Consider the following 46,825-nt stretch of genomic DNA (forward strand, 5'->3'; position numbering starts at 1 on the left):
CGATGAGGCGGGCCAGGCGCAGCAAGCGCGCTTTGCGACGACAATCCCGGCCAACGCCCGCACCTCGGTCTATGAGTCCAGCCTCATGGCCGCACTCAATGCCCATCTGGGCGACATCAAATCCTGGCTCAAAGTCGACTGACATGTTTCATCCATTCCTTTGGCGCGCCACCGGCGCGGCGTTGTGCCTGGGGGCACTCTCTTTCACCGTGTCCGCCCAGACCACCGCGGCCGGTGCGGCCAAGGCGCCGGTGAGTGCACCGCCCAAGCCGGTGGCTCCGGCGCCAGCCGCTCCCGCAGCCAGTGCCGCCAGCGAATCCGTTCGGGTGTTGGTGCTGCCCGCCGGCGAGACGATCCTCGCCAGCCCGGTTCCGGGCCGCATTGCACAGCTGCATGCCGGCCTGGGCGTTCCGTTCAAGCAGGGTTCGGTGCTGGTGTCCATGGACTGCGACGAGCCACGGGCCCGTCTGGCCATGTCCAATGCCGATCAGGCCGCGGCCACCGACCAGTACGAAGCGAAGCTGCGCATGCAGGGCCTGGAGCAGGCCAGCGATGTGGAGGTGGCGCTGGCCGCCAGCGCCGTGGCCAAGGCCAAGGCGCAGGTGAGCCTGTACCAGTTCCAGATCTCGCAGTGCTCCATCCGAGCACCCTGGGACGGCCGCACCGCCAAGCTGCACGTGCGCAGCCACATGACCGTGTCGGCGGGGCAGCCCCTGCTGGATCTGGTGCGCAGCGGCCTGTTGCTGATGAAGCTCAACGTGCCATCCCGCTGGATTTCGACCATGAAAATGGGCCATGTGTTTGACGTGACCATCGACGAAACCGGTCAGACCTACCAGGCCAAGGTGCACCGCATCAACGGCCGGGTCGATCCTGTGAGCCAGACCATCGAGCTGGAAGCGTCCATGATCAAGTCACACCCGGATCTCCTGCCCGGCATGAGCGGGGTCGCGAAATTTGCCGGCATGCGTTGAGTCCGTGACATGACCGATCCATCGGATCTGGGCGTCCTGCTTCAGATCGAAGCCCGGGCCCTTGAAGCCCACACCCTTCCCGCGTTGCGCTTCACCATCGTCAACGAGACCCATGCGCTGACGCCTTACCGGCAGGCAGCGATGTTCGAGCTGGAGGGTGCGCGGTTCCGGCTCACCGCGGCCTCGGGTCTGGTGAGCGTGGCCAACGATTCACCGTTTGCGGTATGGTTGAGCCAGTTCGCACAGCGCTTCCCCCGCGACGGCGCGGTGCACCGCCTGGATTTCGCCGACGCGTCGCCCGCCGACGCTGAAGGGTGGGGCGAGTGGTTGCCCGAGCACCTGCTGCTCGTGCCGCTGCGCGACCGGCAGGGCGCTCTGCAGGCGATGGTGGTGTACGCCGCTGAGCAGCCGTGGGAAGACGCTTCACTCGACCTGCTGGCCCGCCTGCACGCCACCTACGGCTATTGTTTTGCGGCCATGCGGCAGACCTCGCAAGGCCGTTGGGGCGGTGTGCGCGGCTTGTTCAAAAAACGCAACCGCTGGTTGATCGGCACGGCGCTGCTCTTGAGCCTGTTGATTCCCGTTCGCCTGTCGGTGCTGGCTCCGGCGGAGGTGATTGCGCTCAACGCGATGACCGTTTCGGCGCCGCAGGACGGCGTGGTGGGCTCTTTTGCGGTCGCGCCCAATGCGCGGGTGAAGGCCGGCGATATCCTCTTTTCGCTGGACGACTCGGCCCTGTTGAACCGGCTGGCGGTCGCGCGCAAATCGCTGGAGGTGGCCCAGGCCGACGCTCACATCGCGCAGCAGCGGGCTTTTGACGACCTCAAGAGCAAGGCCGACGTGGCCGTGGCGCTGGGCCGGGTGCGGGAGAAAGAGGCCGAGCTGGTGGCGGTCGAAACCCAGGCGCAGCGTGTGGAGGTTCGCGCCGAACGCGACGGCATCGCCATCTTTGCCGACACCAACGACTGGCTGGGGCGTCCGGTCATGACTGGCGAGCGGGTCATGCAGCTCGCCCAGCCCGAAGACGGCGGCATCCAGGTCTGGCTGGCGGTGGCCGATGCCATCAACCTGGAGCTGGACGCGCCGGTGCGGCTGTTCCTGCACACCGAGCCGCTGAGCCCGCGCACCGGGCGCCTGATCGAAGCGAGTTACCAGTCGTCGCTGAGCCCCGAAGGCGTGGCCTCTTACAAGTTGCGGGCCCGGTTTGAGGAGGGCAGCGAGCTGCCCCGCATCGGTCTGCGCGGCACGGCCCGCATCTCGGGCGAGTGGGTGCTGCTGGGTTACTACCTGTTCCGGCGTCCGATCGCACACCTGCGGGAGTGGAGCGGGCTGTGAGCGACGGCACCTCGGTCGATGTGACAGGGGCCATTCGCCTGAAGGCACCGCCTCGCAAAGCGCCGCCCCGCAAGGTGCCGCTGCCCCCGATCCGCGACGAGCTGATCCTGTTTGCCGCCGCGCCCAACGAAGACGGCACGCCCGCCTGGATGATCCAGGACCCGGTGACCAACCGGTTTTACCGGATCGGCTGGATCGATTTTGAGTTGCTGGTCCACTGGGCCGACAACGACGTGGCGTCGCTGGTGCGCTCGGTCAACGAGCAAACGCCACTCAACGTCACGGTGGACGACGTCCGCCAGCTGAGCAAGTTCCTCGCCGACAACCAGCTGCTTCGCCTCAGCACCCCGGCCGACGTGGCCAAGGCCTTGGCCCGCGCTCAGGGCATGAAGCGCTCGTTCTTCGAGTGGCTGCTGCACAACTACCTGTTTTTCCGTTTGCCGCTGGTGCGGCCCCAGCGCTGGCTGGCGGCGCTGCAGCCCTGGCTGGCCCGCATCCACATGCCGCTGGTGGCGGGCGTGATCGGCCTGATCACCCTGGTGGGGATGTACCTGGTGTCGCGCCAGTGGGACGTGTTCACCCACACCCTGGTCGACAACATGACCCTGACCGGGATGATGGGCTACGCCGCCGCCATGCTGTTTGCCAAGACGCTGCACGAGCTGGGTCACGCCCTGGTGGCCACACGTTACGGCGTGCGGGTGGCTCACATGGGGGTGGCCTTCCTGGTGCTGCTGCCCATGCTCTACACCGACACGGGCGAAAGCTGGCGCCTGAAAGATTCGCGGCAGCGCCTGGCGATTGCCGCCGCGGGCATCTCGGTGGAGCTGGCCCTGGCGGGCATCGCCACGCTGGTCTGGACGCTGGCGCCCGATGGCGCGTTCCGCAACGGTATGTTTTTCCTGGCCACGACGAGCTGGGTGCTGACGCTGGCGATCAACGCCAGCCCGTTCATGCGTTTTGATGGCTATTTCATCGCCAGTGATCTGATGGACCTGCCCAACCTGCACGAGCGGTCCAGCGCCCTGGCCCGCACCTGGATGCGGCGCAGCTTGCTGGGTTTCGATGAAAAGTGGCCAGAGGATTTCCCCCTGCCCAAGCGGCGGGCGCTGATCGGTTTTGCGCTGTTCACCTGGCTGTACCGGCTCACCGTGTTCATCGGCATCGCCCTGCTGGTGTATTACTTCTTCTTCAAATTGCTCGGTATCCTGTTGATGGCGCTGGAGCTGGTGTGGTTCATCGGAAAGCCGGTCATGAAAGAACTTGAGGTCTGGAAGAAGCGGCGCGCCGAAATCAGCACGCCGCGGCGCTGGTGGCTGGCCGGCATCGCGCTGCTGGCGGTGGGCGTGCTGGTGTTTCCATTCAGCAGCAGGGTGTCGGGTTATGGCTGGTTCCACGCCCAGAACCAACAGTTGATTCACGCGCCCTTTGCGGCACAGATCGTGTCGGTGCCCACGCAGCGCCAGTTCAAGACCGGCGAGGTGCTGTTCGTGTTGGAGTCGTCCATGCTCAGCATCGCCCAGGACAAGTCGCGTCAGATGGCCCAGGCCAGGGGCAGCCAGATCGCGGGTCTGCTCGGTTTGCCCGATGGCGAAGCGCAGCGCCAGACGCTCAATTCGCAGAAAGCCTATTTCGAGGCCGAAGAGAAGATGAGCGTGGACGAGCAGGCGCGCCTCACGCTCCGCGCGCCCTTCGACGGCGAGCTGCACGATGTGGACCACGGGCTGGCGCCCGGCGTCTGGGTCAAGCCGCGCGAGCCCCTGGCCATCCTGGTGGATCGCAAAGCCTGGGTGATCGAGGCCTATATTGCCGAGGCCGACCTGGACCGCGTGGTGGTGGGGCAGGCGGTGCGGGCGCGGTTGTTGTCCGATCCCATGGCCTGGACCGGCGGTCACATCGAGGCGATCGACGTGTCTCGAACGCTCGCGCTGCCCAGTCCCATGCTCGACGCCTCCAATGGCGGTCCCATCGCCACGGTGACCGAAGCGGCCCGTGAAGGCAAGGAGCGCAGCCAGGTCGTGCGCGACGCCTTGTTTCGGGTGCGCATCGCATTGGACGAACCGCTGCCCACAAACCAGGTGTCCACCGTGAGGGTGAGCATCGAGGGCAAGACCGAATCGATCGCGTCGAGCGCTTTGCGGAAGATGGCGTCTGTCTTCATCCGCGAAAGCGGGTTCTAGAAGCCCCCACGCTCCGCCGCTGCGCGGGTCGCTGTTCCCATACCCACATCCCTGTCGTTTTCCCGTGCGATCATTGAGCGCATGAGCATTCTGCGTGTCGCGACGTACAACATCCACAAGGGCGTCCAGGGTCTGGGTCTGGCGCGCCGGCTGGAGATTCACAACCTGGTCCACGCGGTGGAGCAGTTCGACGCCGACATCGTCTGCCTGCAGGAGGTGCGCCGGCACCACCGCAAGCTGGAAAAATACTTCACCCGCTGGCCCGATCTGGACCAGGCCGGTTATCTGTCGCCAGAGGGCTACGAGTCGGTCTACCGCACCAATGCGGTGACGCGCCACGGCGAGCACGGCAACGCCCTGCTGTCGCGCTGGCCGGTGCTGGACACGCGCCATTCCGACGTGTCCGACCACCGTTTCGAGCAGCGCGGACTCCTGCACGTGCAACTGCTGGTCGAGGGGAAAGAGGTGCACGTGGTGGTGGTCCATTTCGGACTGATCCACGCCAGCCGCGAGCGTCAGGTGGAGCGGCTGGGCCGTTACATCGGGACCGAGGTGCCGCCCGGCGCGCCGCTCATCGTGGCGGGTGATTTCAACGATTGGGGCGCTCAGTTGCTCAAGCCCATGGCGGCGCTGGACCTGCGCACCTTCGATGGCATCCGCCTGCCCACCTACCCGTCTCGCCTGCCGCTGCTGCACATGGACCGCATCTACGTGCGCGGGCTCCGTCCCGTCAACGCACACGTGCCGCACGGGCGCGCCTGGACGCGCATGTCCGACCACCTGCCCCTGATCGCCGAGCTGGAGCTGTGACACCCGACCACGATGACGCCGACCCGCCGGTGCGCCCCGGGCCAGCCGTCGCGCGTCCGGGTCACCAGCTCCTGCTGCTGGAAGGGGGCGCGGCGTTGTTTCCTGCGCTGGTGGAGGCGATGGACGCCGCGCGCCGGGTGGTCCACCTGGAGACCTACATCTTCGAATTCGCCGGTTCGGCGCTCAGCGTGGCCGAGGCGCTGGAGCGAGCGGCACGGCGTGGCGTGCTGGTGCGGCTGGTGGTCGATGGCGTCGGCACGCCGAGGGTGCCGCTGGAGTGGCAGCAGCGCTTTGCGCAAGCGGGTGTGCGCTGGCGGGTCTATGCGCCCCTGGGGCGCCTGGGCCTCCTGTTTCCGAGCCGCTGGCGTCGCCTGCATCGAAAGCTCTGCGTGGTGGACGGTACCGTGGGTTTCTGCGGTGGCATCAACCTCATCGACGACCAGGACGACGGGGCGCTGGGCCGCCTCAACGTGCCGCGGCTGGATTTCTCGCTGCGCGTGGCGGGGCCCTTGGTGGACGACATGGTGGAGACCATGGAGCAGCTCTGGTGGCGCCTGCAGGCGGTGCGCAGAGCCCGGCAGCGGGAGTTCAAGGCGGCCTGGGACGCGTTGCGCGAAACCTTGCCCATGGGTGACTTTTCTCGTCAACTCAAGAAAATCGAGGACTTCAGCGCGGGCGCCACCGATGTGAGCCCCGATGCTGAGAGCGACGGGGCGGCCGGGCCGTTGGGCGTGAACGACGCGCGCGCCGCGCTGCTGCTGCGCGACAACGTCAGCCACCGTCACGACATCGAGCGTGCCTACCTGAAGGCGCTGGGCTTGGCCCGGCAAGACATCGTGATCGCCAACGCCTACTTTGTTCCCGGCCGCCGCCTGCGCCGCGCGCTCACCATGGCGAGCTCGCGTGGCGTGCGCGTGCGCCTGCTGCTGCAGGGGCGGTACGAAAACTTCTTCCAGTACCGCGCCGCCCGGCCGGTGTATCAGGAGCTGCTGAACGCTGGCATCGACATCCGCGAGTACGCGCCCAGCGCCTTGCACGCCAAGGTGGCGGTGGTGGACCGCGCCTGGGCGACGGTGGGTTCGACCAACCTCGACCCGCTCTCGATGCTGCTGGCGCGCGAGGCCAACGTGATGACCACCGACCGGCGCTTCGCCGAGCTGCTGCACCAGCGGCTTGATGCGCTGGTCGAGCAGGCCGGACAAAAACTCGACGCCGCCTCGCTGGGGCGGCGCCCCTGGTACCAACGGGCGTTGGACCGGTTTGCGTTCGGGGTCATGCGGATGCTGCTGTTCGTGACCGGGCACAGGTATTAGGAGGCACCCCCGCCGCACTGCGCGCGACCCCCTCCAGGGGGCAACGCTGGCGGCCCGGCGAAGCCGGTTCCGCGGCGTTCTGGGTGGGGGCACTTCGCGCCCCCAAAACCCCAAGTATTGGGCGCTTTGAGGGCCGGTGTTAGCATGCCTGATGCTCATGAAAACCGAACCTGACATGACCCCTGCCACCCCTTCAGACGATGACGAGGGCGTGCCCGTTTCCGTCAAGATCCGCGAGCGCGTCAAGGCCTCTCGCCAGCGTTTCCACTCCAACGACAACATCGCCGAGTTCATCCAGCCCGGTGAGCTGGACCAGTTGCTGGAGGAGGTCACGGTCAAGATGCAGGGCGTGCTCGACAGCATGGTGATCGACACCGAGAACGACCACAACACCGGCGACACCGCGCGCCGCGTGGCCAAGATGTACCTGAAAGAGGTGTTCAACGGCCGCTATGTCAAGGGTCCGGCTGTCACCGAGTTTCCCAACGCCGAGCACCTCAACGAGCTGATGATCGTCGGCCCGATCACCGTGCGCAGCGCCTGCAGCCACCACTTCTGCCCGGTCATCGGAAAGATATGGATCGGCGTCATGCCCAACGAGCACACCAACGTGATCGGCCTGTCCAAATACGCGCGCCTGGCCGAGTGGATCATGGGCCGCCCGCAGATCCAGGAAGAGGCCGTGGTGCAGCTGGCCGACCTGATCCAGGAAAAGACCCAACCCGACGGTCTGGCCATCGTCATGGAGGCCAGCCACTACTGCATGGCCTGGCGCGGCGTGAAGGACATGGACAGCAAGATGATCAACTCCGTCATGCGCGGCGTGTTCCTCAAAGACCCCAACCTGCGCCGCGAATTCCTCTCCCTCATCCCCCGCAAATCCTGAAGAACACACCATGCTGGTACGTCTGCTTTATGTCAGCCGCGCGATCGACAAGGACTGCGCCAAGACCATCGAATCGGTGCTCGAAACCTCCCGCGCCCACAACATGGGCAACGGCATCACCGGCGTGCTCTGCTACGGTGGTGGCATCTTCCTGCAGGCCATCGAGGGCGGTCGCAGCGCGGTCAATACGCTCTACAACCACATCGCCGCCGACCAGCGCCACACCGACGTCGTCTTGCTGCACTACGAGGAGATCAGCGAGCGCCGTTTTGGTGGCTGGACCATGGGTCAGGTCAACCTCTCCAAGCTCAACACCTCCATCGTGCTCAAGTACTCCGAGCGCCCCGAGTTCGATCCCTACGGTGTCTCGGGCAAGGTCTCGCTGGCGCTGCTGGAGGAGCTGATGGCCACCGCCTCGATCATCGGTCGGGCTTGAGGTTTTTTCCCCCGCAGCCGCAGTGAGCTCTTGCCGGGCACTGCGGCTTTTTCTTGGCAGTTCCCCACGTGTCACCCACCGCTTTTGCCCTCATTGTCCTGGCCGGCCTGATCCACGCCGGCTGGAACATCGTCGCCAAGAAGGCCGGTGGCGACGCGCGCTTCGCCTTCTTCACCGCCTTCATCATGATGGGCCTGTGGGCGCCGCTGGGCTGGTGGCTGGGGCGCGGCGTTGTCTCGACCTGGGGCCGGGTCGAGTGGACGCTGGTGATGGCCTCCGGCGTGCTGCACGTCTTCTACTACGTGACCCTGCTGCGCGGCTACCGCAAGGCCGACCTGACCGTGGTCTACCCGCTGGCGCGCGGCTCGGCGCCGTTGCTGTCGTCGCTGGTGGCCATCGTGTTTCTCGGTGAGCAGATCTCGGCGCTGGGCGTGGCCGGTATCGCGGGCGTGGTGGGCGGGGTGTTCCTGATCGCTGGCGGCCCTGGCCTGCTGCGCGCGGCGCGCGATCCGGCCGCGCGGCGGCGGGTCCACAAAGGCATGTTCTACGGCGTGCTCACCGGTGCCTTCATCGCCGCCTATACGGTGGTCGACGGCTACGCGGTGCGATGGGTGCTGATGTCGCCCATCCTCGTGGACTACATGGGCAACTTCGTGCGCGTGGTCTTGCTCGCCCCCTCGGTGCTGCGCGACCGCGCCACCGCCTGGCAGCTGTGGCAACGCCAGTGGCGCCAGGCCCTGATGGTGGCGGCGGTCAGCCCCGTTGCCTATGTGCTGGTGCTGTACGCGATGCAGGAGGCGCCGCTGTCTCACGTGGCGCCTGCGCGCGAGGTGTCGATGCTGTTCGCTGCGCTGCTGGGAGGGCATTTGCTGGGTGAGGGCGAACGCGGCTCGCGCGTGCTCGGTGCCCTGTGCATCGCCGGCGGTGTGGTGGCCCTGGGCCTGGGTTGAGTGCGATGACCCTCACACACGCCACCTTGCTGGGCTGTGACTTCACCAGCGCACCGTCGCGCCGCAAGCCCGTCACGCTCGCCGTCGGCCACCACGACCGGGGCCGCGTGGTGCTCGACGCAGTGGAAACCTTCGAGACGCTGGACAGCTGGCAGGCGCGACTGACGCAGGCCACCGACGGCGGCTGGGTCGGTGGCTTTGACCTGCCCTTCGGCCTGCCGCGCGAGCTGGTGCAGGCGCTCGACTGGCCCACCGACTGGCTGCCCTGCATGCACCATTACGCCAGCCTCTCGCGAGAGCAGATCCGCGGCAGCTTCGCGGCGTTCTGCGACGCGCGGCCGGTCGGCGCCAAATTCGCCCACCGTGCCACCGACGGCCCGGCGGGCTCCAGCCCGAGCATGAAGTGGGTCAACCCGCCGGTGGCCTTCATGCTGCACGCGGGCGTGCCCCGCTTGATCGCGTCGGGAGCGACCCTGCCCGGCCTGCACGACGGCGACCCCGGTCGGGTTGCCCTCGAGGCCTATCCGGGCCTGCTGGCGCGCAGCGTGCTGGGCCACACCAGCTACAAGAGCGACGACAAGGCCAAGCAGACGCCTGAGCGTCTCATCGCCCGCAAGACCTTGGTCAACGCGCTGGAAAATGGGCAGGCGCCGCTGCTGCAGGCGGTCGGGTTGCGCCTCAAGCTCAGCCACGCGCAGCGCGATGCATTGGCCGACGACGCCAGCGGCGACCGCCTCGATGCCGTGCTCTGCCTGCTGCAGGCGGCCTGGGCGCAGCGGCAACACGAGGCGGGCCATCCCAGCCACGGCTTGCCTGAATTCGACCCGCTCGAAGGCTGGATCGTCAGCGCTTGAACGCGAACACCCCCCGCGCCGCTTCGCGTCACCCCCCTCCAGGGGGCGGCACTGGCCGTCTGGTGGAGCAGCCCGGCGGTGCCCTGGGCGGCATCGTTTCATGCGCAGTGGCCTCGCTGAGCCCAGGCTGTTCAGCGCCGCAACGGGTATCCTTGCAGCCCATGAAACCGACCGAACTCCCCGCTTTGCCCGCCGACCTGCGCTTCGCTTTCGTTGAAGCCTCATGGCACGCCGACATCGTCCACCAGGCGCGTGACGCCTTCTTTGCCCGCATGGCTGAAGGCGGCGTCGGCCCCGAGCGCATTGATGTGTTCGATGTGCCCGGTGCGTTCGAAATTCCCTTGCATGCCCAGCGTCTGGCGCGCTCGGGTCGCTACGCTGCCATCGTCGGCAGCGCGCTGGTGGTGGACGACGGCATCTACCGTTTCGACTTCCTCTCTCAGACCGTGCTGCAGGCGCTGATGGACGTGCAGCTCGACACCGGTGTGCCCCTGATCTCGGCCGTGCTCACGCCCCATCATTTCCACGAACACGCCGAGCACCGCAAGTACTTCCAGCGCCACTTTGCGGTGAAGGGCACCGAGGCCGCCGAGGCCTGTCTACAGACCGTGGCCGGGCTGCAGCGGCTCGGTGCGATGTTGTCTTCGTGACGGGCGGCGACATGACGACAAAGTCTCTGTGTGTTCTGGGTCTGGGTCTGCTGGCCCCAGCGGCGTGGGCCGCCGACATCTGCGAACCACTGCGCGAGCAGATCGAGGTTCAGATCGCCGCCACCGGCACCACGGGCTTCGCGGTGATCGTCGTCGATGCCGACGCGGAAGTGGCGGGCAAGGTGGTCGGCACCTGCGCCATGGGTGCGCGCAAGCTGGTTTATGTGCGGGCGGGCGGGACCCCTATGGGCGCCAAGATGGTCCGACCCGTGGCGGCACCGCCGGTCGCGCGCGGCAAGGACGCCGACATGATCACCGAGTGCCGCGACGGCACGGTGGTGCGCGGCAACGCGAACTGCAAGCCGTAAACCGTAACCCACCCCCGCCGCGCTTCGCGCGACCCCCTCCAAGGGGGCGGCACTGGCCGTCCGGCGAAGCCGGCCCGGCGGTGCCCTGGGCGGCCGCGGATTAACCCAGCTCTTTGAACGACTGCAGCGCCGACAGCGGCGCGAACTGCCCGGCGCGTTTCTCTTTCATGGCCATGATCGACTCGCGCACGTGCGCGTTGCTCCAGATCGCGCCTTGCAGCCAGCCCATCTGGCGCAGGCTGTCTTCCACCGAGTGGTCGCGCGCGTAGGTCACGGCCTGCTTGGTGCCCCACATCGCAATCGGCGGTTTGGCCGCAATCTCTTTCGCGCATTGAAGCGCGGCGGCCAGCATGGCCTCCGCCGTGTCGAACACCTCGTTCACCAGCCCATAGGCAAGCGCGCGCTGGGCCGGCAGGCGTCGGCCGGTGTAGGCCATCTCTTTCACCACCGCGAACGGGATCAGCTTCGGTAACCGCTGTAGCGTGCCCACGTCGGCCACCATGCCGATGTTGATTTCCTGAATGCAGAAAAACGCGTCGGCCGTGGCGTAGCGGATGCAGGCGGCGGTGACCATGTCCACCGCGCCGCCGATGCAGCCGCCCTGGATGGCGCAGATCACCGGGCAACGCAGGTTCTCGATCTTGGTGAAGGTGGCCTGCATGTCGCTCAGCAGGTCGAAGATGGCGGCGCGGCCTTCGGGGCTCTGGTCGTCCATGGCGATGGCGCCGCTGAAGGTTTCGAGCGCCATGCCAGCGCTGAAGTGCTTGCCGGTGCTGCTGATCACCAGCGCGCGCGCCGTGCCTTCGGTGTGCAGTTGCGTCAGCACCTCGTCCAGCTCGCGCCAGAAGGTCGGGTGCATGGTGTTCATCGCCTCGGGTCGGTTGAGCACCAGGTGGGCGACGTGGTCTTCAGTCGAGCTCAGGGAAAAGCAGGTCGGTGTGTTCATCGGTGGCCTTGTCTCTCAGGGTGCGGGTGGGGTGGCTTTCACTGTAGCCCGAGGTCTCGTCGCTCTCTGTCCCGGGCTTGACGAGCTTGCCCACGCGCACCCCCAGCAGGCGGATGCGCCGGCCCAGGTCCACGCGCTTGAGGCACAGGCCCGCCTGGCGGCGGATGGTGGCGGCGTCGTCGGTGAAATGGTCAATGGTCACGTCGCGCGTCACGCTCTGGAAGTTGTCGTAACGCAGCTTGATGCCGATGGTCTTGCCCGCGTAGCCTTTGCGCTGCAGGTCGTCGGCCACCTGCTCGCACAGCCGCGTGAACACCGCGCCCAGCTCGGTGCGGTCGCGCACCGCGTGCAGGTCGCGCTCGAAGGTGGTCTCGCGGCTCATGCTCACCGGTTCGCTCTCGGTCACCACCGGGCGCGCATCGCGGCCCCAGCTCACTTCGTGCAGCCAGTGGCCATAGCTCTTGCCGAAGGTCTCGATCAGCCAGCGGGGATCGCGCGCCGCCAGGTCGCCGATGGTGTGGATGCCGTGGCCTTGCAGCTTTTCATCGGCCTTGGGGCCCACGCCGTTGACCTTGCGGCAAGGCAGGGGCCAGATCTTCGCTTCCAGGTCGTCGGGCCAGACGATGCTGATGCCGTTGGGCTTGTTGAATTCGCTCGCCATCTTGGCGATCAGCTTGTTGGGCGCCACGCCGATGGAGCAGGTGATGCCGGTGGCCTGGAAGATGCTCTTCTGAATCAGCCGCGCCAACACGCGACCGCCCTCGCGCTGGCCGCCGGGCACGTGGGTGAAGTCGATGTAGACCTCGTCCACGCCGCGGTCTTCCATCACCGGTGCGATCTCCAGGATGGTGCTTTTGAACAGGCGCGAGATGCGGCGCACCTCGTCAAAGTCCACCGGCAGCAGAATCGCCTGCGGGCAGAGCTTGGCCGCTTTCATCAGCCCCATGGCCGAGCCCACGCCGAACTGGCGCGCGGGGTAGGTGGCGGTGGTGATGACGCCGCGCCCGGTGTAGCTGGCGAGGCGGGGGAAAAAGTCGAGCGGGACGCGTGAAAGGTCGCCGTCGGACCAGTCGCGCTCCGGGTAGGCTTCGCGCAGGCGGGCGAGCACGTCGTCTTCGCGTCGCCGTCCGCCGCCAATCACCACCGGCAGGCCCTTGAGCTGGGGGTAGCGCAGCAACTCCACCGACGCGAAAAACGCGTCCATGTCCAGGTGCGCGATGCGGCGGGGCAGGGGAGCGGGTGGGGTGGCGGGAGCGGACACGGTGGCCCGAGCATATCGCCGCCCGGCAGCATGCGCGGCGTCGCGCGCGAAAGAGGTTCAGTCCCTCAAATCGCCTTGTGCACCAGCGCACCCTTGAACAGCCAGGGCAGGCGAGGGCCCTGGGTTTCCGGTACGCCGCCTTTGGCCTCCACGCTGATCGCCAGCTGGCCAATGCCCGCCAGCGAGGCTTCTTTGGCAGGCAGTTGCAGGGTCTTGTATTTGCTCTCGATCACACCCAGCGAACGCGGTGGCTTGTCGCCATCGAGCGCCCAGAGCTGCATGCTGTCTTCGCGGCCTTCTTTCACCTCGTTGAGGCGCTCCAGCTGCAGCAAGCCGGTCTGCGGGTCCATGGTCACGAGCATGGCCGGCTGTTGCTGATCGTCGAGCAGCACCGCAAGGTGGCGGATCTGCGGCACCGTGGCGACCTTGGCCTGCAAGTGGCGGATCTGTGCCTTGAGCTGTTCGGTCATGCTGGCGCTCGCGGCCCAACCGATGAGCAGAACCAGCATCAGGAAGATGGCCAGTGCCCGCCACCAAGGTGAGACGCGGCGTTTGCCTGGAGCGGGGCTGGTCGCGGGGGGATTTTCAGTGTGCGAATCGTTCATGCTCGAAGTATGCCTCCCCGATGTTCAGGACTTGCCCCTAAGCTTGAGTGGGGTCTGACGTTGCCCGTACACTGCGGCGCTTCGGAAAGGCCACCGAATGCCGATTCTCCCGGTGTTCGGTGCTATAGAACCGCTAGTAACCACCGAACGAATCTCAACATGCAGGCCAACGAAATGGCCATCTGGTCTGCCATGGCGGGTGTCCTGCTGACGCTGGCCGTGGTGGCGACGATGGATGTGGCTTCACGGCCCACACTGCCGGCCGCGCGCTTGTGGCTGAGCATGGTGCTCACCGGCGGAGCCTGCATCCTGATGTCCGGTCTGCCCGAGGCCCTTTGGGCGTCCTGGAACGAGATCGACTGGCTGCCGTTGAAGGCCACGCTGGGGCCGCTGTGCGGCGCGCTGGCGATGAGCTACCTCGGGCACTGGTCGGGCCTGCGCCGTGAAGACCAACTGGTGCGGCGCATGATGGGGCCGGGCGCGTCGGCGCTCATTGTCGGCACCTTCCTCCTGCTGGGCCTGGTGGTCGCGGGCGTGCCCGACGACACCGTGCTGTTGCTGACGGCGGCCATCAACAGCCTGGCGGTGCTGATGGGTGTGCTGATCGCGGTGCGCAGCGTGACGCTGGGCGACCAGCTGTCGCGGTGGATGGTGCTGGCCTGCCTCTGCCTGGCGCAGATGACGGCCGGCCTGTACGGCAAGGGACTGAGCCTGGACATGGGCAACGCCTACTGGGCACTGACCGCGTGCGCCACCGTCGGCTACTTCACCACCGTGATCGTGCTGGTGCGCATGCGCAACAGCCAACTGCGCCGACTGAGGCGCCAGGCCGCCGGACAGATGCCGTTGATGGACCCGCTGAACCTGCCCTGCGGTGCCCAGCTGGTGACCCGCGTCGAGGACGCGCTCTGGCGCAGCCAGCGCATGGGCCGCCCCTGCCTGGTGGTCGCGGTGTCGGTGTCCAACCTGTACGCCTACCGCGAGTCGCCGGTCCCGGACCCGGTGGGCGAAATCCTGGTGGCCCTTTCGGCGCGCATCCGCCAGTTGGTGGGCTTCCGGAACGTCGTGGGCCTGTACCACCAGCGCTGCTTCGTGCTGGCCATCTCGGCGGTGCAGGACGCGCAGCGCGCCGAGTTGGTGACTGAACGGGTGTTGCGTGAGCTGCGGATGTCGGTGAACGTCGGCCCCGACCCGCTCTCGCTGCCATTCCAGCCGGAGGTGGCGATCGGCGTGGTCGAGGTGCCGGCAGGGACTGAGGACGCCGCAGCGGTCCGGGTCATCAACCTAGCCGAGCAGCTGGCGCTGCGCGCGCAAGACGAACCCGAGCGGGCGCTGCGGCGCACCTGGGCGTTGCGCCCGGACACCCCGGTGGCGCTGGCTTCCTGGCTCGCAGAGACCCAGCCCGCCAGCCTTTGAGGCCGGGCCGGCGCCTGCCGCCGCTGCAAAAACCCTGCGGGGCATGACATCGTGCACATCCCGTCTGCGGCCGCCTGGTCGATACAGGGGGACAATTTCTCATGAGCTCCGTATTGCAAGACCCCGACAGCACCGACTGGCCCGACAGCGGCAGGTGGTCATCCCAGGACGTGGGGCGCCTGATCTACGCCAGCATCAGCTCGGTCGACGGCCCGGTGCTCGACGAGATGCGCAGCATCCGCGACCACGCGGTGGTGAACAACGCCGAGCACGGGCTGCGCGTGGTGCTCATGCACAAATGCGGCTGGTTCGTCGAATGGATCGAGGGGCCGCCGGCCGGCATCCAGGCCCTGGTCGAGCGGGTCACGCTTGACCCGCGTCACCGCAGCCTCAAGGTCGTGCACGAGAGCGTGGGCCGGCCCCGGCTCGTCAAGCCCTGGATCGGCTCCATCGCCCAGACCACCGAAAGCACCGGCGAGTTTGCCCGGCGCGTGATGGCGCTGCACGACCGCCACGTTCGCGGCAAAGGCTACGAGCCGGCCAGCGTGTGGCGCAGCCTGTGTTCACCGCTGCCGGGACATGTCGAGGTGGCGGCCGCGCGCGAGGGCACCTACCAGCGCGTGATGATGATGTCGGCGCGCCAGACGGGGGTCTTTGACCTGCTGCACTGGCTGGCCAACGAATCCGATCGCACGGTGGTGCACCGCCGCTTTGCGGGCAGCGCGAAAGACGCGCTCGACGTGGAAAGCGACTACCTCGATCTGCCCGACCAGGGGCCGAGGGGCCGCCGCCTGATCGCCAACGCCCGCAAGGGCCTGGCCATGGGCATGACCCACGCCTTTTTGCCCGACTACGCCGCGGTGGTCTTGTTGATGCAGCCGGACCCCGAGGTGAACCAGCGCATGCTGGAGCGACTGCTGCTCGCCTGCCAGCAAATCAACCACCAGCCGGCCATGATCGGTCTGGGGGCCAACGCGTGGTTCACGCCAGAGCTCCAGTTCGCCACCGAAGCCCGTGGCCAGCGCTGGATCGAAGCGCGCACCGGCGGTGCCGCGGTGCCCAGCCACTGGCGGCTCTGGAACACCCTGAAGGCCGTGCTTGATCAACTCGGTTGAAGATCAGTTACCCGTCGGGAAGGTGCCAGGCAGCAGGATGCTGCGGTCCACGGTCTGGATGTTGGTGTGGCCGCAGAAGGCCATGGTCACGTCCAGTTCCTTGTGGATGATCTGCAGCGCTTTCAACACGCCAGCTTCGCCCATCGCGCCCAGGCCGTAGACCATGGCGCGGCCGATCATGGTGCCGCGCGCGCCGAGCGCCCAGGCCTTCAAGACGTCTTGTCCGCTGCGGATGCCGCCGTCCATCCACACCTCGATCTGGTCGCCCACCGCCGCGACGATGGCGGGCAGCGCTTCGATGCTGCTGGGCGCGCCGTCGAGCTGGCGACCGCCGTGGTTGCTCACCACGATGGCGTCGGCGCCACTGGCCACGGCCAGCTTCGCGTCTTCCACATCCATGATGCCCTTCAAGATCAGCTTGCCGCCCCACTGCTGCTTCACCCAGGCCACGTCGGCCCAGTTCAGCGTCGGGTCGAACTGTTCGTTGGTCCAGGCCGCCAGCGAGCTCATGTCGCTCACGCCCTTCACATGGCCCACCAGGTTGCGGAAGGTGTGGCGGCGCGTGCCCATCATGCCCAGCACCCAGCGCGGTTTGGTCGCGATGTTGAGCACGTTGCCCAGCGACGGGATCACCGACGCGCGCATCTTGTTTTTCAAATCCTTGTGGCGCTGACCGATCACCTGCAGGTCGAGTGTGAGCACCAGCGCGCTGCACTTCGCCACCTTGCAGCGCTCGATCATGCGGGCCATGGCCTCGCGGTCGCGCATCATGTAAAGCTGAAACCAGAACGGCGCCGTGGTGTGTTCGGCCACGTCTTCGATCGAGCAGATGCTCATGGTCGAGAGCGTGAACGGAATGCCGAAGGTTTCGCAGGCCTTGGCCGCCTTGATCTCGCCGTCGGCGCTCTGCATGCCCGTCAGCCCCACGGGCGCAATGCACACCGGCATCTTCACGGCCTGCCCCACCATCTGGGTCGCGGTGGTCCGGTTCTCCATGTTGACCGCCACGCGCTGGCGCAGCTTGATCTTCTGGAAATCGTCGCTGTTGGCGCGGTAGGTACTCTCGGTCCACGAGCCGGAGTCGGCGTAGTCGTAGAACATGCGCGGCACGCGTTTTTTGGCCAGCACGCGCAGGTCTTCGATGGTGGTGATCACAGGCATGGGCTTGTCTCCGGGGGTGTTGTGGGGTGAGCTGCGGTCGATGGTAGCCAGACGGTCTGGAAAAGGCTTGTGAAAGCGTGACGATGAGGATTGAAATTTTTGATGAGGCCTCACGCTGCACGCGGATGCAGCTCGCGCAGGCAGTCCAGGAACGCGTGCGTCATGCGCAGCGCCTCGGGCGAGCGCCGCACGATGGCGCTGTAGCCGCAGGTGTAGCGCAGCAGCGCCGGGTTGATGGCGCGCAGGCGGCCGTCGGCCACAAAGCCCTGCGCGTAGTGCTCGGGCAGAAAACCCAGGTAGTGGTCCGACAGGATGAGCAGCGCCACGCCCTCCTGGTCGGACGCGGTGGCCGCGCGCTGCAACCGCCGTTGGTGGGTCAGCTCCATGTTCTGCGAGTGGTAGCCCAGCGCGGCCAGGGGCTGCTGGCGCAGCGCGCGCCAGTCGGCCCGGGCCGGGGGCGTGGCGAACCAGGGGTGGCCCGCGCCCGCGTAGAGCAGCATGTTTTCGTCGAACAGCGGCCTGTAGTCCAGGCTGTCCGAGCGCCGGTGCTCGGGCACGATGCCGAGCTGGAACTGGCCGTCCATCACGCCGCGTTCGATCACCGCGATGCCGTTCACATGCAGGTGCAGCTGGACCTGCGGCGCGCGTTCGCGCAGCAGCGCCAGCGCCTGCGGAATGTGGGCGGCCGGGTTGCTGGCGGTTTTTTCGAACACCGCCACGTGCAGATCGCCGCCCAGGCGCTGGTGGATGTCGTGCAGGCTGCCGCGAAAACCCTCGGTGGCGGCCAGCAGGCGCTGGGTGGCCTCGTAGAGCTGCTGGCCCTCGGGCGTGAGCGCAAAACCGGCGCGTCCGCGCCGGCACAGCACCAGGCCCACGCGGGTTTCCAGGTCCTTGACGTGGCGGCTGATGGTGGACATGGCGATGTTGAGCTCCAGCTCGGCCGAAGCCATGCCGCCGCAGTCCACCACCGCCTTGAACACCCGCAGCAGGCGGATGTCCACGTCGCCCAGCTGGCCGAGAACGGCCCGGTGTTTCACTTGCATGTTTTGTAAAGTCAATGTGGATAGGTTGTCATTTATACGAGTAAACCGCGCGCCCCAGAATGCGCTTTCCCCACAAGCCGAGGAACACCCCATGGACCTGACCGACAGCCAGCACCTGCAGAACACACCCCGCACCGACGCCGCCTGGCTGGCGGCGCACTGGATGCCCTACACCGGCAACCGCGAATTCCAGGCCAACCCCCGGCTCATCACCGGCGCCCAGGGGGCCTACTACACCAGCCACGACGGACGCCAGATCTTCGACGGCCTCTCCGGTCTGTGGTGCACCGGCCTGGGCCATGCGCGCAAGGAAATTGTTGACGCCGTGAGCCGCCAGGTGGCCACGCTCGACTACTCACCCGCCTTCCAGTTCGGCCACCCGCTGGCGTTCGAGCTGGCCAACAGGATCGTGGAGCGCATGCCCACAGGCCTCAACCGCGTGTTCTTCACTGGCTCGGGTTCGGAGTCCGCCGACACGGCGCTGAAGATGGCGCGCGCCTACTGGCGCACCAAGGGCCAGGCGAGCAAGACGCGGCTGATTGGCCGCGTCAAGGGCTACCACGGCGTGAACTTCGGCGGCATCTCGGTCGGCGGCATCGCGGCCAACCGCAAGCTGTTCGGTCAGGGCGTGGAGGCCGACCACCTGCCCCACACCCAGCCGCCGAACGGCAGCTTCTACCGTGGCATGCCGCCTGAAGCCGGGCCCCACGGCGCCGCGCTGGCCGACGAGCTGCTGGGGCTGATCGCGCTGCATGATGCTTCGAACATCGCGGCCGTCATCGTCGAACCCTTCTCGGGCTCAGCCGGCGTGGTGATCCCGCCCGTGGGCTACCTGCGGCGCCTGCGCGAGATCTGCACGGCGAACAACATCCTGCTGATCTTTGACGAAGTCATCACCGGCTTTGGCCGCACCGGCAGCTGGACCGGGTCGGAAGCCTTCGGCGTCACGCCCGACATCATCAACATCGCCAAGCAAGTCACCAATGGCGCGCAACCCATGGGCGCGGTGATCGTGCGGCAAGACATCTGCGACACCTTCATGGCCGCCGGCGGCCCCGAATACATGCTGGAGTTCCCGCACGGCTACACCTACTCGGCCCACCCGGTGGCCTGTGCCGCCGGCATTGCCTCGCTCGACCTGCTGGAGAGCGACAACGCCCTGCAGCGCGTGCGCGAACTCTCGCCGCATTTTGAGAACGCGGTGCATGGCCTGCAGGGCGCGAAACACGTGGCCGACGTGCGCAACTTCGGCCTCGCCGCAGGCATCACCATCGCACCCCTGCCGGGCGAGCCGGCCCGTCGGCCCTACGAGATCGCCATGGCCATGTACCAGAAGGGCTTTTACGTGCGCTACGGCGGCGACACGATCCAGCTCGCGCCGCCCTTCATCAGCACGCCGGCGGAGATTGACCGCATGGTCAGTGCGCTGGGGGATACGCTGAACAAGACGCTTTAACCCCCCGCAGCGCTTCGCGCTACCCCCCAGGGGGCAACCCGATGCGGCCCGGCAAAGCCGGTTCCGCCGGGTTCTCGGCTTGGGCTCAGCGCTCCGGCTGCACCGGTGCCAGCCCACTGGCCACCAGGTGCACGATCAGTTCTTCCGCGTTGTCAAAATCGCGCGTGGTCAGCGCCGGCTTGCCCAGCAGCAGGGCGAACTGCGCCTGCTGCTCTGCGTAGGCTTGCGTGACCGACCAGATGATGAACATCAGGTGCGTGAAGTTCACGCGCGCGATGCGGCCTTCGCGGGCCCAGCGCTCGAAGGTGCGCACCTCCTTGCGCAGCAGCGGCCCCACGCGCGCCGCAATGGCTTCGCCGTACCTTGGTGCACCGGCGATCACCTCTTTGGTGAACACCTTGACCCCATTGGGGCGTTCGCGCGAAAAGCGCAGCTTCAGGCGCACGTAGGCGCGCAGCGCGAGCATGGGGTCGTCCCCGTGTGACAGCTCGTCCATGCCGGCCAGCCACTGGTCGAGCACGTCGTCGAGCACGCGCCGGTACAGCGCTTCTTTGCTGACGAAGTAATACAGCAGGTTGTGCCGGCTGATGCCGGCGGCGGCACCGATGTTTTCGAGGGACGCGCCCTCAAAACCGAACTGGGCGAACTGGTTTTCGGCCTCCTGCAGGATGGCCGCTTCCTTGCGCAGGCGCGAGGCCGTCGGGGCCTTTGTAAGCGGTGTATCGGGCCCGGGTGGAGTGGGTGTTTTTGCCATCGCACCATTGTGGCGCAAGCCCTGCGCCGTTTTTCTGGCATGGCGTTTGCTATAGGGATTTCACCAATTGGTAAAAGTTTACCAATTGGTAAATTGCGGCACCGCTGTGGTTGTGCGCAGGGTCAGGGTGCCACGGAGCACACCGCCCGACGCATGCCGTTTGTTGTTGCCAGAACCTGCCCACAAGGAAACCCGATGGACACCCCCACGAGCCGCGCCTGCGGCGTCCACGCCGCCCGCCTCAATCTGGCGGACTACGCCAACAACTTCAGCGACGCGCACCCGCCGCTGACCCGCCCCCAGGCGCTGATCGAAGCCGAGCGCTGCTACTACTGCCACGACGCGCCCTGCGCCACGGCCTGCCCCACGGGCATCGATATCCCATCTTTCATCCACCGCATTGCGCAAGACAACAACCGCGGCGCGGCGCGTGCGATTCTCGAAGCCAACCCGCTGGGTGGCATGTGCGCCCGCGTCTGCCCCACCGAGGTGCTGTGCGAACAGGCCTGCGTGCGCAACACCAACGAAGACAAGCCGGTGGAGATCGGCTTCTTGCAGCGCTACGCCACCGACGCCTTCTTTGCCAAGCCAGGTGCGCCCTTGTTCCAGCGAGCAGCGCCCACGGGCAGGCGCGTGGCGGTGGTGGGCGCGGGGCCAGCGGGGCTGGCCTGCGCGCATGGTCTGGCACTGCGTGGCCACGACGTGGTGCTGTTCGAGTCGCGGCCCAAGCTCGGCGGCCTCAACGAATACGGCCTGGCCAGCTACAAGACCACCGACAACTTCGCGCAGAAGGAAGTGGAGTGGTTGCTGTCCATCGGCGGCATCGAGGTGCGCACGGCACAGCGGCTCGGACGCGACATCACGCTCGACGGCCTGCTGGGTGGCTTCGACGCCGTGTTCCTGGGCCTGGGCCTGCAGGGTGTGAACGCGCTGGGCGTGGCCGAACCCACCGCCACTGGCTTGCGCAATGCCGTCGACTTCATCGCCGAGCTGCGCCAGAGCGCTGACCTGTCCACGCTCCCAGTGGGTCGCCGTGTGGTGGTGATCGGCGGCGGCATGACGGCGGTGGACGCGGCCGTGCAGTCGCGCAAGCTGGGGGCTGAAGAAGTCACCATCGTCTACCGCCGTGGCGCTGACGCCATGTCGGCATCGCGCGTGGAGCAGCAATGGGCGCAAACCCATGGCGTGACGATCCGCCACTGGGCCGCGCCGCAGGAACTGCTGTGCGAGGGTGGTGCCGTCAAGGGCATGCGCTTCGCCGCCAGCGCGCTGCGCGACGGCCAACTGGTGGAAACCGGCGAGACCTTCACGCTGGAAGCCGACATGGTGCTCAAGGCCATCGGCCAGACCTATGTGGCCGAGCCCGCCGGCAAGGCGATCGCGCTGCAGGGCGGACGCATAGCCACCGATGAAGCAGGTCGCACCAGCCTGGCGCGCGTGTGGGCCGGCGGCGACTGCCGAGCGGGCGGGCGCGACCTCACGGTCGAAGCCGTGGAGCACGGCAAGCTGGCCGCGCTCTCCATCCATGAAGCGCTGAGCGTGCCCGTGGCGCTGGTGGCTTGACGGTCACCACTACCCACGAACGCCAACGCACTCACCGCATTTCACCGGAGCACCCCATGGCCGACATCCGCAGCAATTTCCTGGGCATCCACAGCCCCAATCCCTTCTGGCTCGCCTCCGCGCCGCCCACCGACAAAGAGATCAACGTCACACGCGCTTTCGAAGCGGGCTGGGGCGGCGTGGTGTGGAAGACGCTGGGCGAAGATCCGGCCGTCGTCAACGTGAACGGCCCGCGCTATGCCACGCTGATGTCGCAAGACCGCCGCGTGATCGGCCTGAACAACATCGAGCTCATCACTGACCGGCCGCTGCAGACCAACCTCGAGGAGATCAAACGCGTCAAGCGCAACTGGCCCGACCGCGCCATGATCGTCTCGCTCATGGTGCCTTGCGAGGAAGCGAGCTGGAAGCGCATCCTGCCCATGGTGGAAGACACAGGTGCCGACGGCATCGAGCTCAACTTCGGTTGTCCGCACGGCATGAGCGAGCGCGGCATGGGCGCGGCCGTGGGCCAGGTGCCCGAATACATCCAGATGGTCACCGCCTGGTGCAAACACTACAGCCGCCTGCCCGTGATCGTGAAGCTCACGCCCAACATCACCGACGTGCGCCAGCCCGCGCGCGCAGCCAAGGCCGGCGGGGCTGATGCGGTGTCGCTCATCAACACCATCAACTCCATCATGGGCGTGGACCTGAACCGCATGGTCATGAGCCCGAGCACCGATGGCTGGGGTTCACACGGTGGCTACTGTGGCCCGGCCGTGAAACCCATCGCGCTCAACATGGTGGCCGAAATCGCGCGCGATCCGCAGACCGCGGGCCTGCCCATCAGCGGCATTGGCGGCATCACCACCTGGCGCGACGCGGCCGAATACATCGCCCTGGGCTGCGGCACGGTGCAGGTGTGCACCGCCGCCATGGTCTACGGCTTCAAGATCGTGCAGGACATGTGCGATGGCCTCTCCAACTTCATGGACGAGCGCGGCTACAAAACGCTCGACGACTTCAAGGGCCAGGCCGTGCCCACGGTGAAAGACTGGAAGAACCTCAACCTCAACCACATCGACAAGGCCGTCATCAACCAGGACGCCTGCATCCAGTGCGGCCGCTGCCACGTGGTGTGCGAAGACACCTCGCACCAGGCCATCACCTTCAGCAAAGAAGGTGGTGTGCGCAAGTTCGAAGTGAATGATGCCGAGTGTGTGGGCTGCAACCTGTGCGTGTCGATCTGCCCGGTGCCTGAGTGCATCACCCTGCGCAGCCTCGCGCCCGGCGAGGTGGATGTGCGAACGGACAAAACGGTCACAGGTGAATACGCCAACTGGACCACCCACCCCAACAACCCGCAGCGCGTGAGCGCCGCGACCTGACGGCGCCGGTGCGGTTCTTGCGTGGACCGCCGCCTTTCGTGTTTTCTTTTCCCCGCATCTGCTGGCCCGGAACGCCGGCGCAGACCGCGGACTGTGTGTTACCCACGAGGTCTTTGACAGGAGTACAGGCATGACGAACAGCATCGGCAGCACCGCCCGGGTGGCGGGGCCCATTCCCGCCACGGCGCCCAACCCGCTGGCCAACGAGGACTTGCTGCCCACCACGGCGGCGCAGCGCCACTGGGCCTGGAAGGACTACGCGGCCCTGTGGGTGGGCATGGTGGTGTGCGTGCCCACCTACACCATGGCCAGCTCCATGCTCGACCAGGGATTCACCTGGCAGATGGCGGTGTGGCTGGTGTTCCTGGCCAACTGCATCGTCTTGGTGCCCATGCTGCTGATCGGTCGCGTGGGGCCCAAATACGGGGTGCCGTTCCCGGTGTTGGCGCGGGCCTCGTTCGGCGTCAAGGGCGCCAACCTGCCGGCCATCCTGCGCGGTCTGGTGGCCTGCGGCTGGTTCTCCATCAACTGCTATTTCGGCGCGCTCGCGCTGCACGGCTTCCTGAACATCCTGGGCATGGGCCTGGCCGGGCCGGTCGAGGGGCAGACCATCAGCACCTCGCAGTTCATGTGTTTCCTCGCGTTCTGGGCGGTGCACCTCTGGTTCATCTGGAAAGGCCCCGAGTCGATCCGCGTGCTGGAGGTGATCGCCGCGCCGCTGATGATTGGCGCGTCCATCCTGCTGGTGGCGGTGCTGATGGTGAAGGTGCCCGCGGGCCAGCTGTTCAACCTGCCCGCCAAGGTGGTGGAGGGTGGTCCCAAGACCTGGGCCGCGCTCACCGGGCTGGTGGGCTTCTGGGCCACGCTGGCGCTCAACATCCCGGACTTCACGCGCTTCGCCAAATCGCAGAAGGACCAGCTCGTCGGCCAGGCCATCGGCCTGCCGATTCCGATGGCGCTGTTCTCCATGGTGGGCGTGATCGGCTTCTCGGCCTCGTCCATCCTGTATGGCAAGGCGCAGCTGTTCCCCGACGGCCTGCTCACCCAGATGGGCAGCGTGGCCGCGGGCGTGGGCCTGCTGGTGATCCTGCTGGCCAACCTGACGACCAACGTCGCCGCCAACTTGGTGTCACCGTCGTACGACTTCAGCCAGGTCGCGCCTTCGAAGATCAGCTTTCGCATGGGCGGGATGATCGCGGCCGTCATCGGCCTGCTGTTCATGCCCTGGAAACTGCTGGCCACCTCGGGCGGCTACCTCTTCACCTGGCTGGGCGGCTACGGCACGCTGCTGGGCGCCATCGCCGGCATCCTGCTGGTGGACTACTACCTGGTGCGCAAGAGCGTGCTCAAGGTGGACGACCTGTACCGCCGGGGCGGCGAGTACGAGTACAGCAACGGCTGGAATGTGCAGGCCCTCATCGCCTTCGCGCTGGGCGTGTTGCCCTGCCTGCCGGGTTACCTGGCCGTGTCCGGCTTGATCGATAAAGCCGCCGTGCCGGGCCTGCTGCTGGCCCTGTTCGACTTCGGCTGGTTCTTCAGCCTGGCCGTGGCCGGCGGCTACTACTACCTGACCGCCAAGAAGGCGTGATCCCATGACCCTGCCGTGGCCCGTGGCCACCGGCGGGGTCTTTTCGACCCGCATCCATGCACCCTTGAAGGAGACCCCCATGAGCCAAGCCCTAGTGATCCGCGGCGGCACCGTGGTCAATGCCGACCGCGAACAACGTGCCGATGTGCTGTGTGTGGATGGCCACATCGTGGCCATGGGCGAGCGCGCGGCCGAGCTGGCACCGGCCGGGGCGCAGACCCTGGACGCCAGCGGCCAGTACGTGCTGCCCGGCGGCATCGACCCGCACACCCACATGCAGCTGCCGTTCATGGGCACCGTCACCATGGACGACTTCTTCACCGGCACGGCCGCGGGCCTGGCCGGCGGCACCACCAGCATCATCGACTTCGTGATCCCAGACCCGCAGGAACCCATACTGGACGCCTACCGCAAGTGGCGCGGCTGGGCCGAAAAGTCGGCGGCCGACTACAGCTTCCACGTCGCCATCACCTGGTGGAGCGAGCAGGTGCGTGCCGACATGGGCACCCTGGTGCAAGAGGAAGGCGTGAACAGCTTCAAGCACTTCATGGCCTACAAGAACGCCATCATGTGCGACGACGAAACCCTGGTGAACAGCTTCAAGCGCGCGCTGGAGCTGGGCGCCATGCCCACGGTGCACGCCGAAAACGGCGAGCTGGTCTACCTGCTGCAGCAGGAGGTGGCCAAGATGGGCATCACCGGCCCCGAAGGCCATCCGCTGTCGCGCCCGTCCATGGTCGAGGCCGAAGCCGCCAACCGCGCCATCGCGATTGCCGACGTGCTGGGCGTGCCCATCTACGTCGTGCACGTGAGCTGCATGGAGTCGGCCGACGCCATTGCCCGCGCCCGTGCGCGCGGCCAGCGCGTGTACGGCGAGGTGCTGGCCGGCCACCTGCTGGTGGACGACAGCGTCTACCGCGACCCGGACTTTGCCCGCGCCGCAGCGCACGTGATGAGCCCGCCCTTCCGGCCCAAGGCCCACCAGGAGGCGCTGTGGCGTGGACTGCAGTCCGGTCAGTTGCACACCACCGCCACCGACCACTGCACCTTCTGCGCCGCGCAGAAGGCTGCGGGCAAGGACAACTTCGCCAAGATCCCCAACGGCACCGGCGGCGTGGAAGAGCGCATGGCCGCCATCTGGGACGGCGGCGTCAACACCGGGCGCCTCACGCCCAGTGAGTTCGTGGCCATCACCTCGGCCAATGCCGCCAAGCTGTTCAACATCTATCCGCGCAAGGGCTTCGTGGGCGAGGGTGCAGACGCCGACCTCGTGCTGTGGGACCCGCAGGGCAGCAAAACGTTTTCCGCCAAGACGCAGCACAGCAAAGGCGACTTCAACATCTTCGAAGGCCGCACCGTGCGCGGCATCCCCAGCCACACCATCAGCCAGGGCCGCGTGGTGTTTGCCCAGGGCGATCTGCGCGCCGAGCCCGGCACAGGCCGTTACGTCAAACGCCCCGCGTTTGGTGTCAACTTCCAGGCGGTGCAAAAGCGCGCACAGGATCTGGCGCCCACGGCCGTGGCGCGCTGACCGACGAACGATGCATCTGGAGAACACCATGGACACCCAAGTCAAACCGGCCATCGACATCGACCAACTGCGCATCAACGGCGAGCGCCTTTGGGCCTCGCTCATGGAGCTGGCGCAGATCGGCGCCACGCCCAAGGGCGGTGTCTGCCGCCTCGCCCTGACCGACCTGGACAAGCAGGGGCGTGACCTCGTTACCCGCTGGGCGCGCGAGGCCGGCATGAGCGTCACCATCGACAAGATCGGCAACGGCTTCATGCGCCGCCCTGGGCGAAACAACAGCCTGCCGCCCATCATGACCGGCAGCCACATCGACACCCAGCCCACGGGCGGCAAGTTCGACGGCAACTACGGCGTGCTCGCCGGCATCGAGGTGGTGCGCACCCTGAACGACCACGGCATCGAAACCGAAGCCCCCATCGAAGTGGCGTTCTGGACCAACGAAGAGGGCTCGCGCTTCGTGCCCGTGATGATGGGCTCGGGCGCCTTCGCCAAGGCCTTCACGCTTGAACACGCTTACGCCGCCACCGACACCGAGGGCAAAACCGTGAAGGGCGAGCTGGAGCGCATCGGCTACATCGGCGAGCAGGAGCCAGGCGACCACCCCATCGGCGCCTACTTTGAAACCCACATCGAACAAGGCCCGGTGCTCGAAGACAACCACAAGACCATCGGCGTGGTCAGTGGCGTGCTGGGCATCCGCTGGTACAACTGCACCGTGACCGGCATGGAGGCCCACGCCGGCCCCACGCCCATGGCGCTGCGCAAAGACGCGCTGCAGGTGGCCGCGCACCTGATGCAGGAAGTGGTGGCCTGCGCCCACCGTCACCCGCCGCACGGACGTGGCACGGTGGGCATGGTGCAGGTGTTTCCCAACAGCCGCAACGTGATCCCGGGCCAGGTGAAGTTCAGCATCGACCTGCGCAACGCCACCGACGCCGACTGCGACAGCATGGACCAGGACATCCGCGCCGTGGCCGCCAAGCTCAGCGCTGACACCGGGCTGCCCATCCAGATCGAACCGGTGTCCAACTACCCGGCCCAGGTGTTCCACCCCGACTGCGTGGACGCCGTGGGCCGCGCCGCCGCCAAGCTCGGCTACAGCCACATGCCCGCCGTCTCGGGCGCCGGGCACGACGCGGTCTACATGGCCCGGCTGGCGCCCGCTGGCATGGTATTCATCCCCTGCAAGGACGGCATCAGCCACAACGAGATCGAAGACGCCAAGCCGGAGCACATCACCGCAGGCTGCAACGTGCTGCTGCACGCCATGTTGGAACGCGCGGGAACTTGAAACACCCCCGCTGCGCTTCGCGCGACCCGTCCAGGAGGCACACCTGATTCCTTCGACCAGCGCAGGAAGCTCCGGAGCGAAGTGCCTTCATCCAGAGATACCGTGGAACCGGCTTTGCCGGGCCACTGGTATCGCCCCCTTGAGGGGGTCGCGCGCAGCGCGGCGGGGGTGCTTCATGTCACGCAGGCGCGTTCGCTCGCGTCCAGCGGCTCCAGCCAGTCCAGCTGTTTCTCCAGCACCTCCACCGTGGCTTCCGAGGCATCGGCCCCGCGTGCCTGCCGCTCGGTGATGCGGCGGCGCAGCTCGTCGGGTGGCGCTTCGCAGGCGAGGATGTGAAACGGCACGCCTGAGCTCTGGGCCAGCGCCACGAAATCGGCACGCTCGGCCGCGCGCAGAAAGGCCGCGTCCACCAGCACCGTCCAGCCGTCGGCCAGCAGCATGCGCGCACGCGACAGCAGCGAGGCATAGGTCTCGCCGTGCGCCTGCTCGCTGTAGAGCCCGGCGTTCAGGCCCGAGCCGCTGGGGGCCAGCGCGCTCAGGCCGTGCAGGCGCTTGCGCTCCACGTCGGAGCGCAGGCGGATTGCGCGCCCGCTGGTTTCGGCCGCGAGCCAGCGGCTGGAGGCCCAGGTTTTGCCGCTGCCCGAGAGGCCGTGGGTGATCACCAGCTGCGGCCTGGGCGGGTGGGCGATGTCGCGCGCCAGCGCGAGGTAGCGCCGGGCTTCGGCCAGGCTCGCGTCGGCTTCGGTCGAGGCCCCCGCGCCACCCAGTTGCCCCAGCCGGATCGCCGCCACCTTGGCGCGCACCCCGGCGCGGTAGCTGGCGAAGAAGGTCCACACGGTGTGCGAGGACACGTCGCCACCGGCATCGATCCAGGCGCTGAGCAGCGTGTTGGCCAGGCCGGGGCAGCCGTGGCTCAGCAGGTCCATCCAGACAAAGGCCACGTCGCTCGCCACGTCGATCCAGCGCAGCGCGTCGTTGAATTCGATCGCGTCGAAAGGCAGCACCTCGTCTTCGATCAACACCAGGTTGGCCAGGTGCAGATCGCCGTGGCCCTCGCGCACGCGGCCCTTCTGGCGCCGCCGTGAGAGCAGCGGTTCGATGGCGTTGAAACGCTGCTCGGTCCACTCGCTCAGCTCGCGCACCAGGGCGGCGTCGGCGGGCTCGGTCAAGGCTGTTCGCTGGGAGGTGAAGTTGTCGCGCGGCCAGCGCATGGCCGCCGCGGCGTGCCCCCAGGGCTGGCCGTTGCCGGCCGCAGCGGCCCCGGCCTGAAACGCCGCCATGCGCCGCGCCAGCCCGGTCATGTGCTCGGGCGTCAGCGCGCCGCGCTCGCACAGGTGGTCCAGCCGGGCCGCTTCATCGAAACGGCGCATCTGCACCGCGAACTCGATGGCCTGTCCCGCGTCGGCCTTGCCGGGCGCGCCCCAGCGCGGCTGTTCGGGCGTGCCCACGATGGGCAACACGCCCAGGTAGAGCTGCGTGGCGGGTCGGTTGAGATCCTGGAAGCGCCGGTTCACCCGGATCTCGGTTTCGCTGGCCTGGCGGCGCAGGGCCAGGGTGCTGAAATCCATGAAGGGGAAACGCACCGGCTTCTTGATCTTGTAGGCGAACTCGCCCGCCAGCAGCACCCAGGCGCCGTGCGTTTCCATCAGCTCCACGCGCTCCACCGGTTGCAGCGACACGCCGGCATACCGCGCCGGCTCCAGCAGGGCGGTGATCAGGGGGGGCAGCGCGTCGTTCATGCGGATGACTTTAAGCGCGTTGGCCCTCTCGTTGCCTGACACCGCCCAGTGCCCGCCGTTTTTGCCCTGAAAATGCGCCCACAACGACCCGCGGAGACAACGCCCATGAGCCTCGCCCACCTGCTCGAACGCGCGGCGCTTCAAGACCCGGCGCGGCCCGCGATCTTCAATGGCACCCAGTGCGTGGCCACGCACAGCGAGTGGGCAGCGCGCGCCGCGCGAGTGGGTGCTCACCTGCTGGTGACTGGTTTGGCGCCCGGCGACCGCGTCGTGATCTTCATGCGCAACCACCCGCGTTACCTGGAGCTCATGTTCGGCGCCTGGTGGGCCGGGCTGGTGGTGGTGCCCGTCAACGCCAAGCTGCACCTGAAAGAAGTGCAGTGGATCGTGGAGAACTCGGCCGCGCGGTGGGCCTTTGTGACCGCCGATGTGGCGCCCGACCCCGCCGCGCTCACCGGGCTGGATGGCGTGATGGACGCCGACAGTGCCGAATCCGGTGCGTGGATCAATGAAGGCGAAGCCCTGCCCGCCATCGAAGAACGCGCCCCCACCGACACCGCCTGGCTGTTCTACACCAGCGGCACCACCGGCCGCCCCAAGGGCGTGATGCTCACGCACCGCAACCTGATGACCATGGGGCTCACCTACTTCAACGATGTCGACCACGTGGACCCGCAAGACGCCATCGCCTACGCCGCGCCCATGTCGCACGGCGCCGGCATCTACGCCATCCCGCATCTCATGGCCGGTGCGCGCCACGTGGTGCCCGCCTCGGGCGGCTTCGACGCCGCCGAGCTGTTCGTGCTCGGCCAGCAGATCGGGCCGCTCTCGCTGTTCGCCGCGCCCACCATCGTCAAACGCATCGTCGACGAAGCCGAGGCGCAGGGCTTCACGCCCCAGCAGTGCGGTGAGAGTTTCAAGACCATCGTCTACGGCGGCGCGCCCATGTACGCGGCCGACATCCAGCGTGCCCTGCGCACCATGGGCCCGCGTTTCGTGCAGATCTACGGCCAGGGCGAAAGCCCCATGGTCGGTACCGCGCTCAGCCGCGCGCACCTGGCCGACGCCAGCCATCCGCGCCACGCCGAGCGCCTCGCCTCCGTGGGTGTGGCGCAGACGCCGGTGCGCATCCGCGTCGCGGGGCCAAACGGCGAGCCGCTGCCACCGGGCGAGGTGGGCGAGGTGCTGATCCAGGGCGACAGTGTCATGGCCGGCTACTGGCGCAACCCCGAAGCCACCGCCACCGCCGTGCGCGACGGCTGGCTCTGGACCGGCGACATGGGCGCGCTCGACGCCGACGGTTTCCTGACCCTCAAAGACCGCAGCAAAGACCTCATCATCAGCGGCGGCAGCAACATCTACCCGCGCGAGGTGGAAGAAGTGCTGCTCACCGCGCCCGGCGTGTCCGAAGTGGCCGTGGTCGGCGCCCCCGACCCCGAGTGGGGCGAAATCGTCGTCGCCTTCGTGGTGCCATTGCCCGGTGCGGCGCTGGATGCCAAGGCGCTGGACGCCTTCTGCCTCGACCACATCGCCCGCTTCAAGCGGCCCAAGCGTTATGAAATCGTCGAGGCGCTGCCCAAGAACAACTATGGGAAGGTGTTGAAGACCGAGTTGCGGGAGCGGGTGGCCGGTGGGTAGCGGCAGGCCGCTCATACCAGGCGCTCCAGATGAGGCCGCATCACACACGGACAGCGCAGGCGAATGCCGCAGAATGCCGCCATCCCCACCCGGCGCTTGATCGCCTGCTTGCCTGTGAACCCTTCAACCACCCGCCACCACGGCTTCACGCTGATCGAATTGATGGTCGTGGTGGCCATCATCGCCATCCTCGCGCTGATGGCCGTGCCCAACCTGGCCGGCAAGTACGTCCGCGAAAACATCGTCGAGGCCATGCCGCTGGCGAAGATCGCCAAAGAGCCTGTGGCCGCCGCCTGGGCCGCCACCAAGACCATGCCCGACGACAACGCCAGCGCGGGGCTGCCGGCGCCCGAGAAGATCGTCAACAACGTGGTGAAGTCGGTCACGGTGGAGGGCGGTGCGATCCACATCGTGTTCGGCAACCGCGCCAATGGCGCCCTGCAAGGCAAGACGCTGACCCTGCGCCCGGCCGTGGTGGAAGACGCGCCCATCGTGCCGGTGGCCTGGGTCTGCGGCCACGCGAAGGCGCCCGACAAGATGAAGGCGCTGGGCACCGACAAGACCGACATTCTTCCCGCCCACCTGCCGGTGAACTGCGTTTAGGGGTGCCGAAGGCGGCACCGGAAGAAGAGATGACCGCGCTCTTGGGCGACTGACTTCGTCACCAAGGTCTTTGAAGGCCCCTACCAACAGACCCGCCAGGCACGAGTCAGGCAACGTCCCAAGCCGCGCCCGCCCGCCACTGCCCGCGAAAAGGCTCACCCGTTGCCAGAGCGGCCAGCACCGGCTGGAGGAACAAGCGCAGGGCCGCGACCACCTCGGCCAACGGCAGCGCCTGCAAATCGTTCTTGCGAAGAAACGCTTGCCATTGCCGCGTTTTCTGAGCGTCCGACGCGAACTCGTCCGACAGGCCGAGCGGCAAACCTGTCGGCAGGGCCGTGCCCCGACGCTCGAACGTGGCCGCAATCGCCCGGCCCAGCACGCTGCCGTCAAAGTCGCTGTGCCGCGCCAGAACCCAGAGGTCGAAGTAGTCTTTCAGGCGCGTGTTGAGCATGCCCAGCGAGGCCATGGCTTCCAGCTTTTCCGCCACCACCGTCTCGCGGGGGTACACCCGCAATTGCGCTTTCGGCATGTCGTCCAGGATCGCTGGGTACTCCGCTTCTTCCGGGCCGGGCACCACGGCATCGCCAAAACCCACGTCGATCTGCACCGGGCAGCGCGCGCCGTCCAGCAGACCCACCAGCGTGAGGCGCACACCTGCGTAGTTGGCCTCCTTGCGGATCTCCACCGCCTTCACCGTGTCCGCCAGGAAAACAATGCCGTCCTCGCACGCGATCTGGCTCAGTTCGCGGAACACCTGCTCCAGATGTGGAATCTCGGAAGAGCCAAAGCCGAGCAGGTCCGCGTCATGCGTGGGGCGGTGCGGCTCGTCAAACCACAGGTCGAACAACAAGGCTCCTTTGAGCAGAAACTGACCGCCCAGCCCAGACACGCTCAGGCGGAACAACATCCGCTCCAGCGCATAGCGCGTGAGCAGCAGATTGAAATCCACCCCACTGGCGCGGGCCTTGTTGAGCAGGCGCGCGCGCACCGACGCGGCCAGGTTGCGCGGGCCGCTCACTGGACTACCCCCCGTGCTGCGCACTGCGGGGCCGAGCGCCTTCGGAACGGCCGGGCGGCGCTCATGCCAGGCTCTCCAAATATGGCCGCATCACATTCGCCACGCGGCAGACCTTCGCAAAGTGCCACAGCTCGTCACTCGTCATGCGTTTGCTGGCCCAGGCCTCGCGAAGCGCCTCCAGCGCCACGTCCAGTCCGATCTTGTTTCGGTACTTGAAGCCATCCGCCACCGTCTTGGCCACGCTGGTCACGCGAACCGCCACGCCATCGACCTCGTGTGTTTCCACGCCCTCGGTCAGCGCCGCACCCGAGAAGCGCACGATGCGCAGCGGCGGATAAGCCAGCCGGGGCGCCGCCGCCTTGTTGCCCACGGCCAGCCACACCTCAAACGGCGCCTGCGTCGTCAGGCCGTGAAAACGCAGGGCCGACAGCAGACAGACCACCCCCTTGGGCACCCGCCGCGCCACCTCGGCCAGCGAGCCGTGTGCCGACACCGGCCGCGCGGGCAGCCCATACAGCCCGCGCCCGATGCGCTCCAGCTGCCCGCCCCGCACAGCGCGGGTCAGCGCCACCCGCGCAATGCCCAGCGCGTCCAGGTCGCGCGGGCGCACCAGCCCGCTGGAGCGAGCGAGAGCGAGCAGTTGGTCGGCCTGGGTGTTCATCGGTGGGGCATTGTTCCATAAGTGAGGTATTTATTGATAAAAGCCGATGAAAAGGAACTTTGCCGCCATGGGCGGCCCCTCAGGCCGCCTGCGCGCCCAGGCCCTGCATTTGTTTCACCCAGCGCTGCACCTGCTCGGGCTTGGCTTCGCTGGCTGGCCCCAGGTGCGTCAGCTTGGTGGGCTTGAGGCCGACGAACTCCAGGATCTGCCGGCGCAGCTGCCAGATCAGGGCGTTCTTGTAGGCCAGCCGCATGAACCAGCCCGGCGTGTCGGAGGTGATCACCACGCGCGCGCTGCGGCCCGTCAGCATCGGCAGCGGCAGGCCGAGCAGGCTCTTCTTGCGGGTGTCGAAGGCCCGGCCGGGCAGCAGCGCCCGGTCAAACAGGCCCTTGAGCTTGGCGGGCAGCCCGCCCCACCACATGGGCGTGGACATCATGAAATGCTCGCTCCACGACAGGTCTTGCAGCAGTTGCTCCAGCGCGGGTTCCAGCGGCTTGGGTTGCTCGAAGTTGCCCCTGCCGAAGTCGGCGTCGAACGCCAGGTCGTGCAGGTGCGTGAGGCGAACCTCGTGCCCGGCCTTTCGCGCGGCGTCGGCATAGGCCTCCACCAGGGTGCGGGACAGCGAACGTTCGGCCGGGTGGCCGTTGAGAATGAAGATGCGTTTCACGGGTGTGCTCCTATAAAATTGACCGAAGTCAAATTTATAGGTCAAAAACTGACCAAGGTCAATATAAATTGACTTAGGTCACTTTATGGCCGCCCATACCCCATGAAAAAAGCCGTCCAGCAGCGCACCCTGGAAACCCGCTCCCGCCTGACCTCGGTGGCGGACCAACTCGTCGCCGAAAAGGGCTTCGAGGCCCTGCGCATCGAAGAAACCGTGCAAGCCGCGGGCGTGGCCAAGGGCACGTTCTTTGCCCACTTCAAGGACAAGGACGAGCTGATGGACCTGCTCATCGGCCAGCGCATCGAGACCCTGCTCGACGGCATGGCGGCCGAACCCGCGCCGCGCGACGCAGACCAGCTGGCCCAGCGCCTGATGCCGCTGGTGGAGCTGATGTCGTCCGAGCGCTATGTGTTCGACCTCATCATGCGGCGCTCGGGCGCCATGGCGGTGGAAGAGATCGGCCCCATCGCCCTCAGCTTCGGCCGGCTCGGCGAGCTTGTGGGCCAGTGGCTGGCGCAGGGCGCGTTCCGCCAGGACGTGCCGATCGAGATATTGGTTGAGGGCGTGGAAGCCTTTTTGATGCAGACCCTGGCGCTGAACTTCTGTGCGCTGCACAAAGACAAGACCATGAAGGCCCGGTTGCAGCCTTATCTGCGGGCTTGGTTGGCGCCGGTGGCGGGGTGAGCCGGGTGTGGCCGAGGTTTGGCTGATCGCTTTGCAGGCACGGGGCAAAAGGAAAGACCTGATCCCGTTGGTTGGTTCATGCTTCGGGAAGTCTGCACAACAAACCGCCAACGAGGGAGTTCTGCAGACCTTGTCTATGTCTTGTCATTTTTTGAAAGATCAACGACGGGCCTTAGGTGGACACCCTTTCGATCAATCTCGGCAAGTTGGCCTGCGTACATGGAACTGATTCTCTTGAGTTCGTCAAGCGCCGCATTCTTAAATTCGGAAATGACGACCGCGCTTGCAGACCCCGGCGGGATCTCAACTGTTCTCTCTTCTTTTAGTGTTGGCCAGAAGATACGAAACTCATCCTGCCACGCGTCGTCAATGTGCTTGAGAAAATGACTGCGATTGTGGTCTATTGTGTAATTGCAATCGCTTGATATTCCTTGAGCCCCAAGCTGTTTGTCTATTGTGGTCTTGAGGGCTTCGATATTATCTATTCTAACGCAGAATTTTCTATTGAATCTCGCGGCAATGGCGTTGCTGAAGGAATTTGCAAAGCAAAGAACTAATCCATTTTCATGTCTTAGCTCTCTAATATATATGTCTGGTACTGGCTTCCCACTGGAGTATCTGTTTCTTTCAAAACTCACAAGACTAATGTTTCCCTCAAAGTCACACCCCGCTCGACTTGCATCTTGCAACGAAATGTTCGAATTGAGTATTAGGTTCTCATCTGGTGTCATTTGTTGCGCGCGCTCCTCCGACTTGTATGTGCTCGATGGCTTTATTGGGAGCTTTCCACCATCAGTCCATGTTTTGATCATCCACTCCTCTTGCAGGTAAACATATTTACCACCGTCTCTTATGCAGCAGGTCTCTCGGTGATTTGCTGTCTCGTTGAGGTCGATTTTTTTGTGGATATGTTCAACGTAGTCGCGGGTGCTAACGATGTGTGGAAAATCACGGCATGATCGAATAACCCCAATAGTGGTAAACAGTTTTCCGCGAAGCAGAAGATTGGCAGTGGCTCGTTGTTTGATTTCGTTTGTATAATCTCGATACGATGATTGTCCTTGAATATATGCGCTGATTATTGAGAATAGTTCGGTAGCCCCATGCTCCGGTAGGCGACGCAGCATCTCTATAATGGTATAGATATCGTCGTGGACTGCCAAGAAGCAGTTTTCATCAAGCTCGCATTGATTGATGGAAAAACCACCCTCTCCATGGAATAGAAATCGACATTCAAAAAATCTGCATCTAAAAAAGCGCTTGCTGTCAATCCGAACGTCGCATCGGAAAAAGTCCTGATTTTCAACGGTTTCCATTGATTCCTCCATCTGTTTAGGGGTGCCGTGTTTCACGGGAATCAGGCGCCGGCTAGTGAACTAAGTATGCCAATAACCTGGAAGTGAAAGGCGGCACCTGGGATTTCCTTTCAGATGGTCATTGATTTAGCAACCCGCAGTAGCTCAGTTTGCAGATTGCAACTCAATAGTGAAAAACCGACTAAACGGATCATCCCTGTAATCCGCAAACGGCCCACATTCCAAAAACCCAAATCGCCGGTACATCGCCATCGCCGGTTCAAACGCCGGCGTGCTTCCGGTTTCCAGGCTCACCCGCGCGTAGCCGCGCTGGCGTGCGAGGGAGAGAAGTTCGGTGAGGATGGCTTGGGCGGCGCCCTGGCGCAGGTGGCGCGCGCTGGTGCGCATGGACTTGAGTTCGCCGTGCCCGCCGCCGAACGCGGTGGTGGGCGCCAGTTCCTTGATGGCGCCCATGGCGAGCAGTTCGCCTTCAGCCTCGTCGGGTGAGTCCGAAGGCGCGGGGCGCCAGGCGGTCAGGAACGTGATCTCCGGCCGGCGCAGACCGTCGAGGTCCAGCGCAAACACGCACTCGGGCGGCGACTCGGCGCGCATGCCGGCGAGGTGCTCCTCCAGCAGGGCGATCACCTGCTGGTGAGTGAGTTCGCGGTCGATGCGGATGTGGAACGGGCGCGGCTGTGCGTCGTTCATGTGGCGTCCCTCCCCGGGTGGCGTTGCTGTGGGCTATTGGCTCTGCGGCCATTGTGTACGGTTTGTTACGAAGGGGGCAAGGGGGTGCAGAGCGCCTTGATGTCTTCGATGCGCGGCTCGGTGAGCCACAGCGTGTCCACCAGCTGAAACACATGCGGCGCCAAAGGTGTGCCGACGACCTCGTCTCTGCGCAAGCCACGGCCACAGAGTTCGGCCTTGGTGTGGTGCCGGTCGCCTGCATCCACCACCATGAAGGACCCGCCGTTGGGCGAGGGGCGGAAGCGAAGGCACACGAGTTGCCGCTGGCTGGCCTGGGTGCCCTCGCCCCAGGGGCCCATGATGAGGTCGATGTGGGGGAAATGCTGGGGTGAGCCGACTGTCCACTGGACGTAGTAGATGGCTTGCGTTCCCTCGTCGTCCGAGAGGTCGCCCCAGATGGTCTTCGACGTCTGCCCACAGCAGTCGCAGGTGCCTTGGGAATCTTTCCAGAATGTGGCGGTCAAGGACGTCATGGGTCGTCAGTACAACACTTGCAGCTTGTCGTCAAAAGTGAGCGCGCTGATGGTCCAGCCGTTCTTTCCCCGGTAGCTGTAGAAGTGCCAGCGGGTGGCGTGCATGTCGAATTTGTGGATGTAGGTCAGCCGCACCAGGGAGCTGCCCACGCGTTTTTCTTCGATGAACTCGTGGCCTCTTGATGCGCCGAAACGGGTGGTCCATACAGGAAGCGCCAGGTTCGCCTGCCCCACCATGCTCTCGAACTCCGCACTGCTCACCACAAAGAGCGGCTGGATGCTTTTGAGTCCACCGGCGAGGTCGCCACGGCCCACGGTTTCCATGGCGGCGTCAGTCGCCTTCTTGAGATCTTCAATGGTCGGAACCCCCTGGGCTGAGGCCGACGCAGCCGCAAGCAAGAGAGCGATGGTGGTGATGACGCGCGAAAGCAGTTTCATGGTGTACCTCCCTGTGATGTAAATGATGGGAAAGGATACCGCTGCCTGGTAAGAGACTGGCTTGCCCAGCCGCGATGGTTGACCGTCAGTGTTTGCACATGTCAAGTCCCGGGAGGTGTCCGCAGTACGGGTTGCTCAAGCTGCCCGCACTGCGAGCCGATAAGCACTGAACACCTCTCAAGGATTCGCCATGGATGTCTCTCCCTCACCCGCCTTGCTCGTGGACCGCGTGCTTCAGATGGGCAACAGCCAGACCAAGCAAGAAGTGCAAATCAACGTGCTGAAAAAAGCCATGGACATGCAGGAGTCGGCGTCGGCGGCGTTGCTGAACGCTGTGGCGGGGAACCTGCCGCTGGCGGGCAGTGGGTCGGTGGGGACGCAGGTCAACACGATGGCTTGATGCCGGTGCCTGGATGACGTTCAGGCCTGTCCCACGCACCGCCGCGCTGCCATGCGACAGTGCCCCATTCGGCTTGACGGGGCTATTGCAGTTGGAACACGAACGGGTGGCGAACGTACAGTGACACCCCCACACCGTCGCGGGTGGGTGGGACAAACTTCCATTGAGATACCGCGTCACTGGCCAGCTCGGTCAAGTCCTTGTGGCTGCTCTCGATGACCTTGATGTCGCCCACAGATCCGTCAGGCAACACCCGGAACTGCAGCAGTACCTTCCCTTCGATGCCACGCTGGCGAAGGTGGTCCAGGTATTTGGGCAGCTCGACCTTCACCAACCGTAAGGGCGCGTCCAGGGGCGGCCAGATTTGCCGGTCCAGCACCGAGTTGGACAGTGCACGTTCCGCTTCGGCGCTGTTCAGTGTGGTTTCGTCGGTCCCGACCTGGTATCCGCCCCGTTTGTGCAACTGGGCGCAGCCGCCCAGCAGAACCAAGGGCAACAGGCAGGCGAGGACGCGCAAGGGTGAGAGGAGCATGTGTGTGTTTTGGTGGGGCAGCGGGGCACGCGATGATTTCATGACACCGCCGCAGCTCCGTGCCTTTGCGCCGCTCAAGGCGGGGGTGTCGCAAAAAGGCATCAATCCCCGCAGACGGTGCTTCCCCCCTGCACACATCTCCCGCTACAGTTCGTCTCCCGCCGTTTTGCCGAGGTCGCCATTGACCTTCCGAGTGCGGCGATCCCCACCCTTTCTTCCACCCCACAAGGAGAACAACATGCAAAAGAACACGACCTCCCTGTGGGCTGGGTCAGCGGTGGCGGGGCTTTCGGTTTAACCGTCGGTTAAGCCTCCCCCTCCTTTTGTTCCGCGCCCCCCGGTGCGCCGCCTGACGCGAAAGCGTTGGCCGCGCGGTGGTGGTGTGCGCGCGTCTGTCCCGGTCCGGTTTCAACGTTTTTTGAATCTGGATTTTTCATGGGCAATTTTGTCAAGAAGCTGTCGGACCGCGCCTGCGTGGTCGCGTCCGACGCGACGTGGATGGAAGACGCGGCCATCGCGCAGCTGATCACCACGTCACAACTCGAGGGCATGCAGCGCGTCGCTGGCATGCCCGATCTGCACCCCGGCCGCGGTTACCCGGTCGGCGCTGCGTTTTTCTCGACGGAGCGTTTCTACCCCGCACTCGTGGGCAACGACATCGGCTGCGGCATGGCGCTGTGGCAAACCGACTTGCAGGCGAGCGCGGTCCGGCTGGACAAGCTGGAGAAGCGCGTGGGCAACATCGACGGCCCGATGGACGACGCGGACGCGCGGGCGCAAGCCATGTCAGACGCCGGTGTGTTGCCCAGTGGTCACGAGGCCTCGCTGGGCACCATCGGCGGCGGCAACCACTTTGCCGAGTTTCAGCAGGTGGACACCGTGCACGCGCCCGAGGCGCTGGCCGCGCTGGGCATCGACAAGCAGCGTCTGCTGCTCTTGGTGCACAGCGGCTCGCGGGGCCTGGGTGAGTGCGTCCTGCGCCAGCATGTGGATGCCTTCGGGCATGCCGGTCTGGTGGCCGACACGCCCGAGGCCGCGGCTTACCTGGCGCAGCACGACGCGGCCTTGCGCTACGCGCGCTGCAACCGCCAGCTGGTGGCGCAGCGGCTGCTGGGCAACGTGCGGGCCGAGGGTCGCTGTGTGCTGGACGTGCACCACAACTTCGTGGCGCCTTCGTCCATCCACGGGCAGGCCGGCTGGCTGCACCGCAAGGGCGCAACGCCGTCGGACGCCGGGCCGGTGTTGATTCCCGGCTCGCGCGGCGACCACAGCTACCTGGTGCGGCCCACGCGCGTGTGCCACGACACCTTGTTGTCGCTGGCGCACGGCGCTGGGCGCAAGTGGATTCGCTCGGCCTGCAAGGACCGCCTGTTCAAGCTGATGACGCCCACGCAGATGGGGCGCACGGCGCTGGGCAGCCGCGTGATCTGCAACGACCGGCAACTGATCTACGAGGAAGCGCCACAGGCCTACAAAGGCATCGACAGCGTGGTGCAGTCGCTGGTGGGTGCGGGCCTGATCGAGCTGCTGGCCCGGACCAAACCGGTGCTGACCTACAAGACCCGTGGGGAGTGCTGCGAATGATCTTGCTGCAACTCACCGCCAACACGGGGCCTGAAGAATGTTGCCTGGCCGTGCGCAAGGCGCTGGCGCAACTGCTGCGCGAATGCGAGGGCGCGGAGGTGCGCGCCGAGCTGCTGGAGCAGGTGCCCAGCGAGGTGCCGGGCAATTTCCGCTCGGTGCTGCTGGCGCTGGAGGGTGCGCAGGCGCTGGCCCTGGCTTCGCGCTGGAGTGGCAGCGTGTTATGGAGCTGCCCCAGCCCTTACCGGCCGGGCCACAGGCGCAAGAACTGGTTCATCGGGGTGGAGGTCTTCGAGACCGACGCGCCGGGCGCCAGCGGCGAGCCGCTGCACGACAAGGACCTGCGCTTCGAGACCCAGCGCGCCAGCGGCCCAGGTGGCCAGCACGTCAACAAGACCGATTCGGCCGTGCGCGCCACGCACGTGCCCACCGGCCTGAGCGTGAAGGTGCAGACCGAACGCAGCCAGCACGCCAACAAACGCCTCGCCCGCGCCCTGCTGGCGCACAAGCTGGCGGCCCAGGCGGACGACGCCGCCAGCGCTGCCCGCAACCAACGCTGGCGACAGCACCACGGCGTGGAGCGCGGGAATGCGACCCGAGCGTTTCGGGGGGAGGGGTTTGTGGAGGTGTAGGCCCGGCAGAGCGGTCCCCGCCTAGAATGCATCGCATCTGCAACGCATCAGGTCCATCCCATGAAAACCGCCACCTTGCCTTCGCTTCGCGTCGATCCCCAATTGCGTGATGCCGCGCAGAGCGTGCTGCAGGAGGGGGAGACCTTGTCGGGCTTCATCGAAGCTTCGGTGCGCGAAACCATCGAGCGCCGACGCACCCGCGCGGAGTTCGTGGCGCGTGGGCTGGTTTCACGAGATCAGGCGCGGGCCACGGGCGTCTACTTTGCTGCGAGCGAGGTGCATGCCGAACTGGGTGGGCTGCTGAGCCATGCCCGGGCGAAGGTGCAGAAGCGGGTGCAGGGTTGAGCTTCGCGGTCCGGTACAGCGCCGGTGCCCGTGACGACCTGATCCGCCTCTACCAGTTCTTGCTGGACCGGGCCAGCACGGTCGAAGACCTGGATCTGGCCGAGCAGGCGCTGAACGCGATCACCAGCGCGATGGACAGCCTGGGCCGTTCACCCTTCATCTACCGCAAAGCGGGCCAGAGCCCGTTTCTGCGTGAGCTGCTGATCCCGTTCGGGCACAGCGGCTACGTTGCCCTGTTCGAGATCGAAGACGCCTCGACCGTGACCATTCTGGCGGTGCGCCACCAGCTGGAAGACGATTACCACTGAGGGTGGTTGATTCCGGGTGCCGCTGCTACGGCCGCCGCAACATCCGCGCCGCCAGCACGCTGGCCAGCAGCACCAGCGCGCTGCCCGTCAGCGCCGTGAACTGCAGCGCGTCGGTGAAGGCGGCGCGGGCCATGAGGGTCAGTGTTTGCGCCGCTTCGGCGGGCAGGCGTTCGGCCACCGCGAGGGCGCCGCCCAGGGTGGCGAGTGCTTCCGGCGGCAGGCCTTCGCCGCCGGCCTGTGTGAGCTGCTGGCGGTAGATCAGCGTGCCCGCGCTGCCGAACAGCGCGATGCCCAGCGCGCCGCAGAATTCCGAGCTGGTTTCGGCGATGGCCGAGGCGGCGCCCGCGCGCTCGGGCGGCGCCGAGGTGATGATCTGTTCGGTGCCGATGGCGAAGACCGGCGCCATGCCCAGGCTGACCACGACCATGCCGGCCACCAGCACCCAGAGCGCCCAGGGGCCGTCGGCCCACACCATCATCAGCATGCCGGCCGCTGCCGCCGCGAGGCACCACACCATCACCGGCCCGGGCCCGAAGCGCCGCGCCAGCCAGGGCGCCAGCACCATGGAGCCAAACACGAAGCCGCCCGCCCACGGCACCGTGGCCCAGCCGGCCTGCAGCGGCGAGAGTGCCAGCACCATCTGCAGGTGCTGGGCAATGAAGATGTAAATGCCGAACATGGCCAGGCACGACAGCCCGTAGGCCATGATGGCCGTGCGAAAGGTGGGAATGGCGAACAGCCGCAGTTCGAGCAGCGGGTAGTCGATGCGCGACTGGCGCCGCACGAACGCCACGCCGAGGGCCAGCCCGGCGAGCAGCAGCGCCAGCCGCTCCCAGCTCGGGCCGTGCTCGGCCATGGCCTTGATGGTGTAGATGGTGGCGAGCACGGCGGCCAGCGAGAGCAGCACGCTCGGTGGGTCGATGCGGCCGGCGTTTTCGTCGCGGTACTCGGGCAGCAGGCGCGGCCCGAGCGCCAGCAGCAGGGCCATCACCGGCACGGCGGGCAGGAACACCGAGCCCCACCAGAAGTGCTCCAGCAGCCAGCCGCCCACCAGCGGGCCGATGGCGCTGCCGACCGAGAACGCGGTGATCCACACGCCGATGGCGAACTGGCGCTGCGTCTCGTCGTGAAACATGTTGCGGATCAGCGAGAGCGTGGACGGCGCCAGCGTGGCGCCGGCAATGCCGAGCAGCGCGCGCAGCACGATCAACTCGGCGGGCGTGCGCGCGAACGCGGCCAGCACGGAAGCCACCGCGAAGAAGGCCGCGCCGATCAGCAGCAGGCGGCGGCGCCCGATGCGGTCGCCCAGCGTGCCCATGGTGATCAGGAAGCCGGCGACGAAAAAGCCGTAGATGTCGATGATCCACAGCAGCTCCGATGCGCTGGGGGTCAGCGCCCGGCTGAGCGCGGGCACGGCCAGGTTGAGCACCGTGAGGTCCATGGCGTAGACCAGACAGGGCAGGGCGATCATGGCCAGGCCCCACCACTCGCGGCGGGTGGCCTTGGCGGGCGTTGCAGTGGGGGAATTGGGTGAGGAGTTCATGCCAGCGTCAGAGATGGAGCGCTCAGGCCCACTCAGGGTTCATTCGATGTTCAGGATGCCGCTCACCGACTGCTCCAGCAGCTCGACCAGTTCCGGGTCCATGTACTTGTACTCGTCCGGGATGTCGAGCACGTGAACCGGCTTGTTGGCCAACAAGCCGGTGAATTCGGCCGTGAGTCGCGACTTGTGTTTGTGCTCCATCACGACGATCACGTCGGCCCACCGGATGTCGTCTGCCGAGACGGTGTGGCGCGCGTTGGGGCTGGTGCCGCCCGAGCGCACGTTGAGCGTCGGGTGTCGGCGCCAGACCCGCTCGGCGGTGGGGCTGCGCCACTGGTTGCGGCTGCAGACGAAGAGCACGTTGAGTCGGTCAGAAGGCATGCGCGCACTGTAGGGCATCGCTTCACCGGCCCCTCCGCCAGCCGCCCGGGTGGCCCCGGCCGCGAAGGTTCTGGAGGCGTAAATTCCAGCGCATGACAACCGCCTACCTGTACCTCGGCGCCGCCATCGTGGCCGAAGTGATCGCCACCAGCCTGCTCAAGACCTCGGAAGGTTTCACGCGATGGTGGCCGAGCGTGGGGGTGGTGGTTGGTTACGCTGTGGCGTTTTATTGCCTGGCGCAGACCTTGGGCACGATCCCGACGGGCGTGGCTTATGCGATCTGGTCGGGCGTGGGCATCGTGCTGATCTCGCTGATCGGCTGGGTGGTGTTCAAGCAGACGCTGGACGCGCCAGCCCTGCTGGGCATGGGGCTGATCGTGGCCGGCGTGCTGGTGATCAACCTGTTTTCGCGCTCGGTGGCGCACTGAGCACCCGGCTCACCAGCTCACTTCCCGGTCGGGCGTGGCGCTGATGCGGTGGATGGTCAGGTCGGCGCCGTCGTTTTCCTCTTCCTGGCTCAGGCGCAGGCCCATGACCGCCTTGAGCGTGCCGTAGACCACCACGCCGCCGAGCAGCGCCCAGGCCACGCCCAGGGCAGTGCCGATGAGTTGCGCCGTGAAGCTCACCCCGCCGAGGCCACCCAGCGCCTGCTGGCCGAAGATGCCAGCCGCGAGGCCGCCCCAGGTGCCGCACAGGCCGTGCAGCGGCCACACGCCGAGCACGTCGTCGATCTTCCAGCGGTTCTGCGTGGCGGTGAACATCACCACAAACAGCACGCCCGCCACCGCGCCCACCACCAGCGCACCCAGCGGGTGCATCAGGTCGGAGCCGGCGCACACGGCCACCAGCCCAGCCAGCGGGCCGTTGTGCACGAAGCCGGGGTCGTTCTTGCCGGCGATCAGCGCGGCCAGCGTGCCGCCGACCATGGCCATCAGCGAGTTGACGGCGACGAGGCCGGAGATCTTGTCCAGCGTCTGCGCGCTCATGACGTTGAAGCCGAACCAGCCCACGCACAGGATCCACGCGCCGAGCGCGAGGAAGGGGATGTTTGACGGCGGGTGGGCCGAGATGCCGCCGTCTTTTCGGTAGCGGTTGGCGCGCGCACCGAGGAAGAGCACGGCGGGCAGCGCGATCCAGCCGCCCACGGCGTGCACGACCACGGAGCCGGCAAAGTCGTGGAAGGCGAAGCCGGTGGTGGCGGTGATCCAGGCCTGGATGCCGAAGTGGCCGTTCCAGGCGATGCCTTCAAAGAACGGGTAGACCAGGCCGACGATGACGGCGGTGGCGATCAGTTGCGGCCAGAACTTCGCGCGTTCGGCGATGCCGCCGGAAATGATGGCCGGGATGGCGGCGGCGAAGGTGAGCAAGAAGAAAAACTTCACCAGCTCGTAGCCGTTTTTCTGGGCCAGCGTTTCGGCGCCCACGAAGAACGAGGCGCCGTAGGCCACACCGTAGCCCACGACGAAATAGGCGATGGTGGAGACCGAAAAGTCCACCAGGATCTTGACCAGGGCGTTGACCTGGTTCTTCTTGCGAACTGTGCCGAGTTCGAGGAAGGCGAAACCGGCGTGCATGGCCAAAACCATGATGCCGCCAAGCAGGATGAACAGGGCATCAGCGCCCTGTTTGAGTGCGTCCATGAAAAATCTCCGTGCAGAAAAGCTGGTATTGGTGCGTTGAAAGCGCCAAAACAGGGTCTGCATGGCGAATCGCACCAAGCAGTAGCAAAAATCAAGCCAATAACATCATCGTGGTGCAGTTGGCACTTTAATGGTGCTTTTGGCCGGCTATTGGGCCGGCGCGCCGATGGCCCGCAGCACGCTGGGCGAAATCAGCCGGTGCATGGGCTTGACCGGCAGCATGTAGAGCCGGCCGAGCCGGTTCTTGGTGTGCACGACGGTGGTGACGGTGACGCGCACCGGCTGGCCGGCCGAGCGGGCGCAATGCACCGAGAGCACCACGTCCAGGTGTTTGTCGCGGTCGCCGAGCAGCACCTCGTCGGGCGTGTTCTCGAACAGGGTGAAGATGCCCACGCGGTCACCGGGCCGGTAGTCGGCGTCGGGCTTGGCGGGGTTGATTTCCGACAGCTCGCCGAGGTTCTTGAGGCCGACGAGTTGCACCGCGCGGTTGCGCAGGCTCATGCAGGCGTCGACCCAGCGCGGCGTGGCCTGCACGGCCTTGAGAAATTGGCGGAGAGCGCTGAGCGAGGGATCGGTGGCGTCGATGGCCCAGGCATCGCAAAAGTCGGCGCCATCCAGGCGGTTGGCGATGCGGCTGCCGGCGGGCGGGATGGTTTCGGTGGGGGTGTTCATCGGGGACTCCCTGCGCGGCCAACCACTCGGCCGAGGGGCTGTGTGCGGTCGCTGAGCCGACTATAGCCAGCGACGGAGCGCCCACAAAAAAGCCACCCCGCGGGTGGCTCGGCGGAAGAGCGCAGCCCGCTCAGCTGCAGCTCACGCTGCCGCAACCGCTCATGGTGGCGGGCTTGACGCGGTCTGGATCGACCAGGGTTTCGGTGCGGCTGTCGAAGCCCACTTCCTTCATGTGCAGCGCCAGGCCGGCGTCCATGCTGGCGGCGTGTTGCGGGAACCACTCGACCAGGGCCTCGGCGAGGCGGCTGATGATTTCGGTGTCGCCCTGCTGGAAATGGTCGACCACGGCGTTGAGGGTTTCCAGGATCGTGGCGTGGTGCGAGGCATGGCAGTTGTCGGCCGAGAAGCCGGTGGCCAGCATCCAGCGCTCTTCCTGCGCGAAGTGCTCCACCGTGTGCGCCACGAACTCGCGGTAGAGCGGCAGTTGCTCGGCAGGCGGCGTGGCCAGCAGGCGGTTGAGCATGTCCACGAATTCCTCGTGGGTGTCGTCCATGCGGTCATCGCCGGTGTGCAGCTGGGGGCTCCAGTTCAGGCCGGTGGCGGTCGACGTGGGGGCTTCGGGGGTGGCGGTGGTGTCCATGGGGCGTCACTTTAGCGGTTTCGGGGCGGGCGTCGCTTGATGGAGGTCAAGCGGGTGACGGTCACCGGATGTCAGGGCTATCATGCCGGCTCACCAACACCGTCTGGAGGACGAGATGAACTTTGTCGACGCAGTCAAGACCTGTTTCACCAAATACGTGGGCTTCGAGGGGCGCGCGACGCGCTCGGAATACTGGTGGTGGGTGCTGTTTTTGGTATTGGTGACGATCGTGCCGGGCATGCTGGGCGTGAAGATGGTCGGCGAGCTGTTGATGCTGGCCTCATTGCTACCAACATTTGCGGCGGGTGCCCGGCGGCTGCACGACATTGGCA

49 protein-coding genes are annotated in these 46,825 nt (G+C 66.3%); 29 read left to right on the forward strand and 20 right to left on the reverse strand.

Annotated elements, in window-relative coordinates; genetic code table 11:
- The first annotated feature begins 143 nt into the window (after positions 1 to 143).
- The 11 genes from B0E41_RS20265 to B0E41_RS20315 all read left to right on the forward strand — a co-directional run bounded on the left by B0E41_RS20265 (position 144) and on the right by B0E41_RS20315 (position 10,756).
- On the forward strand, positions 144 to 974 hold the full coding sequence (locus B0E41_RS20265; RefSeq protein WP_171984833.1) for an efflux RND transporter periplasmic adaptor subunit: 831 nt from the start codon (positions 144 to 146) through the stop codon (positions 972 to 974).
- 9 nt (positions 975 to 983) lie between these two features.
- Positions 984 to 2,309: a biotin/lipoyl-binding protein gene (locus B0E41_RS20270; RefSeq protein WP_143433928.1), complete on the forward strand. Its 1,326-nt coding sequence runs from the start codon at positions 984 to 986 to the stop codon at positions 2,307 to 2,309.
- Positions 2,306 to 4,489 carry an HlyD family efflux transporter periplasmic adaptor subunit gene (locus B0E41_RS20275; RefSeq protein WP_253195050.1) on the forward strand — a complete coding sequence of 728 codons (2,184 nt, stop codon included), beginning with the start codon at positions 2,306 to 2,308 and terminating at the stop codon, positions 4,487 to 4,489. Before B0E41_RS20270 ends, B0E41_RS20275 begins: the two co-directional genes overlap by 4 nt.
- Before the next feature lie 81 nt (positions 4,490 to 4,570).
- Positions 4,571 to 5,299, forward strand: a complete 729-nt coding sequence (locus tag B0E41_RS20280) for an endonuclease/exonuclease/phosphatase family protein (protein WP_077333824.1) — start codon at positions 4,571 to 4,573, stop codon at positions 5,297 to 5,299.
- Between the two features lie 29 nt (positions 5,300 to 5,328).
- Complete coding sequence (clsB, locus tag B0E41_RS20285) at positions 5,329 to 6,612, forward strand: cardiolipin synthase ClsB (protein WP_077333908.1); 1,284 nt, start codon at positions 5,329 to 5,331, stop codon at positions 6,610 to 6,612.
- A 151-nt stretch (positions 6,613 to 6,763) separates the two neighbouring features.
- Positions 6,764 to 7,498 (forward strand): GTP cyclohydrolase I, encoded by a 735-nt coding sequence (folE, locus tag B0E41_RS20290; protein WP_077333826.1) that lies wholly within the window; start codon positions 6,764 to 6,766, stop codon positions 7,496 to 7,498.
- 10 nt (positions 7,499 to 7,508) lie between these two features.
- Positions 7,509 to 7,934, forward strand: a complete 426-nt coding sequence (locus B0E41_RS20295) for a BLUF domain-containing protein (protein ID WP_077333828.1) — start codon at positions 7,509 to 7,511, stop codon at positions 7,932 to 7,934.
- A gap of 68 nt (positions 7,935 to 8,002) precedes the next feature.
- The gene (locus B0E41_RS20300; RefSeq protein ID WP_077333830.1) at positions 8,003 to 8,884 is read left to right on the forward strand and encodes an EamA family transporter; all 882 of its coding nucleotides are present in this window, start codon (positions 8,003 to 8,005) and stop codon (positions 8,882 to 8,884) included.
- A 5-nt stretch (positions 8,885 to 8,889) separates the two neighbouring features.
- Positions 8,890 to 9,738 carry a DUF429 domain-containing protein gene (locus tag B0E41_RS20305; RefSeq protein ID WP_077333832.1) on the forward strand — a complete coding sequence of 283 codons (849 nt, stop codon included), beginning with the start codon at positions 8,890 to 8,892 and terminating at the stop codon, positions 9,736 to 9,738.
- Positions 9,739 to 9,899: 161 nt separating this feature from the next.
- Positions 9,900 to 10,388: a 6,7-dimethyl-8-ribityllumazine synthase gene (locus tag B0E41_RS20310; protein ID WP_077333834.1), complete on the forward strand. Its 489-nt coding sequence runs from the start codon at positions 9,900 to 9,902 to the stop codon at positions 10,386 to 10,388.
- Positions 10,389 to 10,399: 11 nt separating this feature from the next.
- Positions 10,400 to 10,756, forward strand: a complete 357-nt coding sequence (locus B0E41_RS20315; protein ID WP_077333910.1) for a DUF1161 domain-containing protein — start codon at positions 10,400 to 10,402, stop codon at positions 10,754 to 10,756.
- 100 nt (positions 10,757 to 10,856) lie between these two features.
- Here the strand turns inward: B0E41_RS20315 and B0E41_RS20320 are convergent, their stop codons facing one another.
- The 3 genes from B0E41_RS20320 to B0E41_RS20330 form a co-directional block, all read right to left on the reverse strand.
- Positions 10,857 to 11,702, reverse strand: a complete 846-nt coding sequence (locus B0E41_RS20320) for an enoyl-CoA hydratase-related protein (RefSeq protein ID WP_077333836.1) — start codon at positions 11,700 to 11,702, stop codon at positions 10,857 to 10,859.
- A complete protein-coding gene (locus tag B0E41_RS20325; RefSeq protein ID WP_083747984.1) occupies positions 11,665 to 12,906 on the reverse strand; it encodes a DNA polymerase IV in 1,242 nt (413 codons plus the stop codon). The genes B0E41_RS20320 and B0E41_RS20325 overlap by 38 nt, the downstream gene beginning before the upstream one ends.
- A gap of 122 nt (positions 12,907 to 13,028) precedes the next feature.
- A complete protein-coding gene (locus tag B0E41_RS20330; RefSeq protein ID WP_077333840.1) occupies positions 13,029 to 13,568 on the reverse strand; it encodes an anti-sigma factor in 540 nt (179 codons plus the stop codon).
- A gap of 159 nt (positions 13,569 to 13,727) precedes the next feature.
- Between B0E41_RS20330 and B0E41_RS20335 the strand changes: the two genes are divergently transcribed.
- Both B0E41_RS20335 and B0E41_RS20340 read left to right on the forward strand, forming a co-directional pair.
- Positions 13,728 to 14,984 carry a hypothetical protein gene (locus B0E41_RS20335; RefSeq protein ID WP_077333842.1) on the forward strand — a complete coding sequence of 419 codons (1,257 nt, stop codon included), beginning with the start codon at positions 13,728 to 13,730 and terminating at the stop codon, positions 14,982 to 14,984.
- A 101-nt stretch (positions 14,985 to 15,085) separates the two neighbouring features.
- Complete coding sequence (locus B0E41_RS20340) at positions 15,086 to 16,099, forward strand: BLUF domain-containing protein (protein ID WP_077333844.1); 1,014 nt, start codon at positions 15,086 to 15,088, stop codon at positions 16,097 to 16,099.
- Positions 16,100 to 16,102: 3 nt separating this feature from the next.
- Here the strand turns inward: B0E41_RS20340 and B0E41_RS20345 are convergent, their stop codons facing one another.
- Positions 16,103 to 17,260, reverse strand: a complete 1,158-nt coding sequence (locus B0E41_RS20345; protein WP_077333846.1) for an alpha-hydroxy acid oxidase — start codon at positions 17,258 to 17,260, stop codon at positions 16,103 to 16,105.
- 110 nt (positions 17,261 to 17,370) lie between these two features.
- Positions 17,371 to 18,303 (reverse strand): LysR family transcriptional regulator, encoded by a 933-nt coding sequence (locus B0E41_RS20350; RefSeq protein WP_077333848.1) that lies wholly within the window; start codon positions 18,301 to 18,303, stop codon positions 17,371 to 17,373.
- 91 nt (positions 18,304 to 18,394) lie between these two features.
- On the opposite strand from B0E41_RS20350, the gene B0E41_RS20355 reads away from it, so the two are divergent.
- The gene (locus tag B0E41_RS20355; RefSeq protein WP_077333850.1) at positions 18,395 to 19,759 is read left to right on the forward strand and encodes an aspartate aminotransferase family protein; all 1,365 of its coding nucleotides are present in this window, start codon (positions 18,395 to 18,397) and stop codon (positions 19,757 to 19,759) included.
- An 85-nt stretch (positions 19,760 to 19,844) separates the two neighbouring features.
- On the opposite strand, the gene B0E41_RS20360 is transcribed toward B0E41_RS20355, so the two are convergent.
- The gene (locus B0E41_RS20360) at positions 19,845 to 20,513 is read right to left on the reverse strand and encodes a TetR/AcrR family transcriptional regulator (RefSeq protein WP_077333852.1); all 669 of its coding nucleotides are present in this window, start codon (positions 20,511 to 20,513) and stop codon (positions 19,845 to 19,847) included.
- Between the two features lie 195 nt (positions 20,514 to 20,708).
- Here B0E41_RS20360 and B0E41_RS20365 point away from each other — a divergent pair, with 195 nt between their 5' ends.
- The 5 genes from B0E41_RS20365 (at position 20,709) to B0E41_RS20385 (ending at position 27,856) form a co-directional block, all read left to right on the forward strand.
- Positions 20,709 to 22,076 carry an NAD(P)-dependent oxidoreductase gene (locus tag B0E41_RS20365; protein WP_077333854.1) on the forward strand — a complete coding sequence of 456 codons (1,368 nt, stop codon included), beginning with the start codon at positions 20,709 to 20,711 and terminating at the stop codon, positions 22,074 to 22,076.
- A 56-nt stretch (positions 22,077 to 22,132) separates the two neighbouring features.
- The gene (gene preA, locus B0E41_RS20370) at positions 22,133 to 23,446 is read left to right on the forward strand and encodes an NAD-dependent dihydropyrimidine dehydrogenase subunit PreA (RefSeq protein WP_077333856.1); all 1,314 of its coding nucleotides are present in this window, start codon (positions 22,133 to 22,135) and stop codon (positions 23,444 to 23,446) included.
- Positions 23,447 to 23,576: 130 nt separating this feature from the next.
- A complete protein-coding gene (locus B0E41_RS20375; protein ID WP_077333858.1) occupies positions 23,577 to 25,034 on the forward strand; it encodes an NCS1 family nucleobase:cation symporter-1 in 1,458 nt (485 codons plus the stop codon).
- Between the two features lie 79 nt (positions 25,035 to 25,113).
- The gene (gene hydA, locus B0E41_RS20380; protein ID WP_077333912.1) at positions 25,114 to 26,565 is read left to right on the forward strand and encodes a dihydropyrimidinase; all 1,452 of its coding nucleotides are present in this window, start codon (positions 25,114 to 25,116) and stop codon (positions 26,563 to 26,565) included.
- 28 nt (positions 26,566 to 26,593) lie between these two features.
- Complete coding sequence (locus B0E41_RS20385) at positions 26,594 to 27,856, forward strand: Zn-dependent hydrolase (RefSeq protein ID WP_077333860.1); 1,263 nt, start codon at positions 26,594 to 26,596, stop codon at positions 27,854 to 27,856.
- 173 nt (positions 27,857 to 28,029) lie between these two features.
- On the opposite strand, the gene B0E41_RS20390 is transcribed toward B0E41_RS20385, so the two are convergent.
- Positions 28,030 to 29,595: a bifunctional aminoglycoside phosphotransferase/ATP-binding protein gene (locus B0E41_RS20390; protein ID WP_077333862.1), complete on the reverse strand. Its 1,566-nt coding sequence runs from the start codon at positions 29,593 to 29,595 to the stop codon at positions 28,030 to 28,032.
- Between the two features lie 105 nt (positions 29,596 to 29,700).
- Here B0E41_RS20390 and B0E41_RS20395 point away from each other — a divergent pair, with 105 nt between their 5' ends.
- Positions 29,701 to 31,233 (forward strand): AMP-binding protein, encoded by a 1,533-nt coding sequence (locus B0E41_RS20395; RefSeq protein ID WP_077333864.1) that lies wholly within the window; start codon positions 29,701 to 29,703, stop codon positions 31,231 to 31,233.
- A 63-nt stretch (positions 31,234 to 31,296) separates the two neighbouring features.
- The gene (locus B0E41_RS20400; RefSeq protein WP_077333866.1) at positions 31,297 to 31,836 is read left to right on the forward strand and encodes a pilin; all 540 of its coding nucleotides are present in this window, start codon (positions 31,297 to 31,299) and stop codon (positions 31,834 to 31,836) included.
- A gap of 106 nt (positions 31,837 to 31,942) precedes the next feature.
- On the opposite strand, the gene B0E41_RS20405 is transcribed toward B0E41_RS20400, so the two are convergent.
- The 3 genes from B0E41_RS20405 to B0E41_RS20415 form a co-directional block, all read right to left on the reverse strand.
- Entirely contained in the window at positions 31,943 to 32,854 is a 912-nt protein-coding gene (locus B0E41_RS20405; protein ID WP_077333868.1) for a nucleotidyl transferase AbiEii/AbiGii toxin family protein, read from the reverse strand.
- A gap of 61 nt (positions 32,855 to 32,915) precedes the next feature.
- Positions 32,916 to 33,515 carry an AbiEi antitoxin N-terminal domain-containing protein gene (locus tag B0E41_RS20410; RefSeq protein WP_077333870.1) on the reverse strand — a complete coding sequence of 200 codons (600 nt, stop codon included), beginning with the start codon at positions 33,513 to 33,515 and terminating at the stop codon, positions 32,916 to 32,918.
- Positions 33,516 to 33,594: 79 nt separating this feature from the next.
- Positions 33,595 to 34,182, reverse strand: a complete 588-nt coding sequence (locus B0E41_RS20415) for an NAD(P)H-dependent oxidoreductase (protein ID WP_077333872.1) — start codon at positions 34,180 to 34,182, stop codon at positions 33,595 to 33,597.
- Between the two features lie 102 nt (positions 34,183 to 34,284).
- Here B0E41_RS20415 and B0E41_RS20420 point away from each other — a divergent pair, with 102 nt between their 5' ends.
- Positions 34,285 to 34,866, forward strand: coding sequence for a TetR/AcrR family transcriptional regulator (locus B0E41_RS20420; RefSeq protein WP_077333874.1), 582 nt, complete (start codon positions 34,285 to 34,287; stop codon positions 34,864 to 34,866).
- 134 nt (positions 34,867 to 35,000) lie between these two features.
- Here B0E41_RS20420 and B0E41_RS26775 read toward each other — a convergent pair whose 3' ends face one another.
- The 4 genes from B0E41_RS26775 to B0E41_RS20435 all read right to left on the reverse strand — a co-directional run bounded on the left by B0E41_RS26775 (position 35,001) and on the right by B0E41_RS20435 (position 37,819).
- Positions 35,001 to 36,182 carry a hypothetical protein gene (locus tag B0E41_RS26775; RefSeq protein WP_143433931.1) on the reverse strand — a complete coding sequence of 394 codons (1,182 nt, stop codon included), beginning with the start codon at positions 36,180 to 36,182 and terminating at the stop codon, positions 35,001 to 35,003.
- Positions 36,183 to 36,326: 144 nt separating this feature from the next.
- Entirely contained in the window at positions 36,327 to 36,869 is a 543-nt protein-coding gene (locus B0E41_RS20425) for a GNAT family N-acetyltransferase (RefSeq protein ID WP_077333876.1), read from the reverse strand.
- A gap of 65 nt (positions 36,870 to 36,934) precedes the next feature.
- Positions 36,935 to 37,381, reverse strand: coding sequence for a hypothetical protein (locus B0E41_RS20430; RefSeq protein ID WP_077333878.1), 447 nt, complete (start codon positions 37,379 to 37,381; stop codon positions 36,935 to 36,937).
- Positions 37,382 to 37,387: 6 nt separating this feature from the next.
- Positions 37,388 to 37,819 (reverse strand): hypothetical protein, encoded by a 432-nt coding sequence (locus B0E41_RS20435; RefSeq protein ID WP_077333880.1) that lies wholly within the window; start codon positions 37,817 to 37,819, stop codon positions 37,388 to 37,390.
- Between the two features lie 190 nt (positions 37,820 to 38,009).
- Here B0E41_RS20435 and B0E41_RS20440 point away from each other — a divergent pair, with 190 nt between their 5' ends.
- Positions 38,010 to 38,219, forward strand: a complete 210-nt coding sequence (locus tag B0E41_RS20440) for a YjfB family protein (RefSeq protein ID WP_077333882.1) — start codon at positions 38,010 to 38,012, stop codon at positions 38,217 to 38,219.
- 82 nt (positions 38,220 to 38,301) lie between these two features.
- On the opposite strand, the gene B0E41_RS20445 is transcribed toward B0E41_RS20440, so the two are convergent.
- Positions 38,302 to 38,751, reverse strand: a complete 450-nt coding sequence (locus tag B0E41_RS20445; RefSeq protein ID WP_171984834.1) for an energy transducer TonB — start codon at positions 38,749 to 38,751, stop codon at positions 38,302 to 38,304.
- A gap of 435 nt (positions 38,752 to 39,186) precedes the next feature.
- On the opposite strand from B0E41_RS20445, the gene B0E41_RS20450 reads away from it, so the two are divergent.
- Genes B0E41_RS20450 through B0E41_RS20465 form a run of 4 tightly spaced genes read left to right on the forward strand, consistent with a single transcriptional unit; the run spans position 39,187 to position 41,617 of the window.
- The gene (locus tag B0E41_RS20450; RefSeq protein ID WP_077333886.1) at positions 39,187 to 40,335 is read left to right on the forward strand and encodes an RNA ligase RtcB family protein; all 1,149 of its coding nucleotides are present in this window, start codon (positions 39,187 to 39,189) and stop codon (positions 40,333 to 40,335) included.
- Complete coding sequence (gene prfH / locus B0E41_RS20455) at positions 40,332 to 40,964, forward strand: peptide chain release factor H (protein ID WP_077333888.1); 633 nt, start codon at positions 40,332 to 40,334, stop codon at positions 40,962 to 40,964. The genes B0E41_RS20450 and prfH overlap by 4 nt, the downstream gene beginning before the upstream one ends.
- 60 nt (positions 40,965 to 41,024) lie before the next feature.
- A complete protein-coding gene (locus B0E41_RS20460; RefSeq protein ID WP_077333890.1) occupies positions 41,025 to 41,309 on the forward strand; it encodes a YlcI/YnfO family protein in 285 nt (94 codons plus the stop codon).
- The gene (locus B0E41_RS20465; RefSeq protein WP_077333892.1) at positions 41,306 to 41,617 is read left to right on the forward strand and encodes a type II toxin-antitoxin system RelE/ParE family toxin; all 312 of its coding nucleotides are present in this window, start codon (positions 41,306 to 41,308) and stop codon (positions 41,615 to 41,617) included. The genes B0E41_RS20460 and B0E41_RS20465 overlap by 4 nt, the downstream gene beginning before the upstream one ends.
- A gap of 25 nt (positions 41,618 to 41,642) precedes the next feature.
- On the opposite strand, the gene B0E41_RS20470 is transcribed toward B0E41_RS20465, so the two are convergent.
- Together B0E41_RS20470 and B0E41_RS20475 are read right to left on the reverse strand one after the other, a co-directional pair.
- Positions 41,643 to 43,160: an MFS transporter gene (locus tag B0E41_RS20470; protein ID WP_216350793.1), complete on the reverse strand. Its 1,518-nt coding sequence runs from the start codon at positions 43,158 to 43,160 to the stop codon at positions 41,643 to 41,645.
- A 39-nt stretch (positions 43,161 to 43,199) separates the two neighbouring features.
- The gene (locus tag B0E41_RS20475) at positions 43,200 to 43,541 is read right to left on the reverse strand and encodes a phosphotyrosine protein phosphatase (RefSeq protein WP_077333916.1); all 342 of its coding nucleotides are present in this window, start codon (positions 43,539 to 43,541) and stop codon (positions 43,200 to 43,202) included.
- Positions 43,542 to 43,633: 92 nt separating this feature from the next.
- Between B0E41_RS20475 and B0E41_RS20480 the strand changes: the two genes are divergently transcribed.
- Positions 43,634 to 43,969 carry an EmrE family multidrug efflux SMR transporter gene (locus B0E41_RS20480; RefSeq protein ID WP_077333894.1) on the forward strand — a complete coding sequence of 112 codons (336 nt, stop codon included), beginning with the start codon at positions 43,634 to 43,636 and terminating at the stop codon, positions 43,967 to 43,969.
- Positions 43,970 to 43,978: 9 nt separating this feature from the next.
- On the opposite strand, the gene B0E41_RS20485 is transcribed toward B0E41_RS20480, so the two are convergent.
- The 3 genes from B0E41_RS20485 to B0E41_RS20495 form a co-directional block, all read right to left on the reverse strand.
- Positions 43,979 to 45,181 (reverse strand): ammonium transporter, encoded by a 1,203-nt coding sequence (locus tag B0E41_RS20485; protein WP_077333896.1) that lies wholly within the window; start codon positions 45,179 to 45,181, stop codon positions 43,979 to 43,981.
- A 147-nt stretch (positions 45,182 to 45,328) separates the two neighbouring features.
- Positions 45,329 to 45,853: a DUF2867 domain-containing protein gene (locus B0E41_RS20490; RefSeq protein ID WP_077333898.1), complete on the reverse strand. Its 525-nt coding sequence runs from the start codon at positions 45,851 to 45,853 to the stop codon at positions 45,329 to 45,331.
- A 130-nt stretch (positions 45,854 to 45,983) separates the two neighbouring features.
- Positions 45,984 to 46,493 (reverse strand): hemerythrin domain-containing protein, encoded by a 510-nt coding sequence (locus B0E41_RS20495; protein ID WP_077333900.1) that lies wholly within the window; start codon positions 46,491 to 46,493, stop codon positions 45,984 to 45,986.
- A gap of 115 nt (positions 46,494 to 46,608) precedes the next feature.
- Between B0E41_RS20495 and B0E41_RS20500 the strand changes: the two genes are divergently transcribed.
- Positions 46,609 to 46,825 (forward strand): DUF805 domain-containing protein (locus B0E41_RS20500; RefSeq protein WP_077333902.1); only part of this gene is annotated, 217 nt, incomplete at its 3' end.

The sequence above is a fragment of the Hydrogenophaga sp. A37 genome, from assembly GCF_002001205.1.
Taxonomy (GTDB): domain Bacteria; phylum Pseudomonadota; class Gammaproteobacteria; order Burkholderiales; family Burkholderiaceae_C; genus Hydrogenophaga.

What these genes read in the sequence shown, in the direction of transcription:
- B0E41_RS20265 (WP_171984833.1), top strand. Translation starts at nt 144, where the DNA reads ATGTTTCATCCATTCCTTTGGCGCGCCACCGGCGCGGCGTTGTGCCTG.
- B0E41_RS20270 (WP_143433928.1), top strand. Translation starts at nt 984, where the DNA reads ATGACCGATCCATCGGATCTGGGCGTCCTGCTTCAGATCGAAGCCCGG.
- B0E41_RS20280 (WP_077333824.1), top strand. Translation starts at nt 4,571, where the DNA reads ATGAGCATTCTGCGTGTCGCGACGTACAACATCCACAAGGGCGTCCAG.
- folE (WP_077333826.1), top strand. Translation starts at nt 6,764, where the DNA reads ATGCTCATGAAAACCGAACCTGACATGACCCCTGCCACCCCTTCAGAC.
- B0E41_RS20295 (WP_077333828.1), top strand. Translation starts at nt 7,509, where the DNA reads ATGCTGGTACGTCTGCTTTATGTCAGCCGCGCGATCGACAAGGACTGC.
- B0E41_RS20305 (WP_077333832.1), top strand. Translation starts at nt 8,890, where the DNA reads ATGACCCTCACACACGCCACCTTGCTGGGCTGTGACTTCACCAGCGCA.
- B0E41_RS20310 (WP_077333834.1), top strand. Translation starts at nt 9,900, where the DNA reads ATGAAACCGACCGAACTCCCCGCTTTGCCCGCCGACCTGCGCTTCGCT.
- B0E41_RS20315 (WP_077333910.1), top strand. Translation starts at nt 10,400, where the DNA reads ATGACGACAAAGTCTCTGTGTGTTCTGGGTCTGGGTCTGCTGGCCCCA.
- B0E41_RS20320 (WP_077333836.1), bottom strand. Translation starts at nt 11,702, where the DNA reads ATGAACACACCGACCTGCTTTTCCCTGAGCTCGACTGAAGACCACGTC.
- B0E41_RS20325 (WP_083747984.1), bottom strand. Translation starts at nt 12,906, where the DNA reads ATGGACGCGTTTTTCGCGTCGGTGGAGTTGCTGCGCTACCCCCAGCTC.
- B0E41_RS20330 (WP_077333840.1), bottom strand. Translation starts at nt 13,568, where the DNA reads ATGAACGATTCGCACACTGAAAATCCCCCCGCGACCAGCCCCGCTCCA.
- B0E41_RS20335 (WP_077333842.1), top strand. Translation starts at nt 13,728, where the DNA reads ATGCAGGCCAACGAAATGGCCATCTGGTCTGCCATGGCGGGTGTCCTG.
- B0E41_RS20340 (WP_077333844.1), top strand. Translation starts at nt 15,086, where the DNA reads ATGAGCTCCGTATTGCAAGACCCCGACAGCACCGACTGGCCCGACAGC.
- B0E41_RS20345 (WP_077333846.1), bottom strand. Translation starts at nt 17,260, where the DNA reads ATGCCTGTGATCACCACCATCGAAGACCTGCGCGTGCTGGCCAAAAAA.
- B0E41_RS20350 (WP_077333848.1), bottom strand. Translation starts at nt 18,303, where the DNA reads ATGCAAGTGAAACACCGGGCCGTTCTCGGCCAGCTGGGCGACGTGGAC.
- B0E41_RS20355 (WP_077333850.1), top strand. Translation starts at nt 18,395, where the DNA reads ATGGACCTGACCGACAGCCAGCACCTGCAGAACACACCCCGCACCGAC.
- B0E41_RS20360 (WP_077333852.1), bottom strand. Translation starts at nt 20,513, where the DNA reads ATGGCAAAAACACCCACTCCACCCGGGCCCGATACACCGCTTACAAAG.
- B0E41_RS20365 (WP_077333854.1), top strand. Translation starts at nt 20,709, where the DNA reads ATGGACACCCCCACGAGCCGCGCCTGCGGCGTCCACGCCGCCCGCCTC.
- preA (WP_077333856.1), top strand. Translation starts at nt 22,133, where the DNA reads ATGGCCGACATCCGCAGCAATTTCCTGGGCATCCACAGCCCCAATCCC.
- B0E41_RS20375 (WP_077333858.1), top strand. Translation starts at nt 23,577, where the DNA reads ATGACGAACAGCATCGGCAGCACCGCCCGGGTGGCGGGGCCCATTCCC.
- hydA (WP_077333912.1), top strand. Translation starts at nt 25,114, where the DNA reads ATGAGCCAAGCCCTAGTGATCCGCGGCGGCACCGTGGTCAATGCCGAC.
- B0E41_RS20385 (WP_077333860.1), top strand. Translation starts at nt 26,594, where the DNA reads ATGGACACCCAAGTCAAACCGGCCATCGACATCGACCAACTGCGCATC.
- B0E41_RS20390 (WP_077333862.1), bottom strand. Translation starts at nt 29,595, where the DNA reads ATGAACGACGCGCTGCCCCCCCTGATCACCGCCCTGCTGGAGCCGGCG.
- B0E41_RS20395 (WP_077333864.1), top strand. Translation starts at nt 29,701, where the DNA reads ATGAGCCTCGCCCACCTGCTCGAACGCGCGGCGCTTCAAGACCCGGCG.
- B0E41_RS20400 (WP_077333866.1), top strand. Translation starts at nt 31,297, where the DNA reads ATGCCGCAGAATGCCGCCATCCCCACCCGGCGCTTGATCGCCTGCTTG.
- B0E41_RS20410 (WP_077333870.1), bottom strand. Translation starts at nt 33,515, where the DNA reads ATGAACACCCAGGCCGACCAACTGCTCGCTCTCGCTCGCTCCAGCGGG.
- B0E41_RS20420 (WP_077333874.1), top strand. Translation starts at nt 34,285, where the DNA reads ATGAAAAAAGCCGTCCAGCAGCGCACCCTGGAAACCCGCTCCCGCCTG.
- B0E41_RS26775 (WP_143433931.1), bottom strand. Translation starts at nt 36,182, where the DNA reads ATGGAAACCGTTGAAAATCAGGACTTTTTCCGATGCGACGTTCGGATT.
- B0E41_RS20425 (WP_077333876.1), bottom strand. Translation starts at nt 36,869, where the DNA reads ATGAACGACGCACAGCCGCGCCCGTTCCACATCCGCATCGACCGCGAA.
- B0E41_RS20430 (WP_077333878.1), bottom strand. Translation starts at nt 37,381, where the DNA reads ATGACGTCCTTGACCGCCACATTCTGGAAAGATTCCCAAGGCACCTGC.
- B0E41_RS20435 (WP_077333880.1), bottom strand. Translation starts at nt 37,819, where the DNA reads ATGAAACTGCTTTCGCGCGTCATCACCACCATCGCTCTCTTGCTTGCG.
- B0E41_RS20440 (WP_077333882.1), top strand. Translation starts at nt 38,010, where the DNA reads ATGGATGTCTCTCCCTCACCCGCCTTGCTCGTGGACCGCGTGCTTCAG.
- B0E41_RS20445 (WP_171984834.1), bottom strand. Translation starts at nt 38,751, where the DNA reads ATGCTCCTCTCACCCTTGCGCGTCCTCGCCTGCCTGTTGCCCTTGGTT.
- B0E41_RS20450 (WP_077333886.1), top strand. Translation starts at nt 39,187, where the DNA reads ATGGGCAATTTTGTCAAGAAGCTGTCGGACCGCGCCTGCGTGGTCGCG.
- prfH (WP_077333888.1), top strand. Translation starts at nt 40,332, where the DNA reads ATGATCTTGCTGCAACTCACCGCCAACACGGGGCCTGAAGAATGTTGC.
- B0E41_RS20460 (WP_077333890.1), top strand. Translation starts at nt 41,025, where the DNA reads ATGAAAACCGCCACCTTGCCTTCGCTTCGCGTCGATCCCCAATTGCGT.
- B0E41_RS20470 (WP_216350793.1), bottom strand. Translation starts at nt 43,160, where the DNA reads ATGAACTCCTCACCCAATTCCCCCACTGCAACGCCCGCCAAGGCCACC.
- B0E41_RS20475 (WP_077333916.1), bottom strand. Translation starts at nt 43,541, where the DNA reads ATGCCTTCTGACCGACTCAACGTGCTCTTCGTCTGCAGCCGCAACCAG.
- B0E41_RS20480 (WP_077333894.1), top strand. Translation starts at nt 43,634, where the DNA reads ATGACAACCGCCTACCTGTACCTCGGCGCCGCCATCGTGGCCGAAGTG.
- B0E41_RS20485 (WP_077333896.1), bottom strand. Translation starts at nt 45,181, where the DNA reads ATGGACGCACTCAAACAGGGCGCTGATGCCCTGTTCATCCTGCTTGGC.
- B0E41_RS20490 (WP_077333898.1), bottom strand. Translation starts at nt 45,853, where the DNA reads ATGAACACCCCCACCGAAACCATCCCGCCCGCCGGCAGCCGCATCGCC.
- B0E41_RS20495 (WP_077333900.1), bottom strand. Translation starts at nt 46,493, where the DNA reads ATGGACACCACCGCCACCCCCGAAGCCCCCACGTCGACCGCCACCGGC.